General features: G+C 35.3%; 55 protein-coding genes, 2 tRNA genes and 1 riboswitch (2 of these 58 running past the window's edge). Of the genes, 45 read left to right on the forward strand and 12 right to left on the reverse strand.

The annotated features are described in order from the left end of the window. Both uvrC and H9650_RS05845 read left to right on the forward strand, forming a co-directional pair. Positions 1-458 carry the end of an excinuclease ABC subunit UvrC gene (gene uvrC, locus H9650_RS05840; protein ID WP_144535534.1) on the forward strand. The gene continues 1,333 nt to the left of window position 1, outside the view, so 458 of the gene's 1,791 nt are visible here — the last part of the coding sequence; its start codon lies off the left edge, out of view; its stop codon occupies positions 456-458. Positions 459-501: 43 nt separating this feature from the next. Further along, positions 502-677: riboswitch (Lysine riboswitch) on the forward strand. Between the two features lie 104 nt (positions 678-781). Then, on the forward strand, positions 782-2,002 hold the full coding sequence (locus H9650_RS05845; protein ID WP_144535536.1) for an aspartate kinase: 1,221 nt from the start codon (positions 782-784) through the stop codon (positions 2,000-2,002). A 61-nt stretch (positions 2,003-2,063) separates the two neighbouring features. Here the strand turns inward: H9650_RS05845 and H9650_RS05850 are convergent, their stop codons facing one another. Further along, complete coding sequence (locus H9650_RS05850) at positions 2,064-2,477, reverse strand: YslB family protein (protein ID WP_191696790.1); 414 nt, start codon at positions 2,475-2,477, stop codon at positions 2,064-2,066. Between the two features lie 291 nt (positions 2,478-2,768). Between H9650_RS05850 and H9650_RS05855 the strand changes: the two genes are divergently transcribed. The 12 genes from H9650_RS05855 to H9650_RS05910 all read left to right on the forward strand — a co-directional run bounded on the left by H9650_RS05855 (position 2,769) and on the right by H9650_RS05910 (position 11,287). Further along, complete coding sequence (locus H9650_RS05855; protein ID WP_151113595.1) at positions 2,769-3,380, forward strand: succinate dehydrogenase cytochrome b558 subunit; 612 nt, start codon at positions 2,769-2,771, stop codon at positions 3,378-3,380. Positions 3,381-3,426: 46 nt separating this feature from the next. Next, positions 3,427-5,187 carry a succinate dehydrogenase flavoprotein subunit gene (gene sdhA, locus H9650_RS05860; RefSeq protein WP_144535540.1) on the forward strand — a complete coding sequence of 587 codons (1,761 nt, stop codon included), beginning with the start codon at positions 3,427-3,429 and terminating at the stop codon, positions 5,185-5,187. Positions 5,188-5,189: 2 nt separating this feature from the next. Continuing rightward, positions 5,190-5,966, forward strand: coding sequence for a succinate dehydrogenase iron-sulfur subunit (gene sdhB / locus H9650_RS05865; protein WP_186318036.1), 777 nt, complete (start codon positions 5,190-5,192; stop codon positions 5,964-5,966). 357 nt (positions 5,967-6,323) lie between these two features. After that, positions 6,324-6,776: an acyl-CoA thioesterase gene (locus H9650_RS05870; protein ID WP_154310487.1), complete on the forward strand. Its 453-nt coding sequence runs from the start codon at positions 6,324-6,326 to the stop codon at positions 6,774-6,776. A 61-nt stretch (positions 6,777-6,837) separates the two neighbouring features. Beyond that, a complete protein-coding gene (locus H9650_RS05875; protein ID WP_225215939.1) occupies positions 6,838-7,062 on the forward strand; it encodes a helix-turn-helix domain-containing protein in 225 nt (74 codons plus the stop codon). Between the two features lie 77 nt (positions 7,063-7,139). Continuing rightward, complete coding sequence (locus H9650_RS05880; RefSeq protein WP_144535545.1) at positions 7,140-7,598, forward strand: MarR family winged helix-turn-helix transcriptional regulator; 459 nt, start codon at positions 7,140-7,142, stop codon at positions 7,596-7,598. A gap of 9 nt (positions 7,599-7,607) precedes the next feature. Continuing rightward, the gene (gene racE / locus H9650_RS05885; RefSeq protein ID WP_144535547.1) at positions 7,608-8,405 is read left to right on the forward strand and encodes a glutamate racemase; all 798 of its coding nucleotides are present in this window, start codon (positions 7,608-7,610) and stop codon (positions 8,403-8,405) included. A 65-nt stretch (positions 8,406-8,470) separates the two neighbouring features. Next, positions 8,471-9,232: a ribonuclease PH gene (gene rph, locus H9650_RS05890; protein WP_151113597.1), complete on the forward strand. Its 762-nt coding sequence runs from the start codon at positions 8,471-8,473 to the stop codon at positions 9,230-9,232. Continuing rightward, positions 9,229-9,822 carry an XTP/dITP diphosphatase gene (locus H9650_RS05895; RefSeq protein WP_144535551.1) on the forward strand — a complete coding sequence of 198 codons (594 nt, stop codon included), beginning with the start codon at positions 9,229-9,231 and terminating at the stop codon, positions 9,820-9,822. The genes rph and H9650_RS05895 overlap by 4 nt, the downstream gene beginning before the upstream one ends. Before the next feature lie 14 nt (positions 9,823-9,836). Beyond that, positions 9,837-10,343: a metallophosphoesterase family protein gene (locus H9650_RS05900; RefSeq protein ID WP_144535552.1), complete on the forward strand. Its 507-nt coding sequence runs from the start codon at positions 9,837-9,839 to the stop codon at positions 10,341-10,343. Between the two features lie 76 nt (positions 10,344-10,419). Continuing rightward, positions 10,420-10,493 (forward strand) — tRNA-Arg (locus H9650_RS05905). A gap of 410 nt (positions 10,494-10,903) precedes the next feature. Further along, positions 10,904-11,287: a VOC family protein gene (locus H9650_RS05910; RefSeq protein ID WP_144535553.1), complete on the forward strand. Its 384-nt coding sequence runs from the start codon at positions 10,904-10,906 to the stop codon at positions 11,285-11,287. Positions 11,288-11,582: 295 nt separating this feature from the next. Here the strand turns inward: H9650_RS05910 and H9650_RS05915 are convergent, their stop codons facing one another. Together H9650_RS05915 and H9650_RS05920 are read right to left on the reverse strand one after the other, a co-directional pair. Further along, positions 11,583-12,065 (reverse strand): hypothetical protein, encoded by a 483-nt coding sequence (locus H9650_RS05915; protein WP_144535555.1) that lies wholly within the window; start codon positions 12,063-12,065, stop codon positions 11,583-11,585. After that, the gene (locus H9650_RS05920) at positions 12,062-12,268 is read right to left on the reverse strand and encodes a helix-turn-helix transcriptional regulator (protein WP_144535557.1); all 207 of its coding nucleotides are present in this window, start codon (positions 12,266-12,268) and stop codon (positions 12,062-12,064) included. The genes H9650_RS05915 and H9650_RS05920 overlap by 4 nt, the downstream gene beginning before the upstream one ends. Before the next feature lie 301 nt (positions 12,269-12,569). On the opposite strand from H9650_RS05920, the gene H9650_RS05925 reads away from it, so the two are divergent. The 7 genes from H9650_RS05925 to H9650_RS05955 all read left to right on the forward strand — a co-directional run bounded on the left by H9650_RS05925 (position 12,570) and on the right by H9650_RS05955 (position 18,253). Further along, positions 12,570-12,902 (forward strand): hypothetical protein, encoded by a 333-nt coding sequence (locus H9650_RS05925; RefSeq protein WP_144535559.1) that lies wholly within the window; start codon positions 12,570-12,572, stop codon positions 12,900-12,902. A 39-nt stretch (positions 12,903-12,941) separates the two neighbouring features. After that, positions 12,942-13,274, forward strand: a complete 333-nt coding sequence (locus H9650_RS05930) for an antibiotic biosynthesis monooxygenase family protein (RefSeq protein WP_144535561.1) — start codon at positions 12,942-12,944, stop codon at positions 13,272-13,274. 153 nt (positions 13,275-13,427) lie between these two features. After that, a complete protein-coding gene (locus tag H9650_RS05935; RefSeq protein WP_144535563.1) occupies positions 13,428-13,970 on the forward strand; it encodes a hypothetical protein in 543 nt (180 codons plus the stop codon). A 270-nt stretch (positions 13,971-14,240) separates the two neighbouring features. After that, entirely contained in the window at positions 14,241-15,380 is a 1,140-nt protein-coding gene (locus H9650_RS05940; protein ID WP_144535565.1) for an endospore germination permease, read from the forward strand. Beyond that, the gene (locus tag H9650_RS05945) at positions 15,380-16,846 is read left to right on the forward strand and encodes a spore germination protein (protein WP_191696791.1); all 1,467 of its coding nucleotides are present in this window, start codon (positions 15,380-15,382) and stop codon (positions 16,844-16,846) included. Before H9650_RS05940 ends, H9650_RS05945 begins: the two co-directional genes overlap by 1 nt. Next, positions 16,830-17,978: a Ger(x)C family spore germination protein gene (locus tag H9650_RS05950; protein ID WP_144535569.1), complete on the forward strand. Its 1,149-nt coding sequence runs from the start codon at positions 16,830-16,832 to the stop codon at positions 17,976-17,978. Before H9650_RS05945 ends, H9650_RS05950 begins: the two co-directional genes overlap by 17 nt. Before the next feature lie 201 nt (positions 17,979-18,179). Next, positions 18,180-18,253, forward strand: a tRNA-Arg gene (locus H9650_RS05955). Between the two features lie 705 nt (positions 18,254-18,958). On the opposite strand, the gene H9650_RS05960 is transcribed toward H9650_RS05955, so the two are convergent. Both H9650_RS05960 and H9650_RS05965 read right to left on the reverse strand, forming a co-directional pair. Further along, the gene (locus tag H9650_RS05960; RefSeq protein ID WP_144535571.1) at positions 18,959-19,489 is read right to left on the reverse strand and encodes a GNAT family N-acetyltransferase; all 531 of its coding nucleotides are present in this window, start codon (positions 19,487-19,489) and stop codon (positions 18,959-18,961) included. A 718-nt stretch (positions 19,490-20,207) separates the two neighbouring features. Then, positions 20,208-21,146, reverse strand: a complete 939-nt coding sequence (locus tag H9650_RS05965; RefSeq protein ID WP_144535573.1) for an RNA polymerase sigma factor — start codon at positions 21,144-21,146, stop codon at positions 20,208-20,210. Positions 21,147-22,287: 1,141 nt separating this feature from the next. Here H9650_RS05965 and H9650_RS05970 point away from each other — a divergent pair. From H9650_RS05970 to H9650_RS05995, 6 genes are all read left to right on the forward strand, one after another. Beyond that, on the forward strand, positions 22,288-22,413 hold the full coding sequence (locus tag H9650_RS05970) for a YfhE family protein (protein WP_191696792.1): 126 nt from the start codon (positions 22,288-22,290) through the stop codon (positions 22,411-22,413). A gap of 293 nt (positions 22,414-22,706) precedes the next feature. Next, complete coding sequence (locus H9650_RS05975; RefSeq protein WP_191696793.1) at positions 22,707-24,260, forward strand: phytoene desaturase family protein; 1,554 nt, start codon at positions 22,707-22,709, stop codon at positions 24,258-24,260. 77 nt (positions 24,261-24,337) lie between these two features. After that, positions 24,338-25,225, forward strand: coding sequence for a phytoene/squalene synthase family protein (locus tag H9650_RS05980; protein WP_225215940.1), 888 nt, complete (start codon positions 24,338-24,340; stop codon positions 25,223-25,225). Further along, positions 25,225-26,727 (forward strand): phytoene desaturase family protein, encoded by a 1,503-nt coding sequence (locus H9650_RS05985; RefSeq protein ID WP_191696794.1) that lies wholly within the window; start codon positions 25,225-25,227, stop codon positions 26,725-26,727. Before H9650_RS05980 ends, H9650_RS05985 begins: the two co-directional genes overlap by 1 nt. A 16-nt stretch (positions 26,728-26,743) precedes the next feature. Beyond that, positions 26,744-27,868 carry a glycosyltransferase gene (locus tag H9650_RS05990; protein WP_191696795.1) on the forward strand — a complete coding sequence of 375 codons (1,125 nt, stop codon included), beginning with the start codon at positions 26,744-26,746 and terminating at the stop codon, positions 27,866-27,868. A 97-nt stretch (positions 27,869-27,965) separates the two neighbouring features. Next, positions 27,966-28,394, forward strand: a complete 429-nt coding sequence (locus H9650_RS05995) for a glycosyl-4,4'-diaponeurosporenoate acyltransferase CrtO family protein (RefSeq protein WP_225215941.1) — start codon at positions 27,966-27,968, stop codon at positions 28,392-28,394. A 79-nt stretch (positions 28,395-28,473) separates the two neighbouring features. Here H9650_RS05995 and dhaK read toward each other — a convergent pair whose 3' ends face one another. Further along, positions 28,474-30,225, reverse strand: coding sequence for a dihydroxyacetone kinase subunit DhaK (gene dhaK / locus H9650_RS06000; protein ID WP_191696796.1), 1,752 nt, complete (start codon positions 30,223-30,225; stop codon positions 28,474-28,476). Between the two features lie 432 nt (positions 30,226-30,657). Between dhaK and H9650_RS06005 the strand changes: the two genes are divergently transcribed. From H9650_RS06005 to H9650_RS06025, 5 genes are all read left to right on the forward strand, one after another. Further along, complete coding sequence (locus H9650_RS06005) at positions 30,658-31,881, forward strand: DUF819 family protein (protein ID WP_151113603.1); 1,224 nt, start codon at positions 30,658-30,660, stop codon at positions 31,879-31,881. Between the two features lie 121 nt (positions 31,882-32,002). Next, the gene (locus H9650_RS06010) at positions 32,003-32,338 is read left to right on the forward strand and encodes a PadR family transcriptional regulator (RefSeq protein ID WP_144535586.1); all 336 of its coding nucleotides are present in this window, start codon (positions 32,003-32,005) and stop codon (positions 32,336-32,338) included. Position 32,339: 1 nt separating this feature from the next. Beyond that, positions 32,340-33,173, forward strand: a complete 834-nt coding sequence (locus H9650_RS06015; protein ID WP_144535588.1) for a permease prefix domain 1-containing protein — start codon at positions 32,340-32,342, stop codon at positions 33,171-33,173. 523 nt (positions 33,174-33,696) lie between these two features. Further along, a complete protein-coding gene (locus H9650_RS06020) occupies positions 33,697-34,878 on the forward strand; it encodes a NupC/NupG family nucleoside CNT transporter (RefSeq protein ID WP_191696797.1) in 1,182 nt (393 codons plus the stop codon). Positions 34,879-35,481: 603 nt separating this feature from the next. Next, positions 35,482-36,729: a dicarboxylate/amino acid:cation symporter gene (locus H9650_RS06025; protein WP_144535592.1), complete on the forward strand. Its 1,248-nt coding sequence runs from the start codon at positions 35,482-35,484 to the stop codon at positions 36,727-36,729. A 236-nt stretch (positions 36,730-36,965) separates the two neighbouring features. On the opposite strand, the gene H9650_RS06030 is transcribed toward H9650_RS06025, so the two are convergent. Then, entirely contained in the window at positions 36,966-37,970 is a 1,005-nt protein-coding gene (locus tag H9650_RS06030; RefSeq protein WP_154310507.1) for a nucleoid-associated protein, read from the reverse strand. 392 nt (positions 37,971-38,362) lie between these two features. Here H9650_RS06030 and H9650_RS06035 point away from each other — a divergent pair, with 392 nt between their 5' ends. The 4 genes from H9650_RS06035 to H9650_RS06050 all read left to right on the forward strand — a co-directional run bounded on the left by H9650_RS06035 (position 38,363) and on the right by H9650_RS06050 (position 43,710). Beyond that, a complete protein-coding gene (locus H9650_RS06035; RefSeq protein WP_144535596.1) occupies positions 38,363-39,268 on the forward strand; it encodes an HNH endonuclease in 906 nt (301 codons plus the stop codon). A 604-nt stretch (positions 39,269-39,872) separates the two neighbouring features. Then, positions 39,873-40,472, forward strand: coding sequence for a YitT family protein (locus H9650_RS06040; RefSeq protein WP_154310508.1), 600 nt, complete (start codon positions 39,873-39,875; stop codon positions 40,470-40,472). A gap of 146 nt (positions 40,473-40,618) precedes the next feature. Next, the gene (locus H9650_RS06045) at positions 40,619-42,214 is read left to right on the forward strand and encodes an amidohydrolase (protein ID WP_151113607.1); all 1,596 of its coding nucleotides are present in this window, start codon (positions 40,619-40,621) and stop codon (positions 42,212-42,214) included. A 32-nt stretch (positions 42,215-42,246) separates the two neighbouring features. Beyond that, positions 42,247-43,710, forward strand: a complete 1,464-nt coding sequence (locus H9650_RS06050) for an alanine/glycine:cation symporter family protein (protein WP_191696798.1) — start codon at positions 42,247-42,249, stop codon at positions 43,708-43,710. A gap of 62 nt (positions 43,711-43,772) precedes the next feature. Here H9650_RS06050 and H9650_RS06055 read toward each other — a convergent pair whose 3' ends face one another. Then, positions 43,773-44,192: a pyrimidine dimer DNA glycosylase/endonuclease V gene (locus H9650_RS06055; RefSeq protein ID WP_144535609.1), complete on the reverse strand. Its 420-nt coding sequence runs from the start codon at positions 44,190-44,192 to the stop codon at positions 43,773-43,775. A 530-nt stretch (positions 44,193-44,722) separates the two neighbouring features. Further along, a complete protein-coding gene (locus H9650_RS06060; protein WP_191696799.1) occupies positions 44,723-45,601 on the reverse strand; it encodes a LysR family transcriptional regulator in 879 nt (292 codons plus the stop codon). A gap of 137 nt (positions 45,602-45,738) precedes the next feature. On the opposite strand from H9650_RS06060, the gene hutG reads away from it, so the two are divergent. Both hutG and gltS read left to right on the forward strand, forming a co-directional pair. Further along, complete coding sequence (gene hutG, locus H9650_RS06065; RefSeq protein WP_225215942.1) at positions 45,739-46,650, forward strand: formimidoylglutamase; 912 nt, start codon at positions 45,739-45,741, stop codon at positions 46,648-46,650. Between the two features lie 10 nt (positions 46,651-46,660). Beyond that, a complete protein-coding gene (gene gltS / locus H9650_RS06070) occupies positions 46,661-47,845 on the forward strand; it encodes a sodium/glutamate symporter (RefSeq protein WP_191696801.1) in 1,185 nt (394 codons plus the stop codon). Between the two features lie 146 nt (positions 47,846-47,991). Here gltS and H9650_RS06075 read toward each other — a convergent pair whose 3' ends face one another. Further along, positions 47,992-49,800: a cache domain-containing sensor histidine kinase gene (locus H9650_RS06075; protein ID WP_191696802.1), complete on the reverse strand. Its 1,809-nt coding sequence runs from the start codon at positions 49,798-49,800 to the stop codon at positions 47,992-47,994. 4 nt (positions 49,801-49,804) lie between these two features. Further along, a complete protein-coding gene (locus tag H9650_RS06080) occupies positions 49,805-50,599 on the reverse strand; it encodes a response regulator transcription factor (RefSeq protein ID WP_191696803.1) in 795 nt (264 codons plus the stop codon). Positions 50,600-50,877: 278 nt separating this feature from the next. Here H9650_RS06080 and H9650_RS06085 point away from each other — a divergent pair, with 278 nt between their 5' ends. From H9650_RS06085 to H9650_RS20630, 7 genes are all read left to right on the forward strand, one after another. Continuing rightward, on the forward strand, positions 50,878-52,254 hold the full coding sequence (locus H9650_RS06085; protein ID WP_191696804.1) for an ABC transporter substrate-binding protein: 1,377 nt from the start codon (positions 50,878-50,880) through the stop codon (positions 52,252-52,254). 80 nt (positions 52,255-52,334) lie between these two features. Continuing rightward, on the forward strand, positions 52,335-53,231 hold the full coding sequence (locus H9650_RS06090; RefSeq protein ID WP_427659266.1) for a carbohydrate ABC transporter permease: 897 nt from the start codon (positions 52,335-52,337) through the stop codon (positions 53,229-53,231). Between the two features lie 14 nt (positions 53,232-53,245). Then, on the forward strand, positions 53,246-54,127 hold the full coding sequence (locus tag H9650_RS06095; protein ID WP_225215943.1) for a carbohydrate ABC transporter permease: 882 nt from the start codon (positions 53,246-53,248) through the stop codon (positions 54,125-54,127). Between the two features lie 13 nt (positions 54,128-54,140). Continuing rightward, positions 54,141-55,055 (forward strand): dihydrodipicolinate synthase family protein, encoded by a 915-nt coding sequence (locus H9650_RS06100; protein WP_191696805.1) that lies wholly within the window; start codon positions 54,141-54,143, stop codon positions 55,053-55,055. Between the two features lie 17 nt (positions 55,056-55,072). After that, positions 55,073-55,771 carry an N-acetylmannosamine-6-phosphate 2-epimerase gene (locus H9650_RS06105; protein ID WP_191696806.1) on the forward strand — a complete coding sequence of 233 codons (699 nt, stop codon included), beginning with the start codon at positions 55,073-55,075 and terminating at the stop codon, positions 55,769-55,771. A 12-nt stretch (positions 55,772-55,783) separates the two neighbouring features. After that, positions 55,784-56,665, forward strand: coding sequence for an ROK family protein (locus H9650_RS06110; RefSeq protein ID WP_191696807.1), 882 nt, complete (start codon positions 55,784-55,786; stop codon positions 56,663-56,665). 270 nt (positions 56,666-56,935) lie between these two features. Then, a complete protein-coding gene (locus H9650_RS20630) occupies positions 56,936-57,058 on the forward strand; it encodes a hypothetical protein (protein WP_255475373.1) in 123 nt (40 codons plus the stop codon). Between the two features lie 143 nt (positions 57,059-57,201). Here the strand turns inward: H9650_RS20630 and ku are convergent, their stop codons facing one another. Then, positions 57,202-57,671, reverse strand: the 3' portion of a protein-coding gene (gene ku / locus H9650_RS06115) for a non-homologous end joining protein Ku (protein ID WP_144535629.1). Its footprint extends 358 nt past the window's final position; the window shows 470 of its 828 coding nt (coding positions 359-828); its start codon lies beyond the right edge, outside the window; its stop codon occupies positions 57,202-57,204.

Raw genomic sequence — 57,671 nt, forward strand, 5'->3', positions numbered from 1 at the left:
CACTTCCTGACCTTATCATTATTGATGGTGGTAAAGGACAAATCGAGGCTGCTCGCGAAATTATTGAGGATGAATTGGGCTTAGATATACCTATTGCAGGACTAGCCAAGGATACGAAACACCAAACTTCTTCTTTGCTGTATGGTGATCCCTTAATGATTATACCTATGAAGCGGACTAGCGAGGCATTCTATTTATTACAAAGGATTCAAGATGAGGTCCATCGTTTTGCTATCACATTCCATCGTCAACAAAGAGGGAAGCATACGATTGCTTCTTCATTAGATGGAATAGAAGGAATCGGACCAAAGCGAAAAAAACTACTACTCAAGCATTTTGGCTCCGTTAAACGAATGCAAGCTGCATCTAGGGAAGAGTTAATCGAATCTGGGCTTCCTAGTAAATTGGCAGATAATCTAATCGCTCATTTTCAGAAAAATTTATTGTCTTCTGAATAATCTTATGTTATCTTTAAAACAATTTAATATTCACTATTCAAACAGTGAAGATAGAGGTGCGAATTGCAATAGTACTAATCAAGAGGATGAAAGATCCATTGAGGGATTAGGAAAGGGTTGTTCGCCGAAATATAGAAGAGCTTTTCCTTTTCTATGTTGGTTCTGTATTTAAGAGATGCAGGATTGTCAGAATATATATTCTGGAGGGCTATCTCACATGGGCAATTGTTTTTTGACCGTGTATGAGAAGAGTTAGCTTTCCGCAATCTTGTGGAAAGCTTTTTTTATTGTATCCCGACAGAGACAAAAGGGGAGATAGGTTAATGAGTAAAATTGTTATGAAATTTGGCGGAACTTCTGTAGGCACTCTCGACAAAATAACGAATGTCGCAAAAAGGATTCAAAATGAAAAAGAAAAAGGCCACGATATTGTAGTAGTTGTTTCTGCAATGGGTAAAACAACTGATGATTTAAATTTGTTGGCAAGTAAAATCACCGATAGTCCTGTAAAAAGAGAGATGGATATGTTGTTGTCAACAGGGGAACAAGTGACGATGTCCTTGCTTGCAATACAATTGAACTCACTTGGTGTGGAAGCCCTATCTCTCACAGGTTGGCAAGCAGGCATCCAAACAGACGATGTACATAGAAATGCGAAGATCAGTCAACTAGATGGCAACAAGATAAATGAATTTCTTGAAGGAAACAAAGTAGTAATTGTTGCAGGATTTCAAGGGATTTCTTTGACGGGGGAAATCACTACCTTAGGAAGAGGAGGATCAGATACTACTGCCGTTGCTGTTGCAGCTGCGATAGATGCAGAAATATGTGATATTTACACAGACGTAGATGGGATCTATACTTCAGATCCTCGTTATGTACTAGATGCTAGAAAACTAGAGCAGTTGGAATATGATGAGATGTTAGAGTTAGCCAATTTAGGCGCTGGAGTGTTGCACCCCCGAGCAGTGGAGTTTGCTAAAAATTATAAAATACCACTTAGAGTACGATCAAGCTATGAAGAAACAGAAGGAACAATTTTAAAGGAGGAAGTAGATGTGGAAAATAATTTAGTAGTACGTGGGGTAGCGTTTGAATCAGATATAGTACGTTTGACTATAGAGTATGAAGTGCCTTTTAATGGTTCGCTAGCTTCCATTTTCACTACACTTGCTAATAATAATATAGACGTTGACATTATTGTCCAATCAATCGTTGAGGGAATGAAGCCTACAGTTTCGTTCTCTATCAAAAAGGAATCACTCTCAGAAGCAATTGAGGTTTTAGAAACAAATAAAAAAACTTTAGGTTTTACTTTTGCTGATTTTGAGGTTGGCCTAGCTAAAGTATCGATAGTAGGATCAGGAATGGTATCTAATCCAGGTGTTGCGGCCCAAATGTTTGACCGTCTTAGTAAGGAGAACATACCTGTCAAAATGGTAAGCACCTCAGAGATTAAAGTTTCTGTAGTAGTACCTCAGGGGAATATGATCCAAGCTGCTAATGCCCTGCATAATGAATTTGAATTGGCTATCAGCCGATAATTCTATATTTAAAGAGGATTGTCGTTTTACCTACAATCCTCTTTTTTGTATACATGCTGTTTTATCGCGAACTCTTTAAATCCCATTTTATATGAAAAGTGACCATTCCAGTTTTTTTGACAAGCTCATCATAGCACTCGGTCTCATAGCCGCCGATTTTTTGCTGCTGCTCCGCAAGAAAACCTGCCTCTAGTCTATGACTTCTGTTAATCCCACTTTGAGGCAAATTAAAGGTTTCTAATATGTAATGAGCCGAATCCTTCGAAGTTTTTTCTAATTCAAGCTTTCCCCAACCAGCTTCTTGGAAGAAAGAGATGGCTTCTTCCATTGAATAGAGAGGAAATTTACGAGCGAGGTCTTTACCTGCCCAGTATAAAATATCTTTTTCATGTTTTCCGAGAATAGAAGCAAGCACGTGATCTCTTATTATTTCGTATCCAAAGGAAGTTACATGTGAATGTTCTTTTTCATTCAAGTAGCAACCCTTCTTTCTAAAAGAAAATGTAAATAAAAAACTATGAATCTATTTTAACATAAAATTTTTCTCGGGGATGGAATACTTTGTGAAAAGTTAATCTAATCATTATAGGGAAATGTGTCTGAAAGATGAATAAAATAAAGAAACATACCTTGACGCTCCAAAATGATGAGAGTACAATGGATATGTCATAAATTCGTAACAAGAAGGTGTGAACATGTGATGATTTATTGTTCTATTACAATAATTTAATCATCGCTAATTGGAAATCTGAGGGGGGTTACTGTTTTGTCGAAAGATCGCGAATTTTACATGCGTCGATTACATTCTTTACTAGGGATTATTCCAGTCGGATTATTTTTGACGCAACATTTAGTAGTTAACCATTTTGCTACAAGAGGAGAAGAGGCTTTTAACAAAGCTACTCATTTTATGGAAAGCCTTCCATTTGTGCTGTTGCTGGAAATTTTCGTAATTTATATTCCTTTATTATTCCATGCATTTTATGGTATCTATATTGCATTTACTGTTAAGTATAATCCAAATAGATATGGCACATTAAGAAACTGGTTATTTATTTTACAACGATTCACAGGTATTTTCCTAGTGGTGTTTATTGCATGGCACATTTTTGAAACACGTTTCCAAAAAGCAATTGGTGCAAAAGAAGTTAACTTCAATATGATGAATGAAATCTTATCGAATCCTTGGATGTTAGCGTTTTATATTGTTGGGGTAGTTTCAGCTACATTCCACTTAGCTAACGGTATTTGGTCATTCCTTATAAGCTGGGGAATTACACAATCACCAAAATCTCAAAGAATTTCAACTTATGTAACATTAGTAATCTTCTTAGCGTTATCTGTAGTTGGTGTACAAGCACTTTTAGCATTCGTATAAGACCCTTCTACACCTAAGCTACTATAAATTTAAGGAGTGAAATAGCATGGCAAAAAGTAAACTTATTGTTGTCGGCGGTGGATTAGCTGGCTTAATGGCAACAATGAAAGCTGCTGAAGAAGGCACACAAGTAGATCTATTCTCATTAGTTCCTGTTAAACGCTCACACTCTGTTTGTGCTCAAGGCGGTATTAACGGAGCTGTAAATACAAAAGGTGAAGGTGATTCACCTGCAGTGCATTTAGATGATACTGTATATGGTGGAGACTTTTTAGCAAACCAACCCCCAGTTAAGGCAATGGCTGATGCCGCTCCAGGAATCATCCATTTATTTGACCGTATGGGTGTTATGTTCAACCGTACTCCAGAGGGCTTATTGGACTTCCGTCGTTTTGGAGGAACTTTAATGCACCGTACAGCATTTGCTGGTGCAACAACTGGTCAACAATTACTTTATGCGCTTGATGAGCAAGTTCGTCGTTATGAAGTAGAAGGATTAGTAACGAAGTACGAAGGATGGGAATTCCTGGGTATTATAAAAGACCATGAAGGTACTTGTCGCGGTATTAAAGCGCAAAACCTTAACTCATCTGAAATCCGTGCTTTCCGTGGAGATGCAGTAATCATGGCAACAGGTGGACCTGGGATCATCTTCGGCAAAACAACTAACTCTATTATTAATACAGGCTCTGCAGCAAGTATCGTATATCAACAAGGAGCTTACTATGCAAACGGGGAATTCATTCAAATTCACCCAACTGCAATCCCTGGAGATGATAAACTACGTCTGATGTCAGAATCAGCTCGTGGTGAGGGTGGACGTATTTGGACATACAAAGACGGCAAACCATGGTACTTCCTAGAAGAGAAATATCCTGCATATGGTAACCTAGTACCACGTGATATTGCGACTCGTGAAATCTTTGATGTTTGTGTAAACCAAAAATTAGGTATTAATGGTGAAAACATGGTTTATCTAGATCTTTCACATAAGGACCCACATGAATTAGACGTTAAACTTGGTGGAATTATTGAAATCTATGAGAAATTTACTGGGGACGATCCTCGTAAAGTTCCTATGAAAATTTTCCCAGCAGTTCACTATTCAATGGGTGGATTATGGGTAGATTACGATCAAATGACTAACATTCCTGGTCTATTCGCTGCTGGTGAATGTGACTATTCTCAACATGGAGCTAACCGTTTAGGAGCTAACTCATTACTTTCTGCTGTATTTGGTGGAAGCGTAGCTGGCCCTAATGCAGTTAAATACATGAAAGGCCTTGCAACTCATGCAGAAGACTTGGATGCTTCAATTTATGAAAATGAAGTAAAACTTGAGCAAGAGAAGTGGGATCAAACACTAGCTATGAAAGGTACAGAAAACGCTTACCTAATTCATAAAGAACTAGGCGAGTGGATGACCGATAACGTAACAGTAGTACGTTATAATGACAAGCTAGAAGAAACTGATAAGAAAATCCAAGAGTTAATGGAAAGATACGAAAATATTAACATGGATGATACGCAACGTTGGTCTAACCAAGGTGCCTCATTTACGCGTCAATTGAAAAATATGTTATACTTAGCACGTGTTATCACGTTAGGAGCACTTCAACGTAATGAAAGCCGTGGAGCACATTACAAACCTGATTTCCCAGAACGTAATGACGAAGAATTCATGAAAACTACTATGGCTAAGTTTGATCCAGCTACAGGGGCTCCAATCATTCATTATGAAGAAATTGATGTATCACTTGTTGCTCCTCGTAAACGTGATTACTCATCAACGAAAGGAGCAAACTAATTATGGTGACGGCAACTGAAACCAAAAAAGTTCAAATAGAAGTATACCGTCAAGATACTCCTGAATCTGATCCCTACTGGGAAAAATTCGAAGTTAATTGGCGTCCAAATATGAACGTAATTTCCGCTTTAATGGAAATTCGTCAAAGACCAGTGAACACAGATGGTAAAGCTACTACTCCAGTAACTTGGGACATGAACTGCTTAGAGGAAGTTTGTGGAGCATGTTCTATGGTTATTAACGGTCGTCCACGTCAATCTTGTTCAACACTTATTGACCAATTGACTCAACCGATCAAATTAGCACCTATGAGTACTTTCCCTGTTGTACGTGACCTTCAAGTAGATAGAAGCCGCATGTTCGATGCTTTGAAAAAAGTAAAAGCATGGGTTCCAATTGATGGTTCTTATGACCTTGGAGAGGGTCCACGTATGCCTGAACGTAAACGTCAATGGGCTTACGAATTATCTAAGTGTATGACTTGTGGTGTATGTTTAGAGGCTTGTCCAAACGTAAATGATAATGCTTCATTTATCGGGCCAGCACCACTATCACAAGTTCGTTTGTTCAATGCTCATCCAACTGGAGCTATGAATAAGGACGAGCGTTTGAATGCAATTATGGGAGACGGAGGCCTTGCAAACTGTGGTAACGCACAAAACTGTGTTGTTGCTTGTCCAAAAGGTATTCCACTTACAACTTCTATTGCTGCATTGAACCGTGATACTACAGTTCAAATGTTCAAAAACTTCTTCGGAAGCGACAATATGGTTGACTAATATAGATAGAAAAAGCCTAGAATTTAAGATTCTAGGCTTTTTCTTATGGGGAAAATCTTAGATTACCGTGAGTAATGAGCGGAGAGTTGTTTATGACCGTTCGGCGTAGGTTTATGACCGGATAGAAAAGTTTATGACCGTTCAACGTAGGTTTATGACCGGATAGAAAAATTTATGACCGTTCGCGAAATTTTATAACCGGATAGAACTATTTATGATTGGAGTCGCTAAATAGCTGTAACATTTTAAAATTTTACTTCTAAGCATTAGTTAGATTTTTAATTTTCTGATATAATTAAATGAATGGCTATTCATTTAATGGATATAGGCTAACTATTTTATAAAGGGGATTATAAGATGAGAGCAGCATACATAGAAAACTTAGAAGCATGGGAAAAGGAATTTTCATTTTACTCAGAGGTGAGTGTACGTTTTTCAGAAACGGATATGTACGGACATTTAAATAACACGGTTACCTTTGCATACTTCGAATACGCGCGTATTGAATACTTCAAAAATATAATGCTTATGAATGACTGGCTAAATCCTAAAGGCGATAAGATCCCAGTTGTAGCCGATTTACAATGCGATTACCAGAAGCAAGTCTTTTTTGATGAGAAGCTTCGGATCTATGTAAAAGCTAATTCCGTTGGGGGATCATCAGTTGATATCCATTACATGGCAAAGAATGTAAAAGGGGAAATCGTATTCACAGGTAGAGGCTCTATCGTCCAAATTGATAAAAGAACTGGAAAAGCTGCAAAATGGACGGAAGAGGAAAGAGAAGTTTTTCAAAAGAGTATCAGCTAGCCGTCACCTACCATCCCCTTGCTACATACGTTAGTAGGAGAGTGGATAGGGGGCTATGGCATTGTACGATGGTAATCAGCAACGATCAATATTGACGAGCAGAGAGCGTCAAATATTTCAGTTATTAGTAGAAGATAATTCTACAAAAGACATTTCAATTCAGCTGTCTATTAGTGAAAAAACAGTTCGCAACCATATATCTAATACGATACAAAAATTAGGTGTATCAGGTAGATCACAAGCAATTGTTGAACTATTAAGACTTGGAGAATTATCATTGAATTGATTTGAATCCTTGCCATTTTCCTCAGAACAAGTCACAATAATAAGTAGGACGGATTGTTTTGAGGAGTGAAGTTATTAATGGCAGAAGAAAAAAATCAAGTTGAGTTAAATCACGAAGATGTTGCTTTTTTAGAAAAAGAGCTTCGGCATATATCAGGGATTATCAAACAGAGAGGGCGACAAATCCTTAATTCTTATACGATAACGCCTCCCCAATTTGTGGCACTTCAATGGCTTTTTGAAATTGGAGACATGACAATCGGGGATTTATCTAATAAAATGTATTTAGCTTTTAGTACCACAACGGATTTAATTGACCGTATGGAGAAGAGCGAATTGGTCCAGCGAGTAAGAGACGAGCAAGATCGTCGTGTCGTACGGATACATTTATTAAAAGAAGGCGAACGAATCATCGAAGAAGTAATTGACAAACGACAGCAGTATTTAAAAGACGTGCTAAAACAATTTGATCAAGACGAAGCAACAGCATTATCAACTTTATTAGCAAAATTACATCAAGAGATGAAAAAGAACTGAGGAATTGACGTGAAAGCCCCAATCGGTGTGATAGACTCTGGTGTGGGAGGTTTGACAGTTGCAAAAGAAATTATGCGACTACTTCCCAACGAAGAAATTATTTATATAGGTGATACAGCTAGATGTCCTTATGGACCTAGAACTGGCAGTGAAGTTCGTAAATTCACATGGCAAATGGCAATTGCCTTGTCTAAAATGAATATAAAAATGCTCGTGATAGCATGTAATACTGCGACAGCAGTGGCTCTTAATTCGCTAAGTAAAAAAATGCCATTTCCTGTAATTGGCGTTATTTTCCCAGGTGCAAGAGCAGCTATTAAGGCAACTAAAAAAAACGAAATCGTAGTCTTAGGTACAAGCGGTACTATTAAAAGTGGGGCGTATGAAGAGGCGATTGCTGCCTTAAATACATCAAGTAAGGTAATTCCCCTTGCTTGCCCTACTTTTGTGCCAATTGTAGAAAGTAATGAATATGAGGGAGATTTTGCTCACAAAATGGTTATAGAGGCTTTAGAGCCCTTAAAATCAGAGCATTTTGATACAGTAATCCTAGGTTGCACACACTATCCCTTACTACAAAAACATATCGAGAGTGTTGTTGGAAAGAACGTGCATGTTCTCTCCTCAGCCGAAGAAACTGCCCAGGATGTACTGGAGTACTTAGAGTATCATCATTTACAGAACCCTATTAAAGAAGCGAAGGAGCCGATTTTCTATACAACCGGATCTGTTCCTATCTTTAAAACAATTGTAGAAAAGTGGTTAGAAATGTCGAACGCAGATGTTAGAACAATTTCATTTAATTGACCCTGTTAGGAGAATCCTCAAATAGCGGGGTTTTCTTTTGCTCAGGTGAGAAAAAGGAGAAAAATATGATTAGATTTGATGGAAGAGAACCAAAACAGCTTAGAAATGTAACGATTGAAACAAATTATTTAATGCATCCAGAGGGCTCAGTATTGATAACGGTTGGTAATACAAAGGTAATTTGTAATGCAACAATAGAAGATCGAGTACCACCTTTTTTAAGAGGACAAGGCAAGGGCTGGATCACTGCAGAATATTCTATGCTGCCACGTGCAACAGAATCACGCACTCAGCGTGAATCATCCAAGGGGAAGGTTACAGGTCGTACAATGGAGATACAGCGTCTAATTGGACGAGCATTGCGCTCTGTAGTGGACCTTGAAGTAATAGGCGAAAAAACAATTTGGGTAGATTGTGATGTAATTCAAGCGGATGGTGGAACTAGAACTGCAAGTATAACTGGAGCATTCGTTGCTTTAACGATTGCATTAGGAAAACTCTATGAACAAAAGCAGCTGGCTAAGTTCCCGGTAGTAGAATTCTTAGCTGCAACAAGTGTAGGAATCGTCGATGAAATTGGTGTCGTTCTTGATTTGAATTATGTGGAAGACTCTTCAGCATCTGTTGATATGAATATTGTTCAAACTAGCGGCGGTGAGTACGTGGAATTACAAGGTACCGGAGAAGAAGCAACCTTCTCGAAAAAAGAACTATTAGAGCTTCTTGAATTTGGAGAAATAGGTATTCAACAATTAATGGATATCCAACGATCTGCATTAGGAGACCTTGCATCTAAAATTGGAGAGAAAGGATTGATAACCGAATGAAAAAAATTATTATTGCAACAAAAAATAAAGGAAAAGCAAAGGATTTTGAAGCATTATTCAACCCATTAGGGTATGAGGTTCTGACTTTACATGACGTTGCAGAGGACATGGATGTAGAAGAAACAGGAACTACATTTGAAGAAAATGCACTTTTAAAAGCTACTGCCTTGGCTGAACATTTACAGTCAATCGTCATTGCAGATGACAGTGGGCTGGAGGTAGACGCACTGGATGGGCGTCCAGGCATCTATTCTGCTCGTTATGCTGGGGAAGAGAAGAGCGACGAGGCAAACATTACAAAACTGCTAGAAGAGCTTAGAGACACAAAAGAATCCGAAAGAACAGCCCGCTTCGTTTGCGTGATTGCTGTAGCATCACCAACTATGGAACCTTTTACTGTTAGAGGAACATGCGAAGGTGCCATTGCTCAAGAGAGAAAAGGAAACAACGGTTTCGGATATGACCCTGTATTCTTTGTTCCATCCGAGAATAAAATGATGGCTGAGCTTTCAGCTGAAGAAAAAGGAGCAATTTCTCACCGAGGAAATGCTATCAAGCAATTACAATCCAAATTAACCGCTTTATTATAAGGTGGTGAATTTTCTTGAAAATATTAATTATGAGTGATACACATAAGGATACTGTAACGATGGAAGAGGTAATTCAAGTCCATCAAGATGAAGTACAAGCCATAATTCATTGTGGAGACAGTGAATTAGATGCCTCTTACTTTGAGGGGAAATCCATTTTCATTGTTGGAGGTAATTGTGATTACGATTCTAGCTTTCCCGAAGAGGAACTCATTACTTTGGACAATGAAAAGATTTTGGTGGTACATGGACATCGTCACCAAGTAAAATCTACAATATTGCCACTGAGTTACAGAGCGCAGGAAGTGGGCGCTACTGTAGTCTGTTTTGGCCATTCTCATATGCTAGGTGCAGAGTTACAAAACGGTATCCTGTTCGTCAATCCTGGAAGCCTACATAAGCCAAGGGGACGCAAAGAAAAAAGTTATGCTATCGTAGAAAAGAAAGAAAACCTTTGGCAAGTTCTATTCTTTTCTTCGGAACATAAACTGATTGAAAATGTTAATTTAAAAACTTCTTGAAATACCGTTGACATTTTTTTGTTATGATTATATAATAAATCTTGTCTTTCCTATCTGTGTGGTGGGGGAGTACTTGGTCTCAGTAGCTCAGCTGGATAGAGCAACGCCCTTCTAAGGCGTCGGTCGGGAGTTCGAATCTCTCCTGGGACGTAATTAATGTAATTGAATAGGTTTTAAAAATGATCAAACGCTTTAAAATGTTGTTTTACCAACATTTTAAAGCGTTTTTTCTATATATTTAACATTAGAGGATTTTATTATATTTTGAATACCAATACTACATATTTGTAACATATTCTATAGCCTCCGTCTGTATTAGAAGGGGAGTATCTAAAGATTTTTTCCTCCTTTTTAGTCATTTCTTTTAACACTAGAAAATAATAATTAAATGCGTTTCTACATCTTTATGACCAGCCTTTTCGGATACAAATTGTACAATCACTTCTCATAACAATGTAAGCAAAAAGCATAGCATTCAGGTATTGAATATCAAATTTACTAGCAGGATTGTTTAATAGTTATATAGAATTATTTGATATCATATCTTTGGAGGTGCTCACTTGTTTAAACCAATTGAAAATAGGATTGATACAATTTTTGTTCATGTGTCGGATTTAGAACGTTCAATAAAATGGTACAGTGAATTACTTGGGTTGCAAGTAAGAGAAGGGAATCATATAGGACCTGTATATACTTTAAATATGGGTGACAGACGCCCTGGAATAACCCTTGATAACCATATTTTTGAAGAAAATTATAAATTTATCCCATCAAATCAGCCACTCTTTAATCTTAGTGCTTCTGACATTAACGCAGCGTTTGCCCATGTCACTAAAATGGGTGCGGAGATAGTAACTGAAATTATTATTCATCCTGATTTAGAAGAGTTTTCCTTTAAAGATCCTGATGGCAATATCATAATGGTATGTACTTGTATCAGTTAAATACGAGCGAGTGCTTTGGTTAAGGTTATTTTAAATGTAAAGGTTTATTTATAGTAAAATTGCATGTTGACACCACCACTACATCTGATTAAATAAATTCACTTAATATGGATATTTAAGTAAAACAATGTAGATTTCATGGTGGTTTACTATTTAAACTAACGAGGCAGTTTTTGGCGAAATTTTCTTTTCATTTGTAAAAGAAATTGTAGAAGAGGATTTCCAATACTATAATGTTTTTTATTATGGAATATAATGGTAAAATTGCACTGAGTTTACCCTCAGTGCAATTTTTTTACTTATAATATTCTATACACCATGTAATAGCATAAGCAATGCTGGAAGCCACTATTGTTCCTGCAAATAAATATATAGGAAATGCAGGATGAAGATAAATGTGACTTGTGAAAAGTATCATAATTACCATTGCCGACATTACAGTCAGTGTAAAAGTAACATGAGAAGCCTTGGTTGCTTTATTGGTGATGATCAACTCCCGTTCATCAGCTTCTTGAAACTCTCCGAATTTCAAAAGGATGTCAGCCCGTTTTCTTGGTTTTAATTTTACAGACAGAATGGAGTGAAGCAACATTAACAAGATGCTGATTATAAATGGCCATAAACTAAATTTCACGTTAACTAAAAGTATTTCACCGTTTGCCAAACCCCGTTCAAATTCGTCCATTAACCAGATGTTTTCAAACGCAAATGCCACTGCATATGCAAATACGCTTATAACAATGATCTTGCTGATACTTTCAAATAAAACAATCTTCACTTGCCATCCCCCTTATAAAAGATTTTCTCAATCGGCTCCTGAAATACTTCAGATATATTCATTGCCAATAACAGCGAAGGGACATAGGTCCCTTTTTCCAGTGAGACAATGGTTTGACGTGTTACACCTACTTTTTCCGACAAGTCCTTTTGCGTAAGGTTGGATCTAGCCCTCAGTTCTTTTAATCGATTCTTGACCTCCATTTTTTCCCTCCCGCGATTCATTTCATTAAATGTAAAGTATACCGGACATAAAGTAAAGTATTTCTTACCTTGAAATGGATTTCAATTTAATTGCCAAGGTTTTCGACCACATCATTTCTGATAATTAGTAATGAACTATATATTTAGGGAATGAGTGATAAATAAATCAGTTGAGAATATTAAAAAGGATGAGTAGTGGTGAAATTAGGAAACAGGAGAGTTTTTTTAATTAATTGACTTATCGTATACATTTGTATACAATAACGTTAGTATACAAATGTATACGATTGGAGGTTCTTAAATGAAAAATGAATCCCATAGAGGTAGACGTGGTGGCCGTTGCGAAGAAGGAAATGAACAGGACGGTAAGCATGATTTAAGAAGAGGTGCCAAAACGTTTCGACGAGGTAGAGCTCTTGCCTTTTATGAAATGATGAATACCAAATCTACTTCTTTGAAGAAACAGTTAGAAACACCTGAATTGCAATCAATTAATCCAGTTTTAGTGGGTGAGTTGAAAGCGGTTGAGATGTTAATGGATGAGTTTGCACAGTTATTTGAATTAGTAGAAGTTGAAGAAAGTCAGGCGTCTGAGTCTGGTATAGAATCGCAGGATTTAGAAACAAAACAATAACTTTCAAATTTAATAGTAATATATCATGGAGGGATGACAATGTTCGTACAAATTCGCAAGTGGACAGTGACAGAAGGAAATTCAGATAAGGTGCTGGAGCGTTTCAAGAAAAAACCAGATCAAGGACCTTCTTTAATAGAGCAACGTGAAGGTTTTATCAGCCGTGAGCTGTTAGTGAAAAATGTTCGTCGCGGTGAGGAAGAAGTAGTGATGATTATACGCTGGGAATCTGAAGAAGCATGGAAGGCATGGGAGAAGAGCCCTGAGCATATTGCAGGACACAAAAATAAAATTAAAGAGCATGGTGGAAAACCACCTAAGCCTGAGTATGTGATCTCTACTGAGCATGGTAATTATTCAATAGTTGAATAAAATAGAATGTACACGAGCAAGTTGACTAAAATCAACTTGCTCTTTATGTTTGGATTATATTATGAAATAGACAACGTAAAGAAATACAAAAAATTTAGTACATGATAATATATAATTTAATTTACAATATAAACCAATAAAGGGAGTGGGAGAATGGGAGATATTTTTAAAATCCCTAAAAAAATGAGGGGTTTATTTTATGCTATTATTATTTCTATTTTAATATTGCTTGTAGGTTGCTCACAAGGGAATTTAATTTCTGCTGAACCAATTGATATTGGAGTGGTGGGTGAAGTGTCACTTCCTGAATACGATAATGTCACCTACACTTCTATCAGTGTAGAAGAAATATTGACGAATGATATTATAAAGGAAACATTTCAATTACTTGTAATTGGTGAGGATTATCTAGAGAGTGTATCAGAAAAAGAATATATTGATGCTTTTTATGAAAAGGAATTGACAGTCCTATTCATGAAGTCTGCTAAGGGACATATTCCTTTTATGGAGCCGGTCACACTTGATTTACCTAAAACCTATCATGATTACAATGATGGGCCAAGAAAAACAATAATAATAACAGAGTATAAAAAAGACTCTCCCCTGACTTATAAGTCTATGGACTATAGTGAAGAAACATTTATTAAAGAGGACTTTGAAAATATCTTCCGTCGTTTTTACAACGAAAATAGGTAAAGAACTTAGTTTGGTTTTTAAATTGAAGGGCGTATTCGGGATTCTATTCCGAGTACGTTCTTTTTTTAGTTAAAACATTAAGCAAAGCTGGCGTTCATTTCCATCAAGCATGAAATCAATAGCAAAGTGAATATGTGAGGAGTTAAATTGAACATTATTTAAGTCAGTTTGCTATAAAAAATTTAATTTGTAAATTTACATTTCATCCTTATAAACACTTCGAAAGTTGTCAAAACTGGTAAGTATTATAAAACGTTAGAAGGTATGAAAATGAAAAGAGTCGGACCGATTAGTATTATACATATTGTTGCCTTGTCAATGACCATGATTGGACTAAAAAATCATGTGACAATTTTACCTCCCATTTTAAAAATTGGAGGTAGAGATGGATGGATGTCCGTCATTTTAGCAACGATTATTATATTTGGGTGGATTTTTCTACTTTATTATGTTCATAAACAAATAGGTCAGCAAAAGTTAACCCAATGGTTAAAAGAAGCGATAGGTCCCAAAATGAGTACTCTATTTCGATATGTTGTAAGTATTTTCTTAATCGTATTGGCTGCAGTAACGATGCGAGAAGCTATTCAATGGATGAAAACAACATTTTTACCTACCACGTCAATTCTTGTTTTATTAATAATTTATATTGTTTTGTGCATCCTATTAGCTACTACTAACATTCAAACTATAGCAATCCTAAATGTTATTGTTTTATTTGGTGTATTAGTATTAGGTTTTTTTGTAGCATTCGTCAATATTCAAGTGAAAGATTATTCATTATTAAGGCCATTTTTGGAACATGGATGGGAGCCCGTGATTAAAGCGACTGTTTATCCTGCGGCCGGATTTGTAGAATTGGTACTGCTTCTATTTTTACAGCAGCATATGAAGGAAAAGATGAAATGGTATCATTTTGCCATAATATTGTTTTTGTTAATGGGTCTAACTTTGGGACCATTACTTGGCGCTATTACAGAGTTTGGACCAACAGAGGCAGGTAAGCAAATCTATCCAGCCTATGAAGAATGGGGTTTAGTGTCAATCGGTCAGTTTATCGAGCATTTAGACTTTTTTTCAATTTATCAATGGTTGACAGGAGCATTTATTCGAGTGGGACTTCTCCTATTCATTGCTATTGAGCTGCTTAATATAAAAAAAGTTAAGCATGTATGGTTTATCATTACTCCAGTGTTCATCGCAATATGCCTAGTTTTAACCATAATAAGTGACAATTTATTTCTTAACTTTAAAGGTAATTACTTTCTGATAATAACTTTCATATTCTTTTTTATAGTATCCATTTTCTTGTTTATCGTAGCTTTATTTAATAAAAACAAAAAGAAAAAGAAGAAGAAAAAGAAAAAGAAAAAGAAAAAGAAAAAACGTAGGGAAGTGAGTGAAGCATAGTGAAGCCGACAGAGGAAGCACTGGATCTTCAAACATACAAAAATCTATTTAAAAAGAATGCAGATGTAGATTTTCAATTGTATACTTATGGACAATATAAAGTTCATTTTATCACTTGTGACTCTATGGTAAATCTTCAGCTTTTGAATGAAGTCATTGTCCCAAGAGTTCAAGAGACATGTGCACAGGTAGAGCAAACACCGCTTGAGAAAACAATATTAGAGAAACTTCATATTCCTGAACTAAAAATACTAAACACGAAGGAAGAGGTTATTACAAAGCTGTTTAATGGTTATTTAATACTATTTTTTGAAGATGAAAATCTTACATTTTCAAGTAATATATCAAAGAAGCCCAACCGAAATCCAGAAGAGTCTAGAATGGAAGTACTTATTAAGGGACCAAGAGATAACTTTATAGAGGATATTTCGGTTAATATTGCTTTAATAAGAAAAAGACTACCAACAAATTCCTTAAGCGTAGAAAAAATGGAAATAGGCAGAAGGTCTAAGACAACTGTCGCCATACTCTATATGGAAGACATTGCCAGCAAGGAAATACTTCAGGATATTTTAAAGCAGTTAAATGAAATTGATGTAGATATTCTCTTTGGTGGAGAGTTATTAATGGAAAGAGTGAACAAGAGATCACTTGTATTTCCGAAAAATGATTATACAGGAAGGCCAGATTTTGCAATGCAAGCGTTAGTAAGGGGAAGGTTTCTTATATTAGTAGATGGAGTTTCCTATGTTGTTATTACTCCGGTGAATTTATTTTTGCTTTTAAAGGCTGGCGAGGATATAGAATATCCAGTTGCTTTTAGTACTGCAGAAAGGCTATTGAGAATAGTAGGTCTTATGGTAGGTGTAGCCTTGCCAGCTTTTTGGTTAGCGTTAACTACTTTCCACCAGGATCAAATGCCTTTTCAATTACTGGCAACAGTAGTCCAAAATAATACAGGCCTTCCGCTCCCTTCTGCTCTAGAGATGCTTATAATGTTAATCATGTTTGAGCTTTTTAGAGAAGCGGGACTACGATTACCAAGTGTAATAGGGGGAACCATTAGCGTAGTTGGAGGTATAATAGTTGGGGACGCTGCGATTAGGGCAGGTTTGACAAGTCCGGCAATGATTGTTGTTATTGCTATATCTACCATCGCTACTTTTACACTAGTCAATCAATCCCTTGTTACTGCCGTTAGTGTTGTACGAATCATTATGATTCTTATTACATCTTTTCTTGGCTTATTTGGATTTTTTGTCTCCTTATATCTTTTACTTCTTTACTTATCAAACATTAGAATATTCGGTGTGTCTTATATGAATATTGCGACAGATCTCAGCTGGGCAACCATTAAAAAATCTTTATTTAGACCACCGGCTATTGATTATAAGGACCGTCCAAATTCACTAGATCCGCAGGATTCTACTCGATTAGGGGGAGCAGAAGATGAAAAGAAGAATTAAACAATTTTGCATTATCTGTTGCCTTCTTCCTTTATTAACAAGCTGCTGGGACGCGGATGAGCCAAACAAAATACGATATATCTATGGGGTTGGTATAGATTACAAAGATGGAAAATATGAGATATATGCTCAAATTGTAGATTTTATTAATATTGCTAAAACGGATCAACCAATTCAGGATGCTATCCAAGCGGAAGTAGGCAGGGCTAAGGGTAACACCGTAGAAGAGGCTTTCTTTGAGTTATACCAATCCATGGATTTAAAGCTTTTTTGGGGACATATGACGTATTTAGTTTTTTCGGAAGAAGCATTAAAAGAAGGGCGAGCTAATACGATCATAAACTCTTTTTTACGATACCGAGAGATTAGATACCAAACGTGGATTTATGCAACGAAAGATTCTGTAGAGGATGTATTGTTGCTCGATCCATTATTCAATAATGCATTGACCAGACTTAAGCTTGCAGATCCGATGAACTCCTATCAGCAAGAGTCTTTTATAGAACCGATAGATTTTCGAAAACTAGTTATCCGTTTAAACGAACCTAGTCACGAAGTGAACATACCATATATAAAAATAGATGACAAATGGAATTCTAATAAAGAAAAAGATAAATTGCCAAAATTTGACGGTATTGGTATTCTTACACCAAAGGATCTTAAAGGATTTGTAACAGGGGATAAAATTAATGGTCTACAATGGATGTCCAAGGAAACAAAAAGAGGTGAAATCACAGTTCCTCGGGAAGATGAATTTGTTACAATTGTAATAGATAATCTGAAAATAGATGTAGAGCCAAAAATACAAGGGGAAGAAGTAAAATTTGATATTAAACTAAATATGAACGCTTTATTAAGTGGTTTTGAAGGTACAATAACAGAGAAGGAGGTACGTTCTTTTGTTAAGAAGCAAATAAAAAAAGAAGTTGAAGAAACTTATCTAGAAGGATTAGATATAGATGTGGATATATATCGATTATCAGAATATATGTATCGAAAAGATCTAGAGGCTTGGAAAAAGGTCCAAAAGGATGGAAAAGTACCGTTAACAGAGAACTCGATTAGTAATCTTACCGTAGATGTCAATAAGGTATACTCAGGTAGAAAATCATTCAGAGAAACTGTCGAATAGATTAATGATTATTTGATTAGGTGCAGAATCTCAGCAGGGAATTTTACAATATTTTAGAGGTAGTGCGATATAGAGTAAGGATAAAGTTGAGTTCCTTTCCAATTATTTTATAAAAAAAATTGAATTCCTATTGACTTTATCCTATTATTATTAGATAATATATATTGTCTTTCCAATATTTTATTAAGGAAAGAAAATATTGTCTCAGTAGCTCAGCTGGATAGAGCAACGCCCTTCTAAGGCGTCGGTCGGGAGTTCGAATCTCTCCTGGGACGTACAGTTAAACACAATTCAAGCTTTGATGTGACAGGGCTTGATACAGATAAAGGATGCTAACACAGATTATACCACTGTGAAAGTATCCTTTTTTTGTCCCTACACTGATTCTTCCCTCTTAAATATATGGAGGAATCAGTGTGACAAAGACAAACAGTATTTTTGAAGTAAGCACAAAAATTAGCTTATTTCAACTCGCAGTAAAGCAACAACCCATTAAAAAACAAGGTAACACTTAGAGAGGTAATGGAGATCTTGTAGTAGCAAATGCAGTTAAGTGGATTTAGAGAAAGAACAATTACAGACTACAATGGATACATAAAACTGATTAGAGATTACAAAAGTAGATTTTAAAAAGGATATTACAGCAGATACAGTGTAATTGTGGTTGAATCCCATAAGGGTATCCAATCAAACAAAGCTTACACACGACTAAAACATCTAAAAGCTATCTAAGGTTAACATTGGTGGAATAAGTCTAAGTTTTAGTAGAACATAATTGCATGATAGATAAAAATAATGTAGTAATCCACACCTATACAGGTATTGATAATTGGATGAAAATTTTAAAAACATTGTAGTGTTAAGGCGTATTAGAACCAAACTGTGAAGTAACTTAGGATAGAAAATAAGGGCACCTAATAGGACAACAATATGAGAAAAAAACCTATATCTCGAGAGATATAGGTAAGAAAAATTTAACTTCAATCCGTTTTTAATAGTGAATAAATATTGATGTCTATTAAGTTTCCTTTTGATTTTTCGTATTGTCTTAATGTTCCTTCAAATGTGAAATTTAATTTTTTTAAAACGTTAATTGAATTTACATTTGCAGGTTCTATTTTGGCTTCAATTCTATTTATTTTTAATGTTTCTAGAGCATAATTAATCAACGTGTAAATAGCCTCTGTAGCATATCCCTTGCCCCAATAGGTTTTAGCAATTTCATAACCTATTTCGGCCTTCTCATTTTCAAAGTCTATCGAATTTAAACCACACGTGCCAATTATTTCACTGGATTCTTTTTCAATTATACAGAAACGAATAGCTTTGCTAGATTGAGCCAATTCCTTAAACATTTCAATTATTTCTTCTGCTTGAACTTCGTGTGTAAAGCTAGAGATGTTCATGAATTTAGTAACATCTGGGTCAGACCAAATTTTAAATAAGCTAGGTGAATCTGATGTTTCCATTTTCCTTAAATGTAATCTTTGAGTTTGTAGTTCATTTATCAATACTTTTACCTCCAATTTTTTAATCAGTTGGATGAAAAATATTGCCATCTGCGCATAGTTCAGTCCCTTCGAGTTTAGTTTTATTATACATTGAGTCAACAATTAAAGGAACTTTAAAATAGAAAATCACAGCTTTTGCGGGCACTAGGCCCTAGAATTTTAGGGTGTCCTTAAAAAGGTAAGGGTTAAAGAATGATGATACAAAGTTCGTAACATAGCGTCGCAAATTAGTGTTCAAATTGCCGATTATTGATATTTTTCGAGTGTATGTATTCTAAGGTACTACGCGCCGTCAGGTTATACACAATCAAAGACAAACAGTATTTTTGAAGTAAGCACAGAAATTAGCTTATTTCTACAAGGAAGTAAGGCAACAACCCATTAAAAAACAAGGTAACACTTAGAGATGTAATGGAGATCTTTTCGCAGCAAAATGAAAGAAGTGGATTTAGAGAAAGAACTATTACAGACTACAATGGATACATAAAACTGTTTAGAGATTACAAGAGTAGATTTTAAAGTGGATATTACAACAGATACAATGTAATTGTAGATAATAATTATGGAGTAATCCACACCTATACCAGGGGGGATTATTGGGCAAAAATTTTAAAAACATTGTAGTGAAAAGGCGTATTAGAAACAAATTGTTAAGTAGAAAAGTTGAGAGCAGTGCAAAGGACACAATAAAAGGGACAACAATTGTCATCCCTAAAACTCAACTCCAATCTACCGGTGGTTTTACTAACTGCGCCTTCATTCCAAGCTCTTCAGCGGCAGCTAAAATAAATTCTTTTCTGAAGAAATAACTTTTATGGCTTACTATTTTTCCGTTTTCAATTTCTTGCTGCTGAATGTCGTGAATTTCAGCATTATCGTCTTCAGAAGTTAACACAACAATAACTGGTTTACCCCACAGATAAATTTCACGTGCTGTGTGACCAGGCAAACCAAATTTTAAAGAACCTTTCAACATTTCATCTTTAGAAAATTCCTGGAATCCAAAGAAGGCTTCGTTTTGTGCTTGTTCACTAAATAGTCTTAACATACGTTTTAAATCTCCATTATTAAAGGCTTCTAAGTATGCTTGGATGGTTACGTTATGACTTTGTGTGGCTATTTTAGTTTTTGCTTTAGAGAAATCCAAAGAATCTATTTTTCTTCTCGCTCTTTGAACAGAGGAATATACACCACCTGGAGTGCTTTTGACAATCCCAGCTACTTCATCTGCATTAAACTGGAAAATATCCAACAATAGAAACGCTGCTGTTTGTTTAATAGTCAAATTCGACTCCAATGATATTAGAATTTCTTCCAATAATAAACGATCCGAAAAATCAGTGTTTTTCTCAGGTACTTCATCTAAAGTTCCTATTTCCCGTTTAAGTTTTCTACACTGATCGAGCCAAGTGTTTGTTGCAACTTTGAATAGATAGTATTTTTTGTTAGTAATCTCACTCCAACGTTGTGGGAGTAATCCAAAGGATTTAATCATAGTCTCTTGATAAAGATCCTCGCCATCCCAAGGAGAACCGGTAACATATTTACAATAATTCCAAAGGTCTGCTGAGTATTCAGAAACTATCTCTTCAAATTCATCTCTTAATTTTCGAGCTTCATCCACAAATATTTTGTTAATGTTTTTGCTTTCTTCCATATAGCTACCCTCCTAATGTTCTTCAATTAATAGACGTTTGAGAATAGAAAAATTATACGACTTAATATAAATAATTTAAAGATGATGCGAGAATAGTGAGACTATCTACTAAACCGTTCGTAGAGGTTACATTGCATTTGATAGTTGATCATCAATCCTTCGTAACACTTAGAAAAGTAATATTAAAGTCAAATTTAGGAGATAAAATTTGTAATAGTTTAAGGAAGTTTTAAAAGAAGTTGGACTTACCCATTGAATAAACGAATAAGTACAAATTACTTACATAAAACAATCATCTTGCAAGATAGGTAATTAAAATTATAACTGAACTAAAGAAAGCGAGTGCATGGTGAATATACCAACCTAAGTATATTTATATAAGGTGCTTACAGGTTATAGTTTTCTTTTTTTAGTTAAAATTAAAAATATTCTAAAAATAAAAAAGGGTTTTAACGAATAATGTAGAAATTAGAAGTGTAAGACAAAATATCAAGGAAATGGAAGTGTTTAATTCGTGAAAAAGAAAAAATCGATGTTTTCAATTTTAGGTGTTTTATTAGTTTTGAGTTTATCGTTTGGAACAAGTGCTAGCGCACAAGTACCTGCACCGGAAGCTGGCGGCGGTACTCCTATAAAATGCATTCCAGGTAAACCTTGCCCTATTGGACCGTAATGGTTTATTACAGAACACCAAATTCTATCAAAATAGAATTGGTGTTTTTTTTATGTCTTAAAAAGTACAACCTCTCGATATTTTATTGGTAAAGAAAGTTCTATTGGAGATTAATCTTTTATTTTCTAGACCTACTCATTCCATTTCGTGTGATTGGTTTATATTCTTTGTTTTAGAAAAAAATTCAGTAAAGACTATATTTTTAAAAGACCAACTTTTTAACTTATGTTTACAAAAATTCTCCGTAATTATATATCTATGTCTTATTTGAAGTTTCTTGGCGAAGTTGTCTAAGCTCTCGTAACACTTAATATACACTTCTGGAGATGGTTTTTCTATTTAGGAAACTTAATCCACCTTTAAGATAAATGAATGTGTATTACACCTTTTTTATTTGCCTCATATTATTTGTATATCTATCTTTCCATAAGAACAACATAATATGAATACTTAGAAAGGAGTGTTTAAATGCCAGATCGTAAGCCGCCACATGAGCAACTGACCGTAAAAGACAATGGATTGACTTCAACTCAAGAGGTTTTGTACCAGCAAGAATTTAAAAAGGCTGATAAAGCTACATCAAAAAATGATTAACAGAAAAGGTAAGTTAACTTACTTTTATAAAGAACACCATGCTTTTAAAAAGCGTGGTGTTTTTTGTCTTCTTGAAAATATTTTATTTTCCTGACACGATAAATTAATAATTCATATATAAAGTTTGTATAACTTATTTTAAAATAACCTTATACAAAAGGTTTGACTTTTGTATAAGGTTTGTGAATAATTAAATAAAATAACCAAACATCCAAACATCCAAACATCCAAACATCCAAACATCCAAGCTAAAAGTATAGACAGGTTAAAAGAAAAGAGAAGGAGAATGTACAATGCCAAATAGTAAAAAGAAAGTCGTGGTAATAGGAGCAGGTGTTGCTGGATTAGCGAGTGCTATTCGTCTCCAGCATGCAGGATATGAAGTAGAGCTATATGAAAAGGAGGCATTACCTGGGGGGAAAATGCACCGAATAGACATGAATGGTTATCAATTTGATCTGGGGCCAAGTATTGTCATGATGCCTGAGCTATACCGAGAAGTGTTTGAACTAACTGGAAGAGATCCCGACGATTACATACCTATGCAAAAAGTGGACCCAATGTATTCTACGTACTTTGGAGCAAAAGCACAGGAAAAATATGATATTTCTTCTGATTTGATTGAGTTGATGAAAACACTGGAGAATATTTCTGAGGAAGATTCGAAGGGATTTTTAAAATATTTACAGGAAATATACGAGCGTTATCTTGTAGCAAAAAACCATTTTCTTCAACGACCTTTTCGAAATTTTACGGATTTTTATAATCCAAAAACGATTCGACAAATGTTTAAGTTAAAAACGTTTGATAGTGCAGACCATTTTATTGGGAAATACGTAAAAAATGAGCGTATTAAACAAATTCTTAGCTTTCAAACTTTATACATAGGAGTGTCACCTTACAATGGACCTTCTTTGTATACTATTATTCCAATGATTGAAATGCTCTACGGAGTTTGGTTTATCAAGGGTGGAATGTATACAATGGCTTCTTCGATGGAGCGTTTGTTCAAGGAATTAGGTGGCAAAGTTTACTACAATGCATCTGTAGATGAGGTGCTTATAAAAGAACAAAAAGCTTATGGTATTCGCGTCAATGGAAAAGAAATTCTAGCTGATTACGTTATGTGCAATGCAGACTTTCCTTACGCTATGAAGAATTTAGTGAAGGATACTAAAGCGAAGGGAAAATATACAGATAAAAAAATCGATAGTATGAAATACTCGTGTTCGTGCTTTGTTATGTACTTAGGAATGGATCGGAAATACGAGGAATTAGACAATGTACACAATTTCTTTATAGCCGATGAGCTAGAAAAGAACTTAAACGATATTTTTGATGGTAACAAGCTAGAACAGCCTTCTTTCTATGTATACGTTGGCTCTAAATTAGACCCAAGTCTGGCACCAGAAGGAAAGGATGGTCTGTATATCCTTGTTCCAGTTTCTGAGCTATCTTCCTCGAAATATGAATGGACCGATGAGACGGTTCAATATTATCGAAATAAAGTAATGCAGTCATTAAAGAATGTTAAAGGATTCGAAAATATTGAAGAAGAAATAGTCGCAGAAACTTATATGACTCCTAGGGATTTTGAGTCTAAGTTCAATGCTTATAATGGTGCTTGCTTTGGGCTACAACCAACTCTTACACAAAGTAATCACATGAGACCGCAGAGCAAAGCAAAAAACTGTGAGAATCTGTACTTTACTGGAAGTAGTACTCATCCGGGTGCAGGAGTACCGATAGTTTTACTATCTGCAAAAATTGCTACCGAAGAGTTGCTTTTAGATGATGGAATTAAAGAAAAAAATGAAGCTGGTTTACCAGAACTTGTGACAAATTAAAAGATTCTATTTATATAAAAATAGAGTGAATACTTGATAGTTTTCAAATTTCGAAAAGATAGAAGGAGGCGAAAGATTTGGTTGCAAAAAGGGTCTCACCTATAGAAGATTCCTATCGCTATTGTGAAGAAATGATTAAACGTAACTCGAAAAGTTTTTACTTTGCATTTAAACAATTGTCAAAGGAGAAAGCAAATGCAGTATTTGCAATCTATACTTTTTGTAGGAAGGCTGATGACAGTGTCGACGAAAACAATACAAAGGTTAGCCAGAAGGTATCATTAGATCAGTTAGAAGCAGAGTTACGGTTATTCGAGCAAGGCAAGGAAATCGACCATCCGATGTGGCTTGCGCTTCGGGATGTATTTAATCGATACAATATGGATATAGCGCCTTTCTATGACCAATTGAAGGGTCAAAGAATGGATATTGATTTTAAAAAGCCAAAAACCCTCTTAGAACTAGAGAATTATAGCTATTATGTTGCTGGAACAGTTGGGTTAATGCTTTTACCTATAATTGCTGAGGATTCAACATTAGATTTAAGGGAGCAGTCTATCAGTCTTGGAATAGCTATGCAAATTACTAACATTCTTCGTGATATCGGGGAAGATTACAGTAGGAAGAACCGAATTTATCTACCAGAATCTTTATTAAAATCAGAGTTATATAGTGAGTATGATTTGAAAAACGCAAAAATAAACATCCAATTCATTCGAATTTGGGAGTTATTAGCTCATCGTGCAGAAGAATTATATGATCATTTCTATGAATCAATCTTTTACTTTGATGAGGATAGCCGTTTTCAGGTGCTACTTGCTGCTAGAATCTATCGTGGCATATTAAATACAATCCGTAAAAATGATTATGACTGTTTTCACACTAGAAATTTTGTATCCCCTCTAGAAATGAAAAAAATTCATCAAGCAACTTGCTTTGATATGAAAGGGCAGGTGTCATCTTAATGAGCAAAAGTAAAAAAACTGTAGTTGTAGTCGGAGGTGGTCTAGGGGGTTTATCTGTAGCTATTTCTCTTGCTCAAAACGGCTATTCCGTTTCCCTTTATGAGAAGAACAAACATTTAGGAGGCAAACTGAATCGGTTGGAGCAGGAGGGATTCGGGTTTGATTTAGGCCCATCCATTCTCACTATGCCACATATCTTTGAAAGAATATTTAAGCGCAGCAACCGCGAAATGTCAGATTACATTTCTGCCTATAGATTAGAGCATGAATGGCGGTCTTTTTTTACAGACGGAACAACAATTGACCTTTACGGAGACCTTGAAAAAATGGCACAGGAAAACCTGAACCTCTCAGCAAAGGATATGAGGGAATACCAAGAATTTCTTCATTACGCTAAAAAGATTTATGATGTGACAGAAGAAGGGTATCTTGGAAAAGGGTTGGACAGTACAATGGATGTGTTTCGGCAGCATGGTTTTATAGAGTCACTAAGAGGCTTTGATTATTTTTCGACTATGTATGATGCTATAAAGAAAAGAGTGAGCAACCCTAATTTACGTACGATGCTTTCTTATTTCATCAAATATGTTGGTTCCTCCCCATATGATGCACCAGCTGTGTTAAATATGATGATTTACATGCAGCATGCACAAGGTGTTTGGTATGTTCCAGGAGGTATGCATGGAATTGCAAGTGGAATGGTGAAGCTTGGGAAGGAGCTTGGTGTATCCTTCCATACTGGAGAAGAAGTGAAACGTTTACATAGAGATGGAGATAAACGAATTGCTGCAGCAGAGCTAGCGGATGGTAAAAAGGTAACAGCAGATTATTTTATCTCTAATATGGAGGTCATTCCTGCATATGAAAAATTATTGGAGGAAGAGCCAAAGTATATAGAGAAGCTAGAAAAGAAATTTGAGCCCTCGAGCTCGGGGTTAGTGTTGCATCTAGGTGTGAATAAATTATACCCACAGCTTGCCCATCATAACTTTTTCTTTTCCGATAACTTAAAGGAGCAAATGGATCAAGTCTTCCATCGCTATGAGCTGCCCCAGGATCCAACAATATACTTAGTGAATACAAACAAGACTGATCCGAAACAGGCTCCAAAGGGTCACGAAAACATTAAAATATTGCCTCATATTCCTTATCTCCAGGACCAGCCATTTACTGAAGAAGATTACATGGCTTTAAGAGAACGAGTGCTCATTAAGCTAGAAAATATGGGATTAGAAGGTCTTCGGCAGCATATTGTCACTGAAGATATGTGGACCCCACATGATATAGAGCGAACGTATTATTCACACCGTGGCTCTATTTACGGGACGGTTTCCTCTAAAAAGAAAAATCATGGGTTTAAAAATGCAAAGCATAGTGAGCTATATGACAATTTGTACTTTGTTGGTGGTACTGTCAATCCGGGTGGGGGAATGCCAATGGTTACACTTAGCGGTCAGCAGGTTAGTGAGATGATTTTGGAGAGAGACAGAAAAGAGTCATAAGGAAGAGGTGGGGCTAATGATAGACGTTCTGTTCATAATTGCATTAGCAATAATCATTATGGCTATAGTGTGTGGTTTTCTTATGCTATGGAAAATCCCTCTCTCGGGACAAACGGACAAAGAGCTATCTGGAAAGCCTACTATATCTGTGATAATCCCAGCAAGAAATGAGGAGGGGCGATTACAGCCATTGCTCGAGTCCTTACAAATACAATCACTTATCCCAAAGGAGATTATAGTAGTCGATGATGAATCTACAGATAAAACTGTACAAATTGCAAAAAAGTTTGGGACTATAGTTAAACAAACTAATAAAAATTACCAAAGATGGAAAGGAAAATCCGCAGCTTGCTGGATAGGTTCTGAGGCAGCTACTGGTGAATGGTTATTATTTTTAGATGCTGATGTAAGGTTAGAACATAAGGATAGTTTGAAATCTTTGGCTATAAGTTTTCAGGCGCAAGGCGCTAGAGGGATTTTATCCATTCAGCCTTATCACAAGGTCCATAAACTTTATGAAAACTTTTCGGCTATCTTCAATATTATGGTGATGGCAGGTATGAATCTATTTACTTTTTGGAGTAATCGATTACAAGGTGCAGGAGCATTTGGTCCATGTATTTTGACTACAAGAGCGGATTATATGGAGTCAGGCGGACATTTTGTGGTAGGAGAAGCAATAATGGATGATTTTGTGCTTGCGAAAGCCTTTAGAAAAATTGGTCTTCCAGTTCATTGTTTGGGGGGAAGGGGTGTACTTCATTTTCAAATGTATCCAGAAGGCATGAAGTCACTTGTAGAAGGCTGGTCAAAGAATTTTGGAACAGCTTCCCAGTCGACCCATCCGTTTGTTATGACACTTATTAGCATATGGATGAGTGGAGGTTTCCTTCCATTAGCTTTGTTTATAACGGCTGCTTATGTTAATTCTCTAACATGGATTTTCATAGCTCTAATTTGCTATGTTGGATTCATGACTCAAGCTTATTATCTCGCTAGTCGGACGGGTAATTTTCAGTTTTATATGTTTATCTTTTATCCTATTCTATTCTTCTTTTTTACTGGTGTTTTTATGTGGTCCCTATTTCGAACTAAGGTGTTACGTGCAGTCACATGGAAGGGTAGAAAAATCAGATTGTAGGGGTGGTTGATTTCAAATAATACATCTCCCTATATTTTGGACTATTTTAATAGATATTGGAGCATGGGCATTTTTTCATATTGTGATTTCGCTTTCCATGGCAATAATTCCTGTTCATTTTTTTGAAAAAGAAAATTCTTTATATAAATTAAGGAAATGGGAAAAATCAGGTGAATTATGGGAACGACTTTTTAGTGTAAGGCTGTGGAAGCATTTAATCCCTGATGGATCAAAGATAATACGAAAGGGATTTGAAAAGAACATCCTGGCTAGCAACGATAAACGTTATCTTAAACTTTTTGTTATTGAGACTAAAAGAGCAGAGTTGACCCATTGGGTTTCAATCTTGCCGGCCGGCCTATTTTTCCTTTGGAATCCTGCATGGGCAGGCTGGATTATGGTAGCATATGCTCTTTTGTTTAACTTACCAATTATTATAGTTCAACGGTATAATCGTCCTCGTATAGAAAGGTTTCTGTCTAGAAAGAGAAAAACTAGAGTTACTAAAGAGGTTGTCTTAAAGTAGGCTTTAATTCTTTAGATTTCCTATATAAAGAAAAGACCTATCACTAGTACAATCAAGTGATAGGTCTGTTTATTTTTTTCTATTTAATGGAACGAGCAAGCTCGCTAAAAATGACCCCTAATCCAAAAGCACCTGCATCTGGATAACCAAGACTTCGTTCACCTACTGTTCCAGCACGACCCATACGAGCTACAATGTCTTTGGTCTGTTCTGCACCTAAGACTGCAGCAGCAGCTCCTTGTTCAAATGCTCGCTTAAATGTTGTGCTAGATGAACTGCTATCCATCCATGAATCTGCACAAGGTATTAACGCATCAATCAATGTTTTATCTCCAACTTCTGCCCCTCTACCAAATGAACGCTCTCCAGTCGATTGAATTCCTTTCACTGCCTCTTGTAGCATTTCAGCAAACTCAGCTATAGTTAATTCCATCTTGCCATCTGTTATTTTTCCAGCCGCACGGAAAGCAGAGCCCCAAATTGGTCCTGATGCCCCACCGCAATACTCCATAATAACGAGAGAGCATGAGTGTAAAAAGGAACCGATAGTAAGTTCGGGCTGTTGAATAATATCACTCCATTCTCGCTTCAATTGCTTGAATCCTTTTGCAACACTCATTCCGAAATCTCCATCTCCAGCATGAGAATCTAACTCACAGAAAGGTACTTCATTATCTATTATTACTTCACTCATTTTATCTACAAGGTAGATCATGTTGGGTAATGATAATCTTTCATTTTGAATCACAGAAAAACCTTCATTAGTTTCTGTTTTAAATGAGACTGGCTTTTCGCTTTCTTCCTCAATAACTTCAATATATTCGACGGAATCAATCGGTCCAACTATTTTAAAAGAGGGTGTATCACTAGGACTAGACAGTAAGTTTTTTAATTCATCGTCTAACTTCATGAAAGTAAGGGAGGCACCAGCCATATCAATGCTTGTCATATAATTGCCTACAAAAACGCGATTCACCTTAATATTTTTACGTGATAGCACTCGTACAACTGAATTATTTAACAAATACAATTCCTGTAGTGGAGTTGCACCAAACCCATTGACTAATACCGCAATCTCATCCTTTTCATTCACGCCGAGGTCTTTTAAAAGGTCCATGGTCATTCGCTCTGCCAATTCATCTGCGGAAAGCATTTTCTCTCTCTTTATTCCTGGCTCACCATGAATTCCTACTCCGTACTCTATTTCATCCTCTGCCAATTTAAAGGTTGGCGTACCTTTTGCAGGTACAGTACAAGAGGTAAGAGCTATACCTATGCTCCGTACGTTAGCTGCAGCTTTTTCCGCTGTCTTTTTAACCTCTAATAGTTCTCTACCTTCTTCGGCAGCAGCACCTGCAATCTTATGAACGAAAACAGTACCTGCAACTCCGCGTCTACCTACAGTATAAAGACTGTCTTCTACTGCAATATCATCATCTACCTTTACGTATTCAACGTGAATGCCATCCTCAGAAGCTAAAGCAGCCCCATTTTTAAAATTCATCATATCGCCACTATAATTTTTAAGAATCATCAAAAGACCTTTTTGACCAGCCGTAGCCTTAATGGCTTGATAAACCTGTATTTGAGAGGGTGAAGCAAATATATCTCCACACACAGCAGCATCCAGCATACCCTTACCAACAAATCCAGCGTGGGCGGGCTCATGTCCACTACCGCCACCACTAATAATACTTACCTTGTTGTCATCGATAGCTTTCTTTTTAATAATTTTGTACTTCTTTAAAAATTCTAGCTCTGGATGTGCTAAGACTAATCCATTACACATTTCCATCACAAGGTTTTCAGGTTGGTTCATGATTTTTTTCATATGTATTGCTCCTTATATAACTAATTTAGTTCTGCATTAATGTAGCATACTAAATTATAATACAACTATTGAAAGCTATCCAATAACTCGAGGGAAATAAAATTTTGAAAATTTAAATATTACGAATATAATAGAATTAAAGAAAAAGAAAGTTGGTGTTTTCTAGAGGGTAAGTATAATACATAAAATTTATATTCAAATGAGTTAAATTCATAATTCCAATAATTATAAAGAACACGAACAATCGAGAAGAGAATAATGATATCTAAATGCTGTCAACGAGTAAAATGTAATTGATTTACGCTTTAGGGGGACGCTTTCCGTGGGGTGAGTGATAAGCCATCACCGCCTGCAGCTCCAATTACTCGTAGAGCAAGGCTCGTGTTTACTGGTAAAGTACTATTATGAAATTAACTAAACTAGGAGGAATTTATGGGAAATACACTAATCCAAGCAGATGACACACTTACACTTTGGGGAATCATTGTTATCGTTGCTTCATTGAGTATTTTTTTGGAGCAGAGATTTAGCTGGGCGGCGAAAATAACTGGTGCCATTATCGCTTTATTGATAGCCATACTCTTATCTAACACGGGGATTATACCAACTGAATCCGCTGTTTATGATTCGGTATGGAGCATTATTGTTCCACTTGCAATACCATTACTATTATTTCATGTGAATATTAAAAAGCTGTTTAAGGAAAGCGGCAGACTTTTAATGATATTTTTAATAAGTTCGGTAGGTACTGTTGCTGGAACAATTATAGCATTTTTTATATTAAAGGATCATATACCATTACTCAATAAGCTGGCTGCTATGTTCAGTGCTAGCTACATAGGTGGAGGGGTTAACTTTGCAGCAATGTCTGCTAAGTTTGAAACGCCGGGGGAGTTAGTTTCATCGGCGGTAGTTGCAGACAACTTAAATATGGCGCTTCTTTTTGTTATATTAATGGTTATTCCTACTATGCAATTTTTCCGTAAAAAGTATAAAACACCACATATAGATGAGTTAGAATCTCAAAGTAATAAGGATCAAGTAAATCAGTCAAAAGCCTATTGGAAGGCGAAGGAGATATCCCTAAAGGATATAGCTTTGTCGGTAGGAACGGCGTTTGCATTAGTTATTTTAGCAAAAAAGGTATCTACTTGGTTTGATACTCTTATTCCTTCTGGAGAAGATGTAAACTTTCTACTAAACCTGTTAAACGGATTAATAGGAGATCAGTATTTAATGTTAACGACATTCACTTTCCTAGCTCTTTTACTGTTTCCTAAATTCTTCGATTCATTAAGTGGGAGCCAAGAAATTGGAACCTATCTCATACATATTTTCTTTGTAGTGATTGGTATTCCTGCTTCAATTCCATTAATCATAGAAAATGCACCGTTATTGCTAATTTTTGCTTTTATCATTGTAGCAATCAACTTAATCGTATCTTTGGTAGGGGCGAAGGTCTTTAAATTTGAACTTGAGGAAACACTGTTAGCAGTAAATGCAAATATCGGCGGTCCCACTACAGCCGCAGCACTGGCAATTGCAAAGGGATGGAGTAATCTAGTAGGACCAATCTTAATTGTTGGAACACTGGGATATATAATTGGAAACTACGTGGGTACTTTCTTAGGACTGTGGTTAGAGGGCTTTATGTAAAATAATTTTATAAAAATAGCATTGCAGTCGCAATGCTATTTTTTTTGGTTAGTACAAAATAAATAATACCTTGCATTATTAGGTAATATAATTTATAAATAATAGTAAGGTGGTGTAAAAAATGGAAATAAATAAAGAGGTGTTGAAGGGGCATATTGATACACTCATATTATCTCTGTTACAGAAAAACGATCGCTATGGATATGAAATCGCTAAAATCGTTCGAGAGAAAAGTAACAATCTTTTTGAACTAAAGGAAGGAACACTTTATTTGTCTTTAAAAAGATTGGAGAAAAACAATTGGATAGAGTCCTATTGGGGTGATGAACAAGGGCCCGGTGGAAGAAGAAAATATTATAAGCTTACTTCCCTTGGAGAAGTGGGCTACAAGGAAAAATGCAATGAATGGTTATTTGTAAAAAAAATAATGGATTCTTTTTTGGAAGGAGGAGATTAATTTGAAACAAGTAGATTTATTTGTTAATTCTGTTTATCAAAACACAAAAGGAAATAAGAAAGAGATTCTTGAAATGAAAGCTGAGATGAGAACTCATTTATTAGAAGCTGTCCATGATTTAAAACAAGAAGGTATAACTGAAGAGGAAGCTGTTAAAATAGCCATATCCAGATTCGGAGAGGAAAAAGAAATTCGTACCATTCTTGGTGAAATGTTTAAAGCCCAACAAGTATTTGCTAAATGGATTTTATATTTATCACTAGCTTTCCTTGTTTTATTTTTATCGGTTTTTGGTTGGCTTTGGCAAAATGCAGAAGAGCAATCGTCTCAAATATCTAATGTAGCAACAGAGATAGCAACAGTTTTAGAAAACAAAACTACTATTACACCTGAAATGATAATGGCGATAGAGAACTCTATAATAAAAACTGATTTCATAACTACTGTTAAGATATTTGATGTGAGGGGAGTCAAAGAGGGTGAGAAACCTGGCGACTACTCGAATGTATTTGAATATGTTGAAGAAGCAACTCCAGACTATAAATTTAATCAAGCAGTTTGGTCCCCTGAATGGCTAAAGCCAGCCTTTTATCCATATGGGAATGGAGATGATCAGTGGTTCGTTAGTATGGAGCAAAGAGTGTTTAGTAAAGTGATGACAATCATTTTATTTGTGGGAGTAACAATCTATTGGACTTTGTTCACAATTTGGGCAACCATCAACGCTTATCATCAGAAGAGGTTAAATATTGCTTGGATTATCATATTTGCTTTATCGAATATTTTTGGCTTTTTAGTATATTATCTAGTTGGTAAAAGAAAAGTTATGGCTTAAAAAAATTTAAAAATAAACCTATAGAGGAAGAATGATGTATGGCAAATACTCCTTCTTCCTTTGTTTTTGTTGAGAAATTTGAACTAATATATACTCTAATATTAGAAAAAAGACTAAATAACTAATTCGTTTATATCAATTCAAAGGAAAATTTAGAATATTAGGCATTTAGTCATTCTAAAGATTTTAAAATATCAATTATTTGACTTCTATAATATTCGCAATGTAGAATGACAAAATGACGTAAAAGTATCAAGAGACAGTGAAGGTATAATGTTGGTTTTTAAAGGAAATCTCATTCGAATTATTTGAAAGCGTTTTTGTTTGCTGTCTTACAAGATAAGTGAAACGAGCAGGCAAAGTTAAGTCAATAAATATATGCATTTCACATCATTTTGAAAGCGGTCACAAATGGTTTTCTAAAAATTTATAATTTCTTCATTTGATACCTTGATGCTAAGACGAGCTAAGAAAATACAACAAGTTGTATAATCAAAAAATAATAAAAATTGAGGTATAGAGAATGTCAATTTTAATAGGAATAATAGGATTAATTGTAGTCTTTGGATTAGCTTACTTAGTTAGTAATGATAAGAAAGCGATTAATTTTAAAGCTGTTGGAGTTATGTTAGTTCTTCAAGTCGTATTAACTTTAATCATGTTCAAGACAACTGTGGGACTGACTGTAATAGAAGGTATTGGTAATGGTTTTACAAAAGTTATTAATATAGGGCGTGAAGGGGTAAACTTCGTAGTTGGAGGTTGGGTCCCAGAAGGCGGCTCAGTATTCTTTATAAATGTATTAGTAATTTTAATTTTTACTTCTATGTTACTTTCAGTTTTAACTTACTTACGTGTCCTACCACTTATTATTAAATATTTGGGAGGATTCCTGTCTAAAATTACAGGGCTTTCACGTGTAAGTACTTTCCATGCTGTAAATAATATTTTCTTCGGTCAATCAGAAGGAATCTTAGCTATTAAATCACACGTACTTAAAATGGACAAAAACAAGTTGTTTGTGATGACAATCACATCTATGGCATCTGCATCTGCATCCATTATGGGTTCTTATATCACTATGTTACCTGCTAAGTATGTTTTAGGTGCAATGGCTCTAAATGCATTGTCAGGTTTGATTATTGGTATAATTATTGCTCCTGACTCTTCTAAGGAAGAAGAAATTATCGACATCAAAGAAGCATCTCAAGCAAAATCTCTATTTGAATCTATCTCAATGGGAGCATTAGATGGAGGTAGAGTGGCCTTAATTGTAGCAGCTATGCTAGTTGCTTACGTAGGATTAATGGCGTTAATAGACGCAGGGTTCCAAGCTGCGATCGGTTTAACGTTTACGGAAATTTTAGGATATGTATTTGCGCCGATTGCTTGGTTAATGGGTGTACCTGCAAGCGAAATTTTAGTAGCCGGTCAAACGATGGGTACGAAGCTTGCAACTAACGAATTTGTAGCAATGCTTCAATTCAGAGATCAAATTCCTAATCTTTCTGAGAAAACAGTTGCAGTAGTTTCGGTATTCTTAATTAGCTTTGCGAATTTCAGTTCTATTGGAATAGTTAGTGGCTCTCTACAAGCTATCAACGGAGAAAAAGCTTCTATCGTTTCAAAACATGGTCTTAAGTTATTAGTCGCTTCTACCATGGTTTCTTTCTTAACTGCAACCTTAGTTGGGATATTTATTTAAGCTTCAATCTTAAATAGCGTCACTCTCTTTATTGGGAATGATGCTATTTTTTTATAAAGATGTGTATCGAACTAAGATATTTATTTAACATAAATGAAGGAACCAATAGATTTCTAATTTTTTTATTATTTTTAGATTAGATTGTAGTTAATTGTGGTACTTATATATTAGTAAGTATAGATTTAGTTGTTATTGGAAGATTATTGGTTTTTATGGAAATTTAGCATTACAAAAATTAGTTACTCGTTGATTCTAGGTGATAATACAATATTGTAAAGTTGGCTGAGTTAATTTCATAAATAGCACTTTACCAATTAAATATGCACATTTCTTATTTGTTCATTGTAGCGGAGGGTGGTGTTGGCTTATCGCTCACCTCAATGAAATATTTTATATTGCTAGAAAAGCATGTAATTGTTCGTGTTTTTTCATAAAAACAGAAATTATGAAATTTATTCAACTATAATATTTTTACATAATAATTTGTCGGAAAAATTACTTAATGCAGAATACTTCAACTAGAACAATGAATAATCTATTTAGCTAATATTCTATTAAGCTGCCAATAATTTTTTGATTATATATTTAGTAAAGGGTGATTGAATGAAATTAGCAACTAGGATATTGTGGGCTTTAGTACTTGGTGCGGTTGTCGGAGTAATTTTAAATATCGTAGCACCAGAATTTTTTAAAACGGCAGATAGTTATTTGTTTACACCACTAGGAACAATCTTTTTGAATCTTATTAAGATGTTAATAGTACCTTTAGTATTCTTCTCAATAGCTGTAGGGGTTGCTAATATAGGAGATCCAAAATCGTTAGGGCGTATGGGCGGAAAGGCAATGCTTTTCTTTTTAGCAACAACCGCTGTAGCGATTACTATAGGGATAGTATTAGCACTTGTTTTCCAACCAGGGAACAGTGAAAACTTTGATGTAGGATCAGTTGAGTACGAAGCTGCAGAAGCACCACCAGTTTCAGAAACATTGCTTGGAATAATTCCAGCTAACCCTGTTGAAGCAATGGCTAGTGGAGATATGCTACAAATTATTTTCTTTGCGGTATTTATTGGTTTAGGAATTAGCTATTTAGGAAGCAAAGTGGAAAGTGTCCAAAGGTTTATGGAGCAGGCAAATGAATTAATGATGTTTTTAGTGACATTAGTGATGAAGTTTGCACCAATTGGCACATTTGGATTACTAGCTTCAGCTGTAGGGAAGCAAGGTTTTGATGCTCTAAAAGTAATGTTTATGTATATGGTAGTCGTCTTTTTAGCATTACTAGTTCATTCAGTTATCGTCTATGGTTCCGCACTTAAGCTTTTAGCTAAACAAAATCCGTTGAAGGTCATTAAAGAATACTTACCTGCTTTAACAGTGGCGTTTAGTACTTCTAGTAGCAGTGCGACCTTACCAATATCTATGGAGATTGCACAAAAAAAATTGGGAGTGCCAAAAGGGATCAGTAGTTTTGTTCAGCCTTTGGGGGCGACAGTTAATATGGATGGAACAGCAATCATGCAAGGGGTTGCGACAATTTTTATTGCTCAGGTATATGGAGTAGATCTATCGTTTGTCCAAATGCTTACAGTTGTTTTGACAGCAGTGCTTGCTTCAATCGGTACAGCAGCTGTCCCAGGGGCTGGTATGATTATGCTAGCGATGGTGCTAGAGTCTGTTAATCTTCCCGTGGAAGGGATCGCATTAATCATTGGTATTGACCGATTACTTGATATGACAAGAACAATGGTCAATTGTACAGGTGACTTAACATGTGCACTTTATGTAACTGAAAGTGAAAAGAAACATCAGAAATCTAGAACAGTGGAATCTACTTCTACGATTAATTAAGTAATAATATAAAAAAGCTATTTCAAGGATGAATAATCACAACTTGAGATAGCTTTTTTTGTAGATTTAATGTTATTAACTCGAGCGAGGAGAGGAATTGACATGGCAAGTATAATGGGTTATTTCGCTGATTCCTAGGAAAGCTATCACGATTATTTTATCCCATGTAATACTCTGTTAAAATTATATTGTAGCTTGAGCAGTCTCTAGCTTTTCTCAGCAGTGACAATATAATTCTATACTTCCTCCTGAAAATAAATCTTATAAAACTTTCGCTTGGTAACCTCATCATAGCCAACTTCTATAAGCTGATCTACTTGATCAATATCCCGAACATTCACTTGAATTTCAATGTTGGAATCCAGCTTAATTTTTCGCTTATAAATTTTTTCTGACTTAGCAATTGCACTTTCAGATATGACAGTTTCATATGGCTTCACCGAATTAACTATAATATCTTTTTGAGTTTGATCTGCATTGTCAAAAACCGTTTCAATATATTCGTCAACTTCAAATGTTTCTTCATTTCTAAAGTAATCAAGCGTTTTGTTTAGTAGTCCAAGCTTTTCGGTATTCGTGAAGCTCTCTTCTTTAACTATTAGTTTTTTGCATTCTGTTAAAGCTAAATTAGTTTTATGGAAGTGTTCATCTGCCACTCTAATATTCAGAAAACGTTCCTGCCAGTAAACAACATCTTCCTTTTTCTTTGTTTTCATGAAAATTGCAGGGGCTGCATCTGGACCCATATCAATGATTACTGCTATATTGTTGATTTTCCTTACGTTAATCCCATCTACACCGTTTACTATTACTTTGTCTTGTTCATTTTTAATATCTAAATACATCTCTTTTTCATCAATTTTAACGATAGCAAGAGCTTTTTTAGTCTCTGTATTCCATATGCAGTTTTCAAACAATCCAATAAATAATTCTCCGTTTTTTATATTAGGATGCTGAGAAACGCTTTGTAGATGAACTGCAATATTTTTTGATTGCTCTAGGAAATTATTTTTGTTATCAAAAATGCTATTTACATATGTGTAAACTTCATTTAGCCCTAGGTCTGTTTGATGGAAGAAATCATATTGTTGCTCAAAATCTACTTTGTTAAATGCCAATTGTGTGAATGCAGCCTCTAGCATAACTTCTGGTTGTAAATATATTTCGTCACCTAAAACAAGTGAATCGCCTACATAATGCACTATATATCGATCTAACTTACTTTCATTTACTTCTAACACTTCTTCACCTTCTATATTAGAGTTCTAGATATTCTACCATATCATATTCTAGAAGCTATTTTCATATATTTTTTTCACTTATTTTTGTTAAAGGATGGTAAGAGAAACCTGTTTCCTTAAAAGTATTAAATCCAATGAGCAAAGACTTATAACCGTTCGCCCTTTGTTTCAGTATTTTCGTCAAGCGAATCCGATGAATCCCCCTAAAGATAGGTGAGAGAATAACCGCTAGCTGCTCTTTTCAACAAAGACAGTGTTCATATATCTTATAGCGAAGGCGGCCTTCTAACTAAATCAATCTAACTAAAATTGGAAGACAGTTGATCGTATAATGCATTGATAATTTTTTGCTATAATATATATATGGATTAAGAGAGTAGAGGTACATATATATGAATTTTTATATCGTCATGCAAGGACAAACGTATATAGAAGAAAAAGAAAATAACATTATTTGGTCTAAACAGGTCGATAAAAGTGGTATGCATCCACATTTTTGGGAGCGAATGAAGGAAGTCAAAGCAGGGGATTGTATTTTTCATTACGTAAAAGGTGACATTGTAGCTGTCAGTATTGCTAAAAAAGATTGTTACGAAGCAGAAAATCCCTATGATGCTCTTTATAAAAAAGTTGGTAATAAGGTAGAAACTTCATACGAGGAACTAAATACTCCATTAAATATTAAGGATAATTTTCAGGAGATAGAGCTATTTCTTCCGATAAAATATTCAGCCTTTCAAGAAAACGGGGATGGTAACCAGGGATATCTTTACCCGTGTAATGAACAATTGGCCATCAAACTTTTAGAGTTAATAGCTGACAACAATGTAAATTTAGAAAAACAGGAGCAGCTTGAATTTGCTATTAGTTCGATTCTATTAAAGGAACCTAATCGACTTCTACAAATTATTGCAGTAATGGAGTCTGAAGCAAAAGTAAAAATTCGCAAAGGACTTCAGAAATTTAAGCAGACGCTTTCCCCTATATGGGATAACCAATGTGCTATATGCAACATCGACTCTCCTGAACTATTACATCCTTGCCCATCAAAACCTTGGAAGGATAGTACTGAGGAAGAAAGGCTAGACCCTTATAATGGAATATTACTTTGTTATAATCATGAGGCTTTATATGAGAAGGGGTATATAGCATTTGATGGTCAAGGAAAAATCCATATTTCTGCCCGTATAGAAGAAAGGGATTACGATAAATATCGAATTCATTCGAAGATGCGCATTAATAGAAAAGAAGAAAATAAAAAGTACTTTAAATGGCATAAAAAAAATGTATTAAAATAATCGGCTTTCCATCCTGAAAAGGATGGAAAGCTTTTTTAGATAGAGGATAGGGCAATTTTTTTTGACTAGCCTATCTTTGATATTACAATTTTTCATAGAAATATTTGACTTTATGATGGAATAAATAGAAAATTATGTATACATTATTTAGATTTAAAAATAGCATCTTGCATCAAAAGATATATTATTCATTTTGTAAATTGCTTTAGGAGGTTAGTTCAGTGACGAGCAGTCAAGAGATATCATCTTAAAAAATTCTGATATCTAATTATGCAAAAAAAGAAGGGGGTTTATGGAATGGAGAAAGATCTTTATTCTCCAAGTTTATCAGGGGAACAATTCAAAGTTAATATCCATTTTCGGTGCATACTATCAGTGCGATTGTATCTAATTACTTCTCCTATTAATAGGTTAGCTAGTGACTATCACAGCTAGCCTTTTTTAATTGAGTTAATATCTTAATAGCATCTTATCTACAACACACAAATATAAATCTCTTTCTATTTGGTTTATTAGCCTATATTCCGAATAACGATTTGAAATTAGACATTTTGTCCTCTTTCCAATCATAAATTAAATACATATCCAGACAGTGGAGGTTAATATGTATTTATTTAAAAAGGGTTTAGTTATTATTTTTGGCAGTATCTTTATAGCCCTGGGTATCAATTTGTTTTTAGTTCCCTATGAAATACTAGATGGTGGAGTCATAGGTATAGGGTTAATTTTTAACTATTTGTGGGGAGTTAAGACTGGTGCGACAATTATTCTATTTAGTATTCCCATCTTTGTTGTCGCTTGGTATAAATATCGAGAATATTTTTATAACAGTCTACATGGAATGATCATTTCTTCTTTCTTTATTGACTTATTTAAACCATTTAGTCAGCTAGTGATCTTGGAATCTGTTCCTAGTGCTTTAGTTGGTGGGTCACTAGTGGGAATTGGTATAGGTTTTATGCTTAGATATCGGACAAGTACTGGGGGGACTGATTTAGTTGCACAGTTTATAAGTGCAAAGACGGGTGTAAACGTAGGTATAAATATTTTTGTTATTGACTCACTAGTATTAGTTGTAGGTGGATTATTGCTGTCTATGGATTCCTTTTTGCTTTCAATCATGACCATTTTGTCTGTTGCTCTGTCAACTAGTCTCATAGCTAGAAAAACAAAACCCCATCCTAATTCACCTATAACAGCATAGTCTTTTAGCTATAGTAGATATATTTCTACCTAGTTCTAATCTGCTCTTCTTAATAAATTCTATAATATAAATTGAATTAATTTTATCTGAATATTAAAATAAATTAATAGAATCAAATTATGATGAAAAGGGGAGAGAAATGTCATATGAGAATAATGTATACAAACGGAAATATTTTTACGATGAATTTAGAAGAACCTCTTGTACAGTCTATAGTAATCGAAGATGAAGAAATTATAGATTTAGGAACCAATGAAGACATGATGCTTCAATGGGGAAGGGATAATACAACAGTCATAGATTTGGACGGTAAATATGCGTTTCCAGGGTTAATAGATAGTCATTTACATATTTCGAGCGTTGGTATTAATGCTCAAGAGCTAGATCTGACAGGTATAGAGTCAAAAGAGAAGCTTCTTAATGTAATAAGCAATAAGGCCAGGTTAATTCAACCTGGAGAATGGATATTAGGGAGGGGCTGGGATGAGAATATATTTCCTGATAAACAAATTCCAACAATTGAAGAACTAAACTATGTCTCACCCGACTCTCCATTATTTCTTCCGCGAGTTTGTGGTCATGCATTTCTAGTGAATACAAAAGCTCTAGAGCAAAGTGGTTATCATGATAAGCTGTCTGTACCGTATGGAGGAACAGTAGTTACAAGCACCGAAACAAATAAACCCACTGGACTATTACTTGAAACTGCTTCTACTATTATTACAGATCGTATTCCTATTAAAAGCTATGAACAGCTTAAGCATGCTGTAAAGTGGGGGCTGGAGGATGCTTTAAGAGTTGGTTTAACAGGTATTCATACGAACGACCCAACTTACTTGAATGGTGCTAAGCAAACTTACAAGCTATTTAATGAACTAATAAATCAAGAGGGGATTGGTCCTAGAAGCAATCTTTTAATGGACTATAAATACCTGGAAGAATTAAAGGATGCAGGAATGTATGCAGGGTATGGAAACAATAAAGTGATGATTGGTGCTATAAAGTTCTTTGCAGATGGTGCATTGGGAGGTAGAACGGCACTTTTGTCCGAGCCCTATGCAGATAGTTCAGGTAATTACGGGAACGCTATGTATGAGAAGGAAGAGCTATTGCAACTAATGAGAAATTGTAGAGAATTTGATATGCCGATAGCTGTCCACACCATCGGTGACCAGGCTTTGATAGATGTTCTGGATAATCTCGACAAACTGAAGCCAGTTGCCTACAGGGACAGATTGATCCATGTGTCTATTCTAAATGACCAATTAATCGAACGATTAAAAAGTCCTAATCGCATAATCGATATACAACCTAGATTTGTACCAAGCGATTATCCTTGGATTGTTGATAGGTTAGGAGAGTCAAGAGCTAATTTGTCTTATCCATTTAAAACGTTGCTAGAAAAAGGTGTCATTACAGCCGGAAGCTCAGATGCACCTATCGAACCGTTAAATCCCTTATTAGGAATTCATGCAGCTGTTACCCGTAAAAAAATTGGGGAAAATCATAATGGTTATAATGAGGCAGAAAAACTCTCCATGTATAAAGCCTTTAAAATTTTTACGGTAGGGGGTGCCTATGCTACGAATGAAGAGAATATGAAAGGAACGCTAGAAAGAGGAAAGCTTGGAGATATGACAGTACTCAACAAAAATCCATTTAGTATGGAATGTGCAGATGAACTTTTAGAAACAGAAGTTGAGATGACAGTAATTGGCGGTGTTATCAAGTACAGAAAGTAGCGTATGTAAATAATTTAATAGGGGGATGAAGCATGGACGCGATATTAGAAACAATAGTAGGCTGGCTTTGGGGTCTTCCACTAATTTTCACGGTCTTGTTTGTAGGAGTTTACTTTTCAATTGGTAGTAAACTATTCCAATTTGGTTATTTGCCTCATATTTTTAAGGTGACTTTCGGCGATTTATTTAAGAAAAGAGATAAATCAGAGGATTCTAAGGGTATACTGACACCTTTTCAAGCTGTAAGTACAGCTATTGGTGGCAGTGTCGGTGTAGGGAATATAGGTGGAGTGGCAACAGCTATAGCAATAGGAGGACCAGGTGCTGTATTATGGATGTGGCTTACTGCATTGCTAGGGATGATTACTAAAACTGTAGAGGTAACTCTATCGGTTTATTATCGCAATACCGATGAAAAAGGTGATCCTTTTGGAGGACCTACTTATTATATGGAAAAGGGACTTGGTGAAGAAAAAAACTTTAAATATTGGAAAGTACCAGCTATACTTTTCGGAATTGGAATTTTTACTACATTCTTTATCACTCTTCAAAATTATACGATTTCTGAGGCATTAAGCTCTTCTTTTGATATTGGTATGATTCCAGCTTCTTTTATTTATTTAGTTCTCATTTATATTATTATCTATGGTGGGATTAAACGTATTGGTGAAATTGCTAGTAGACTCGTTCCATTTATGTGTATTTTCTACGTATTGGCAGGGCTGTTTATAATTTTTAAGAATTATTCGGAGATCATTCCGGTGTTTAGTTTAATCTTTGAAAGTGCCTTCACTGGTATCGCTGCTGTAGGTGGATTCGCTGGAGCGGCAATTGCCCAAGTAATTCGGATGGGGGTAGCTCGTGCTGTCTACAGTAATGAAGCGGGCTGGGGAACTTCTCCAATGATTCACTCTACAGCTAAAACGAGTCATCCTATTAAACAAGGAATGTGGGGCGCAGTGGAAGTATTTGTAGATACAATCATCGTTTGTACTATTACGGCATTTACAATCATTATTACTGGTGTTTGGTCATCTGGACTGGATGGTGCAGCCTTAACGCTATCTGCTTTTGAAATAGGGATTGGTGAATTTGGTAGATACGTTATCACTATTTCAATATTTCTTTTTGGCCTGACTACATCTACTGGTTGGTATACGTATTATGAAATTCTATTAAGACACGTCTTTGGAGATGAGAAGAAGTTAACGTTAAAATATAAGATTTTACTATGGTTTAAATGGCTTTACCCAATACCAGGGTTTTTAATGGTTGTGTATGCGGTTACTTTTAATCTACCAGGTAAAGCGGTATGGTATTTTGCGGATATCACTACAGCAATTCCAACCTTTGTAAACTTAGTTGTCTTGTTATTTTTAAGTAAAAAATTCTTTGAATTATTAAGAGACTATAAGGCTAGATATTTAAACATAGGTGTTGTAGACCCTAACTTTAATGTGTTTTATGAGGACAGATTAAAAAAGAAAAACAAATAAACTTCACTCATAAAGGTGTCTCTGTGTTAGAAACAATCGTGTTAGTTCGAACAAAAGAACCTTCATGATTGTTTACTACACTGGGACGAACAAATTTCTTCATACTTCTCCGTTAAAGCCTCATACCGCTCCGCATCAAAATCCTTTTGTCCTCGCATGTATTTTTCTTTTAGATTAAAATAACATATCTCGAAATATTCCTCGTTATGATGATGAACGAATGGATCCGTTATTTGTTCAAAAGGTACATCTGTGAAATAACGCTCCATTTTATCTAGCGTCCTAATATTAATGTTGCGAGCACGCATTTCATTTAGAACAAGTTGTGTATAGGCAAACAAATCCTCTTTCGGATAGTCATAAATATAATTTATCAAAATATGTCTGTCTTCCTTAGCAAATATACTATTTAACTCACGCCACTGTGCCAACAGCTGAGATTTTGGCAAATTCCTTAGTAAACTTTGGTGCCATAAGCGCAAACAAAATCATCTCCTGTTCAATCTATTTATCGTGAAAATAGACAGTCTTGTTTTAATTTCCTGATCTTTTTTTCATTAGCGATTTCCTGTTATCATCCTTCGGTAAGAAAAGTGGATTTAGACATATACTTTTCATTTTGCCCTGTTTTTATTCAGGACGCCTGTTATTCTATAATACTACAATACACTGACTTTGATTGAGTGAATTTGTCTTGCTATTGTTGCATTCTTTCTGGGAGGCAAACGGAAAATTTCCGTATTGCTAGATCCAAAATATAATCTAATTACTCCTGCAACCTACCAATTGGCAAAAGTGCCTTCTGGCAAAGCTAATCATAAAGAATAGAAATTTTTTAAAAAATATCAGACTGAAATATTAAACGTTCTGCTCGCTCCCATTATAAGAAAGAAAATTTGAAGGGTTTTTTATATAATTAACTATGTTAATCCGTAAGATTTTTTTCATTTTCATTAAAAGAAAGCAAACGCTCAGTAATTCTCTAGAGCGTTTGTATTATTGCTGTATTTATTTAGTGCATTGTCTTTATTAGGTCAAATAGCTTTAATATGCTCTCCGGAAAAGTGCGGTCTTTCATAGTGCTTAAATACACATTTCGATTTAGAAACTTACTTTGTACTTGGCGTGATATTAAGCTTTCTGATAAATGGTGGTTGACATAGTGTTCAGGCAGGAGGGCAATTCCTAGCCCTTCCTCTACCAATACTTTTATCATTTCAAATCTTTCTATTTTATATTGAATATTCGGCGTGACATTTTCCTGTTCAAAAGCTTTTAGTATTTGTGCACTCGTTTGAAATTCTGGCATACCTATTATCAATGCTTCTTCTGCAAAGTCTTTTAGTGATATTTTCTCCTTCGTAGCAAAAGGATGATCTTTTTTACTTAACACGACGTAAGGCTCGGTATATAACAATTCACTTTTTATTTCCTGATCTACAATATACTGATTAGTTATGACACCATGTACGTTTAAACCCAATAACGCTTGACGGACGGTTTGATTATACAATGTATCCATTAATGTAATTTGGTTTTGTGGGTATTGTTTTTGGTAGGTAATAATTACTTGTGAAAACCAGTAATTTGCTGACTCGATCATGCCTAATCGAATTTCTAACTGCTCGCCTTTTGCAAACTCTTTTAACTCGGTATCCATTACTTCGAATTGAGCAAGTAAACTTTTCGAACGTTCATAGAATTGTAAACCTAATTCTGTTAATCGAAATTGTTTGGTTGTACGTTCTATAAGCGGGGCATTGATTTCTGTTTCTAGTGTTTTTATAGCATTACTTAATGAAGGTTGTGATATATGTAAGGCTTTTGCTGCTCTTGAAAAGCTTTGATATTTTACTATAGCGTTGAAGTAATACATCCTTCGTAAATCCATTTCACACCTCATTTATAGTTTTAAACTATTATAATATAAAAAAATAGTATTTGTTATTATAAATATATATAAATATAATGAAAACATGAATTTTTCAGTTTATAAGGAGTCGAAACATATTGTTAAAAAAAACTGATTTGAGTGTTTGGCAAGGCCGCATAGATCATGAAACGGAACCGACTTACTTTCGTTATCATCAAATTGTTAAAACGGAATCCATAACTAAACAAGGGATAGTTGGATTGATAGGTTTTTCTTGCGATGAAGGTGTTCGACGTAACAATGGGCGTATTGGTGCAAAAGAAGCTCCTCTTGCTTTACGCAAGCAGTTATCATCGTTGCCATGGCGTAATCATATTCATATAAATTCCTTATTCGATTTGGGAGATATCGTTTGTGAGGGCCATGAACTAGAGCAGGCGCAGCGGGAACTAGGAGATAAAGTTTCTGACATTTTAACAAAGGGAAAGGCAATTGTACTTGGAGGCGGGCATGAAACATTATACGGGCAATATTTAGGGGTGCGTAAAGCAGTAGGCCCAGACGCTTCCATAGGTTTGCTTAATATTGATGCGCACTTTGATATGCGTTCTTATGACAATCAAACCTCTTCTGGCACTATGTTTAAGCAAATTTTAGACGAGGATCCAAATGCACATTATTTTGTATGTGGCATCCAACAATATGGAAACACGACGGCATTATTTGATACAGCGGCTAATTATAATGTTCAGTATTTTTTAGATGAACAATTGGATTCACCTCAGTTTACTAAGGATTTAAATAAGTTCATGGATGCGTATGATGTATTACTCGTTACTCTTTGTATGGATGTCTTAAGTGCTGCAGAAGCTCCAGGCGTCAGTGCACCATCTCCATTTGGTTTATCCACTTTAAAGGTTCGTGACATTTTACGTCAGATGATTTCGCATAAAAACACTGTAAGTTTCAGTATCTGTGAAGTTAATCCGACACTCGATATAAATAATCAAACAGCAAAATTGGGGGCTTACTTTATTAATGAAGTAATTATGAATAGCTTCGAATAACCAAAGGGGAATGTATATGGCTATAAATCAAATTACAACACTATGTCTAGCAGTAACATTATTTCTAATAGGTTCATTTTTAGTTAAAAGAGTTGGGTTTTTAAATCGTTTTTGTATTCCAGCTCCTGTTGTGGGAGGTTTACTATTCGCTATTTTAGCGACGATTTTGAAGGGTTTCGACATTATCGAAATTACATTAGATACTTCACTACAATCTATTTTCATGATTACATTTTTTACAACCATTGGACTCGGCGCGAGTTTTAAACTTGTTAAGTTAGGTGGAAAATTGTTAGTAATCTATTGGTTGGCTTGTGGATTCTTAGCCTTAATGCAAAATGTGATTGGCGTTTCTTTAGCGAAAGTAATGGATCTTCATCCATTAATCGGTGTTATGGCTGGAGCTGTATCCATGGAAGGGGGACATGGTGCCGCTGCTGCTTTTGGGGAAACAATTGAAGGCTTAGGCGTTCCTTCTGCCGTATCAATTGGAATGGCAGCAGCTACATGTGGACTAGTAGCTGGTGGACTTGTTGGTGGTCCTGTTATCGGGTACTTAATCCGCAAATTTAACTTAAAGCCATCTTCAGAAGAAACGGAAGCATATGTTGAGAAATCAGAACATCCGATTACAGAAAAATCATTCATGATGCAAGTTTTCTTAATCACTTTTTGTATGGCGGCAGGTACATATGCAGGGGAATTGTTCTCTACTTTAACAGGGTTTGTATTACCTGGTTATGTAGGTGCTATGTTCATAGCAGTAATCGTTCGTAATATCGTTGATCGTTTCAAGCCTGAATTAATCAACATGAAAGAAATCAATTTAATTGGTGATATTTCCCTTGGTATTTTCCTTTCTATGGCATTAATGAGCATAAAGCTATGGGAAATCGCAGATTTAGCCTTACCGTTATTTATCATCGTTTTAGTACAAGTAATCTTCATCGTATTATTCGCAGTGTTTGTTCTTTTTCGATTGCTCGGAAAAAATTACGATGCAGCAATTATGGTATCGGGTTTCCTTGGACATGGCCTAGGAGCAACGCCTAACGCAATGGCCAATATGTCTGCAGTTGTTTCTAAATTTGGTCCATCACGCAAAGCATTCCTAATCGTGCCGATTGTAGGAGCATTCTTAATCGATGTTTTCGGAATGCCAATTATTATTACAACAATTAATCTATTTAAATAAAATATTGGAACCAATAGAATCCTAAAAGCGCAAACGCTTGAACTTCAAGTGTTTGCGCTTTTTTTATTTAATATCGAATATATAGGTCACTTCTTAATAATTGGTCCCCATAAATGAAGAATAGAATCCATAATAGAGTTTTCGTATCACGAAAGTGCTGGAATTCGTACAGTTATAGTAGTGCCTTCACCTAAAACGCTATCAATGGTAATGCCATATTTGTTTCCAAAATAATAGCGAATTTGTTCATGTACATTTTTGAGCCCGATATGCTTTTCCGTTAATGTGTTAGAGGATTCGTCTAAATAAGCTCGTAATTGTCGAAGTTGCTTGTTGTCTATCCCGACTCCATCATCTCGAATCATGATGAGAAGATCCTTGTCCAAGAAAGTAGTAGATACTTCTAATATACCGGCTCCAAGTTTGGGCTCTAGGCCATGGACAATTGCATTTTCAACTAGAGGCTGAAGAGAAAAATGTACTATTTGTATTGAACCACTTTGTGGTGCTAAGTTTTCTAAATACTGTATTTTATCTCCGAACCTCATTTGCTGTACTTGTATGTACAAGCGGATATGAGTCAATTCTTCTTCGACTGTGATAGTCTCTTTACCACTTTGTATAGTGATTCGAAATAACTGTCCTAGTAATCCAATCATTTCAGCTATCTCTCTTTGTTTGTTTATAACTGCTTTCATTTGAATGGATTCTAAGGCATTTGCTAAAAAATGTGGATTTACCTGACTTTTTAGTGCTCGGTAATGCGCAAGTTGCTGTTGTGCTTTTAAGTAAGAGGCTCGCTCAATATACGCCTGTAAATCAGTGACCATTTTGCTAATCCCTTGATATAGGCCTCCAAACTCATCCTGACGGTTGCTAGTTAGGTTTACATCGAATTTTCCGCTCCCTATTTTTTTTACTTGCTTACTTAAAAAGATAATCGGTTTTGTAACACGGGAATATAAGATCACCATGAATAACATAGCCATTGCTAGTGAAAATAATGCCAACCACAAAATAACCTGACGAAGTAGGTTCGCGTGCTTCGTCATTTCCTGTTCATCAATATATTGAATAACTGTCCACTGTGAGTATGGAGAAGTAACGTAGTTAAAAAAAGAATTAACTCCTCCTATCTCAGCATAGAAGCTACCGGTATCCTCCTTAGAGTCAGAAATGCCTAACAAAGTGTGTGTCTTAAATGTCTTATCAGAATTGATCTGATTTAGATCAGAGGCATAGACAACCTTGCCGATATCATCGAGAATGATAAAATTTCGATTGCTATTCTCGGATAAGTTTAATATATTCCGTAATGAATCTAAACGGATATCTATAAGTAGAACACCCAAAGGATTTCTAGTACCGCTTTTGTTTATGACTCTGGCGATGGATATAACTGATTCATTCGAATTTGGTCGATGAAATGGCTCATGTGTACCAAACAAAACTACCTTACCTTTTTGTTCCATAGTTTGTTGATACCATTCCTCACTCGAAAGGCTACTAACATCGTAAACAGCTCTTTTAAAGCTAGAATAAAAAACGCGATTATCTAAAAAGATCTGTACACTATCAACATTCTCAATAGTCATTTCAATACTACTGATGAAGCGTTCAATTGCATTCTCGTATTCTATACTTTGAACATAGTCCTTTTCTGAGTCAGTTTTCCCCCAATTTTCTAGTGCATTTTGAAGCCTACTATCCATATGAGCCGTAAGAGCACCGATCTCTACACTTCGTAAGTATTGATCGAAATTAAATGATAAATTATTAAGAATAAGGTTTGAACTATTTTGATATTCATTTTTAGCTGATTGTATAGAAAAAATATAAATAATAACAGACAAAATGAGTAGTGGAATAGTAATTGTTATAATCATCATGACAAAGATTTGATAATTAACATGTTTAAACTGAAAAAGTTGAAAAAGTCGCTTCAATAGGATCATCACATTATATCCTTAACTGTTTTCTATATTCCGTAGGTGTCATTTGCGAGACACTTTTAAATAATTTTACGAAGTGCTTATAGCTTTTATATCCACACATAAGAGAAACCTCGGTAATGGAGTATTTAGATTCTTTCAGACATTCTAAAGCATATCCAATTCTGATTTCGCTTACAAAGGTCATGTAATTCATGTTTAGTTTTGTTTTAAATAACCTGCTTAAATAGGATGGATTATAAAAGAAATGCTCAGCAACCATATTGAGCGTTAATTCTTGATTGATATGTTTTTTTATATAGGATTCAATTTTCTTAAAAAGTTGTAGATCCTCTTGAGTAAGGAACTCCATCTTTTTCAAAAGTTGAGATGTCCCAAGTAAATCTATATTTTTCTCCGTATTTACTTTGGATTCAAGTTGTTTGACACGGATTTTTTCTATACATTCCTTAATAACTGAAAAACTATTTTCATATTGTAACGGTTTGAGTAAGTAATCATGAACACCTCCATATTGAATGGCCCTTTGTGCATACTCAAACTCACTATGGCCAGTTAAAATAATGAACAAGGTTTCAGGGAGTTTGGTTCGAAGACTACCGATCATCTCAAGACCATCCATCACCGGCATTCGAATATCTGTTATGACTAAATGAGGCAATTCAACTAAGGCTATATCTACACCATCTTTGCCATTCTCTGCCTCAACAATTGTTTGTATGCCTAATTCCTTCCAATCGAAATAATGCTTTAATCCAGAACGAATGATAGGTTCATCTTCAACAATCATCAATTTATACATCATATTCCCCCAAAATGATTAATTAGTAGTTATTGTTTTAGAAGATTTTGTAACTAGAGCATTTTTTGTATTTGCTATAGTGTACACGATAAAGAAGATTTTCCCAATACTAATTATATGAACATTCCAATAATTATATATTTTTCAAGTATACATGTCAGAATAGGTGTATGAATGTAAAATACAAAGGATTGTGAAGTTTTATTTTTGACTTTAAGATAAAAACAGGAAATGAAAGCGTTTACCGATATTTCCATAATTGTATTAGGGGGGATACTATGCAAGGTTCAAAAAGAAGGTTCATTTTGTTTATCGTAATTGCATTTGTCGTATCAATGTTTTTGGCAGCGTGTAGTCAGGAGGCTGGGGACGACAATGAAAAGGAGAATGATTCAACAAAAGTTCCGGTATCTAGCGACGGCAAATCAGTAGAAATAACATGGTGGAATTTCCCGAACTTCCAGGCTTTAGATGGAAAAGTAGGAAAGTATGAGGAAGAAATTATAGCTGCTTTTCAGGAAAAGAATCCTGACATTAAAGTGAATTTAGAAATGCTGACTTTTGAAGGCGGACCTGAAAAGTTGAATGTAGCAATTGCTACGAATACAGCACCTGATGTAATTTACGATGCTCCTGGAAGAATTATTGACTGGGGCAAGAAAGATTTGCTTGCACCGTTGAATGACATGATGCCAACTGATGTAATGAACGATATTTCTCCAGCTCTATTAAAGCAATCGATGGTCGGTGACCAAGTATATATGTACCCATTCAATACAGGACCATTCATGATGGCTGTTAATAAAACATTATTCGAAGAAATCGGTGAACTAGATTTGTTACCTTTAGATCGACCAGATCGTACATGGTCGGTTGAGGAATACGAGAAAGCATTAAATGCGGTTAAAGAAAAAGCACCAGGTATTATTCCCTCTGGGTTTTATGCAAAGAGTGTAGCAGGAGACCAGGGAACACGAGGCTATATTACAAACTTAGGTGCAAGCAGATTTTTAAATGAGGATTATAGTAAAGTGGCGATTAACTCTGCCGAAGGCGTGAAAGGACTTGAGTGGGTAGTGCAGGCTTCGAAGGATGGTCTAGTTGCACCTGGTGCTGCTTCACTTGAGGCAGGAGATCATAACGATTTATTCCTACAAGGGAAAATGGCGTTCGCTATTAACTATTCTGCTGTACTAAAATCATTGTTTGCTCCAAATAAAACAGAAGACTTTGAAGATGTTTTACTACCTTATCCAACTCCTGATGGATCAGATCCGAAGCTAGAGCCATTTCTTGGGGGTTTAGCTGTCTTCAATAATGAGGACGACAAAAAAATAGAGGCTTCTAAGAAACTAATTGATTTCATCGTGAACGATCCTGAATGGGGCAAGAAAAACCTTATCCAAACAGGAGGATTATCAGCTCGTAACTCAGTTACTGGTCTGTATGAAGGTTCTGAGTATGATTATTCAGAACTAGCACGTAAGTTTATAACAGATCCTCCAACAACTGCAGATGGTTATGCAGAGATTCGTACTTTCTGGTTCCCAGCGTTGCAGGAAGCAATTCTTGAAACGAAAACACCAAAAGAAGCGTTAGATGATTTTGCGGAAAAAGCAAATGCAACGATTGAAAAAGCAAAGTCTGCAAACTAAAACGGATAAACAAAAAAGGAGCAACATCTTTGATGTGTTGCTCCTTTCTTTAAAAGAATTAGGATTGGGGTGGTAGAAAATTGTTAGCAACTATTCGTAAGCCAAACAAAAACAAATTGCTAGATTGGTTGATGAGTTATTTGTTCTTGTTACCAGCGTTAACATTTTTCCTCATTTTTGTTGTATATCCAATGTTAAGAGGGATATACATGAGTTTTTTTGATTATAGCATTACGAATTTTGAATTCATTGGTTTGGAAAATTATGTAACGCTATATCATGATGAAACCTTCCATAAGTCAGTTATAAATACGATTGTATTAGTTGCTGTTGCAGTTCCTATAGTAATTGGTTTTTCTATTTTTGTTGCGATGTCGATTTACAAGAAAAGTGAATTTATCCGATCATTTTGTAGAGGTATATTTTATCTACCAGCAGTTACCTCTGTCGTCAGTGTTACAGTAGTTTGGGGTTGGATCTATCATCCAAACTTTGGATTACTTAACTATGTGACAAACTTTTTCGGTATGGATCCAAAATCCTGGCTGGGTGATCCAAAAACTGCATTAATGGCCATAACCGTAATATTAATCACGACATCTGTTGGTCAGCCAATCATTTTATATGTTGCTTCCTTAGGTAATATTCCTACAAGTTATATAGAGGCGGCACAAATTGATAGAGCTACACCAGGGCAAATTTTCCGGAAAATTATTTGGCCATTATTAATGCCTACAAGCTTATATGTAATTGTCATTACGACTATAAATTCATTTCAGTGCTTTGCTCTTATACAATTACTCACCTCTGGTGGACCGATTTATAGTACTTCGACAGTGATGTATGGTGTTTACCAACAGGCATTCCTTCTAGGTAATTTTGGTATAGCTTCTGCCATGGGTGTCATTCTAGCCATCATCATTGGAATAATTTCAATTATTCAATTTAAATACTTAGGAAATGATGTGGAGTATTAAAAGGAGGGAACGTTTTGAGAATAACATCTCCATTAAAGATTAAGAAGAAAAATAATGTACTTGGAAATTTAAAATGGTTACGTAAATTAAGCGTTTTTAAAATAATCTCAACTATTATATTAGTCCTCTCTGGACTGTTCTTTATTTTCCCACTCTATTGGATTGTTACTGGTGCATTCAAATCTCAAGTTGTAGCAATCACGATTCCACCAGAATGGTTTCCACTTAATCCTATACTTGATAATTGGATAACATTATTTAGCAATCCAGTTTGGCGTTGGACGTTTAATAGTTTCTTTATCGCAAGTGCTGAGATGATTGCCGTATGTTTTGTAAGTGCAACTGCAGGCTTCGTACTTGCTAAAAAAGTATTCCCTGGTCGCAAGCTGATTTTTATCGCACTGATCGCTGCTATGGCGCTACCTAAACAGGTGATTTTAGTTCCATTGTTTACGATGCTAACCGATTTGGGCTGGGTTGATACATATAAAGGACTTATCATTCCAGCAATCGGCTGGCCATTTGGTGTTTTTTTGATGAAGCAATTCTCGCAAACAATACCAAATGAACTTTTAGAAGCAGCAAAAATAGATGGCTGTGGTGAAATTCGTTCCTTTTTTTATATCGTACTACCGATGCTAAAACCAGCTATAGGTGCACTGGCGATTTTTACTTTCATGCTAAGTTGGAATGATTATTTTAGTCAACTCGTAATTACACGTTCGACTGATATGATGACTTTGCCCTTAGGCATTGCCACGATGCAAGGAGAATATAAAACAGATTATGGAGTCATGATGGCAGGTGCTGCATTAGCTTCAGTACCTATGATTATCATTTTCATGTTATTCCAAAAGTCGTTTACACAAGGAATTACGATGGGTTCTAACAAATAAGGAGTGAAAGAATATGCAACTAAATATGTTTAAAGGAATTATACCTGCTTTTTATGCCTGTTATGATGAGGCAGGAGAAGTATCACTAGAAAGAATAAAAAATTTAAGTACCCATCTCTATGAAAAAGGTATCCGAGGCCTCTATGTAGGAGGAAGCTCCGGAGAGTGTATATATCAAACGCTTGATGAAAGAAAAGCAACACTAAAATGTGTTGCTGAAAACCTGCAGGGAAAAATTACACTAATCGCACACGTCGGAGCACCTTCAACAAAGGAAAGCATTGAACTAGCGAGGTATGCAAAAGAAGTAGGTTATGATGCGTTATCTGCTATTCCTCCAATCTATTTCAAGCTCCCTGAAAGTGCAATTGAAAAGTACTGGACGGAAATTATGGATTCAACAGATTTGCCTTTTATCATTTACAATATTCCTCAAACAACTGGCTATAATCTTTCTGTTCCGTTACTGAAAAGATTATTAACAAATGACAAACTAATCGGCGTGAAAAATTCTTCTATGCCAGTTATGGATATCGAGCGATTTAAAGCAGCATCCCATGAAGACTTTATCGTTTTTAATGGTCCAGATGAACAATATGTGTCTGGTAGATTAATAGGTGCAGAGGGTGGGATTGGTGGGACATATGGAGTGATGCCAGAGTTATTCCTAAAAGCAGAGGAATTTATTTCAGCAGGTAACTTCTCAGATGCCAGAAAAATTCAACATGATATTAATGACATTATTATCGCACTATGTTCATTGAATGGTTCAATGTATTCCGTTATAAAAGGTGTTTTAAAACTAAGCGGAATAAATATCGGCAGTGTAAGAGGTCCTTTAGAGGCAGTAACTGGAGAAGATATTAAAAAAATTGACGACATTAAAAAGAAAATTGAAGAAGCAATTGTGAAATATCAAACGATTTAGTGTGGGGATGTTAATAAATGAAAACTAAACAGGAAATTTTACATTCTATCCATCATGAACTCATCGTCTCTTGTCAGGCTCTTCCTGATGAGCCGCTGCATAGTCCATACATTATGGCAAGAATGGCTTATGCAGCGATGATGGGTGGCGCTAAAGGGATTAGAGCAAATAGTATTGAAGATATTAAAGAAATAAAAAAAAACGTAAATTTGCCAATCATAGGAATTATAAAAAATGTCTATAGTAAATCAGATGTTTTCATCACACCAACTCAAAAAGAAATAGACCTACTCTATCGAGAAGGCGTCGATATTATAGCGATTGATGCTACTAATAGATTGAGACCAGACGGTAAAGTAATAAGCGAGGTTTTTCCAGCTATTCGAAAACAGTATAGTGATCAACTATTCATGGCTGATTGCTCTACTTATGAAGAAGGAAAACAAGCTTATGAATTAGGATTTGATTGCTTAGGCACAACACTTAGTGGTTACACAGAATATACTCAAGGTACAGTACTGCCCGATAAATTGCTAATAGAAAAACTAGTGAGAGATTTTCCTATGCCAGTTATTGCAGAAGGTGGGATTTGGACACCAGAGGAACTAAAATGTGTGTTTGAACTAGGAGCATACTCAGCGGTTGTTGGAACTGCAATAACAAGACCGATGAATATTACTAAAAGATTTGTAGAAGCGATGAAATCCAATGGGTAAGGATGAAGCTTTATGAAAATATTAGCTATAGATATTGGAGGAACATCAATTAAGCTTTGCTTTTCTGATGAAAGAGGGAGCATATCAAATTTTAGAGAATACGAATCAGAAGCAAACATGGGAGCAGACCATCTAATTACAAGAATAATACAGTTAATAACGAGCAATTATGAGGATTTTCAAGCCATTGGAATTAGTACTGCAGGGCAAGTTAATAGCGAAGATGGCTCAATCATTTATGCAAATGAAAACATACCTAAATTTACTGGGATGAAGTTAAAGGATATTTTTGAAGATAAGTTCGATGTCCCTGTGCTTGTTGAAAATGATGTTAATGCGGCTGCATTAGGAGAAAAATATTATGGTGTAGGTAAAAAATTTGAAGAGTTTTTATGTTTAACCTATGGAACAGGTATAGGCGGTGCAATTGTTTTAAAATCAGGAATATACAAAGGTTTTAATGGCTGTGCAGCTGAGTTTGGTCATATAATTTTACAACCGGGTGGCAAGAAGTGTACTTGTGGACGTCTTGGATGTTATGAAATGTATGCCTCCACTAGAGCGTTAGTGGAAAAAGCAAAAGAGTTTGAAAAAAAGTATGTGAATGGTCGAATAATTTTTGAAGAACTTGAACAAGGAAATATAGAATTAGAGAAAATATTAAATGAGTGGATAATTGATATAGCGTATGGCTTAGTTTCATTAACACATATCTTTAATCCACCCGCCATTATTTTAGGTGGCGGAATAATGGAGCAGGATAAATTAGTATCATTGGTAAATAGTAAAGTTAAAGAACTAATAATAGGAAGCTACTCCGAGTTAGAAATAGTAAAGGCGTCGCTTGGTAACAAAGCTGGACTACTGGGTGCAGTGTCTTTGCATATGTATTGATCGCAAATAAAGTTACTGGATTGCACAAATGGTTTTGTATTCAAATAGAAGAGTAGAAATATACAATAGTTACTGAATAAACAAATAGTCAGCCCTACAATCGTCTTTACCTTACTATAAGGGGACGGTTTTTTTTATAAATAATTCTTATGACTACTGAATTGATAAAACAATAAAAATTATTGAGGGAGTTTCTAAAAAACTATTTACTAAGCTATCTCTAGTATGTAAATTAAAAGGGTATCTTTTAATAATTCATGGAGGTTAATAATGCCAACAATTGCGCTACCAGGTTTTCTACTTATTATTAGCATCCTTGCTTTTATAGCAATTATTGCGCTTTTGATTGTTTTCATTACAACAAGCAGATCTCAAAAAGACAAAAGGAAATAATAACCACTTTGTGAAAAAATTTTAAGTGTTGTCTGAGACAGAGGGATGAAGGAAGTTACGTTATTTTATGTAACAAGTGAACAATGAATAAAGAACAAACAAAGCCCCCTATAAAGGAAGGCTTTACTTATTGATGATTAAACTTAAGACGTCTTTGCCTTTGGAGTTCTTTTCCGGGCAGGAGTCTTTTTCTTTTTCGTTTTGTCTAAGGACGCTTGGAGTGCCTCCATTAAATCAGTAACATTTGATGCAACAGCGGGCTGTTTACTGTCAGCCTCTACAGTTGGGTTACTAACTTTTTTCTCTTCAATTAATTCCATAAGTGCCGTTCGATAATCATCCGTATACTTGTCAGGATTAAATTCAGTAGTTAGCTGATCAACTAATAATAGAGCAGTTTCTAATTCCTTTTTTACTACAGTTTGTTCAAGAGGAATATTCGGGACATCCGAAGCATTTCTCACCTCATCCGGATAATGGATGGTTTCCATCACTAGCATTTCCTTATAAACTCGAACCACTGCTAACTGCTCTTTAGCCCTAATAATAATTTTAGCCACTCCAATTTTTCCAGAGTCCTCTAGTGCTTTTCTTAATAGTGAGTATGCCTTCG

The sequence above is a fragment of the Psychrobacillus faecigallinarum genome (genome assembly GCF_014836595.1).
Lineage (GTDB): Bacteria > Bacillota > Bacilli > Bacillales_A > Planococcaceae > Psychrobacillus > Psychrobacillus faecigallinarum.

Coding starts and splice junctions, on each gene's coding strand:
- H9650_RS05880 (WP_144535545.1), top strand. CDS start 7,140: ATGGCAGAAGAAAAAAATCAAGTTGAGTTAAATCACGAAGATGTTGCT.
- H9650_RS05940 (WP_144535565.1), top strand. CDS start 14,241: ATGAAAAGAGTCGGACCGATTAGTATTATACATATTGTTGCCTTGTCA.
- H9650_RS05920 (WP_144535557.1), bottom strand. CDS start 12,268: ATGGAGGTCAAGAATCGATTAAAAGAACTGAGGGCTAGATCCAACCTT.
- H9650_RS05930 (WP_144535561.1), top strand. CDS start 12,942: ATGTTCGTACAAATTCGCAAGTGGACAGTGACAGAAGGAAATTCAGAT.
- H9650_RS06020 (WP_191696797.1), top strand. CDS start 33,697: ATGTCAATTTTAATAGGAATAATAGGATTAATTGTAGTCTTTGGATTA.
- H9650_RS05975 (WP_191696793.1), top strand. CDS start 22,707: ATGCCAAATAGTAAAAAGAAAGTCGTGGTAATAGGAGCAGGTGTTGCT.
- H9650_RS05970 (WP_191696792.1), top strand. CDS start 22,288: ATGCCAGATCGTAAGCCGCCACATGAGCAACTGACCGTAAAAGACAAT.
- H9650_RS05990 (WP_191696795.1), top strand. CDS start 26,744: ATGATAGACGTTCTGTTCATAATTGCATTAGCAATAATCATTATGGCT.
- H9650_RS05965 (WP_144535573.1), bottom strand. CDS start 21,146: ATGGAAGAAAGCAAAAACATTAACAAAATATTTGTGGATGAAGCTCGA.
- H9650_RS06075 (WP_191696802.1), bottom strand. CDS start 49,800: ATGATCCTATTGAAGCGACTTTTTCAACTTTTTCAGTTTAAACATGTT.
- H9650_RS06005 (WP_151113603.1), top strand. CDS start 30,658: ATGGGAAATACACTAATCCAAGCAGATGACACACTTACACTTTGGGGA.
- sdhA (WP_144535540.1), top strand. CDS start 3,427: ATGGCAAAAAGTAAACTTATTGTTGTCGGCGGTGGATTAGCTGGCTTA.
- H9650_RS05985 (WP_191696794.1), top strand. CDS start 25,225: ATGAGCAAAAGTAAAAAAACTGTAGTTGTAGTCGGAGGTGGTCTAGGG.
- H9650_RS20630 (WP_255475373.1), top strand. CDS start 56,936: ATGCCAACAATTGCGCTACCAGGTTTTCTACTTATTATTAGCATCCTT.
- H9650_RS06050 (WP_191696798.1), top strand. CDS start 42,247: ATGGACGCGATATTAGAAACAATAGTAGGCTGGCTTTGGGGTCTTCCA.
- H9650_RS05950 (WP_144535569.1), top strand. CDS start 16,830: ATGAAAAGAAGAATTAAACAATTTTGCATTATCTGTTGCCTTCTTCCT.
- H9650_RS06040 (WP_154310508.1), top strand. CDS start 39,873: ATGTATTTATTTAAAAAGGGTTTAGTTATTATTTTTGGCAGTATCTTT.
- rph (WP_151113597.1), top strand. CDS start 8,471: ATGATTAGATTTGATGGAAGAGAACCAAAACAGCTTAGAAATGTAACG.
- H9650_RS05935 (WP_144535563.1), top strand. CDS start 13,428: ATGGGAGATATTTTTAAAATCCCTAAAAAAATGAGGGGTTTATTTTAT.
- H9650_RS05995 (WP_225215941.1), top strand. CDS start 27,966: ATGGCAATAATTCCTGTTCATTTTTTTGAAAAAGAAAATTCTTTATAT.
- H9650_RS06080 (WP_191696803.1), bottom strand. CDS start 50,599: ATGTATAAATTGATGATTGTTGAAGATGAACCTATCATTCGTTCTGGA.
- H9650_RS06045 (WP_151113607.1), top strand. CDS start 40,619: ATGAGAATAATGTATACAAACGGAAATATTTTTACGATGAATTTAGAA.
- H9650_RS05845 (WP_144535536.1), top strand. CDS start 782: ATGAGTAAAATTGTTATGAAATTTGGCGGAACTTCTGTAGGCACTCTC.
- H9650_RS05895 (WP_144535551.1), top strand. CDS start 9,229: ATGAAAAAAATTATTATTGCAACAAAAAATAAAGGAAAAGCAAAGGAT.
- H9650_RS06025 (WP_144535592.1), top strand. CDS start 35,482: ATGAAATTAGCAACTAGGATATTGTGGGCTTTAGTACTTGGTGCGGTT.
- H9650_RS05870 (WP_154310487.1), top strand. CDS start 6,324: ATGAGAGCAGCATACATAGAAAACTTAGAAGCATGGGAAAAGGAATTT.
- sdhB (WP_186318036.1), top strand. CDS start 5,190: ATGGTGACGGCAACTGAAACCAAAAAAGTTCAAATAGAAGTATACCGT.
- H9650_RS05925 (WP_144535559.1), top strand. CDS start 12,570: ATGAAAAATGAATCCCATAGAGGTAGACGTGGTGGCCGTTGCGAAGAA.
- H9650_RS06110 (WP_191696807.1), top strand. CDS start 55,784: ATGAAAATATTAGCTATAGATATTGGAGGAACATCAATTAAGCTTTGC.
- H9650_RS06105 (WP_191696806.1), top strand. CDS start 55,073: ATGAAAACTAAACAGGAAATTTTACATTCTATCCATCATGAACTCATC.
- gltS (WP_191696801.1), top strand. CDS start 46,661: ATGTATATGGCTATAAATCAAATTACAACACTATGTCTAGCAGTAACA.
- H9650_RS06085 (WP_191696804.1), top strand. CDS start 50,878: ATGCAAGGTTCAAAAAGAAGGTTCATTTTGTTTATCGTAATTGCATTT.
- H9650_RS06100 (WP_191696805.1), top strand. CDS start 54,141: ATGCAACTAAATATGTTTAAAGGAATTATACCTGCTTTTTATGCCTGT.
- H9650_RS06060 (WP_191696799.1), bottom strand. CDS start 45,601: ATGGATTTACGAAGGATGTATTACTTCAACGCTATAGTAAAATATCAA.
- dhaK (WP_191696796.1), bottom strand. CDS start 30,225: ATGAAAAAAATCATGAACCAACCTGAAAACCTTGTGATGGAAATGTGT.
- H9650_RS06010 (WP_144535586.1), top strand. CDS start 32,003: ATGGAAATAAATAAAGAGGTGTTGAAGGGGCATATTGATACACTCATA.
- H9650_RS06035 (WP_144535596.1), top strand. CDS start 38,363: ATGAATTTTTATATCGTCATGCAAGGACAAACGTATATAGAAGAAAAA.